The organism is Streptomyces sp. NPDC048424, assembly GCF_040651555.1.
Taxonomy (GTDB): Bacteria; Actinomycetota; Actinomycetes; order Streptomycetales; family Streptomycetaceae; genus Streptomyces.
In genome coordinates, this window is record NZ_JBEZKE010000004.1 from 287,273 (window position 1) to 342,903 (window position 55,631).

At 72.3% G+C, this 55,631-nt stretch carries 54 protein-coding genes and 1 tRNA gene (2 of these 55 running past the window's edge); 36 read left to right on the top strand and 19 right to left on the bottom strand.

From position 1 onward, the window contains the following. The 3 genes from AB0D29_RS08090 to tesB form a co-directional block, all read left to right on the top strand. A protein-coding gene (locus AB0D29_RS08090) for an FUSC family protein (RefSeq protein ID WP_362852709.1) crosses the window boundary here: on the top strand, positions 1-47 show its 3' end. It extends 1,006 nt beyond the left edge of the window; only the last 47 of its 1,053 coding nucleotides appear in the window; its start codon lies beyond the left edge, outside the window; the stop codon is at positions 45-47. A gap of 137 nt (positions 48-184) precedes the next feature. After that, a complete protein-coding gene (locus tag AB0D29_RS08095) occupies positions 185-1,342 on the top strand; it encodes an acyl-CoA dehydrogenase family protein (protein ID WP_030718239.1) in 1,158 nt (385 codons plus the stop codon). A gap of 34 nt (positions 1,343-1,376) precedes the next feature. Then, positions 1,377-2,255, top strand: coding sequence for an acyl-CoA thioesterase II (gene tesB / locus AB0D29_RS08100; RefSeq protein ID WP_327414114.1), 879 nt, complete (start codon positions 1,377-1,379; stop codon positions 2,253-2,255). A gap of 18 nt (positions 2,256-2,273) precedes the next feature. On the opposite strand, the gene AB0D29_RS08105 is transcribed toward tesB, so the two are convergent. Genes AB0D29_RS08105 through AB0D29_RS08115 form a run of 3 tightly spaced genes read right to left on the bottom strand, consistent with a single transcriptional unit; the run spans position 2,274 to position 4,645 of the window. After that, the gene (locus tag AB0D29_RS08105) at positions 2,274-3,167 is read right to left on the bottom strand and encodes a DUF4253 domain-containing protein (protein ID WP_362852710.1); all 894 of its coding nucleotides are present in this window, start codon (positions 3,165-3,167) and stop codon (positions 2,274-2,276) included. A gap of 36 nt (positions 3,168-3,203) precedes the next feature. After that, positions 3,204-4,010 carry a phosphatase gene (locus AB0D29_RS08110; RefSeq protein ID WP_362852711.1) on the bottom strand — a complete coding sequence of 269 codons (807 nt, stop codon included), beginning with the start codon at positions 4,008-4,010 and terminating at the stop codon, positions 3,204-3,206. Between the two features lie 56 nt (positions 4,011-4,066). Continuing rightward, entirely contained in the window at positions 4,067-4,645 is a 579-nt protein-coding gene (locus tag AB0D29_RS08115) for a TetR/AcrR family transcriptional regulator (RefSeq protein WP_362852712.1), read from the bottom strand. A 99-nt stretch (positions 4,646-4,744) separates the two neighbouring features. Here AB0D29_RS08115 and AB0D29_RS08120 point away from each other — a divergent pair, with 99 nt between their 5' ends. The 10 genes from AB0D29_RS08120 to AB0D29_RS08165 all read left to right on the top strand — a co-directional run bounded on the left by AB0D29_RS08120 (position 4,745) and on the right by AB0D29_RS08165 (position 18,041). Further along, complete coding sequence (locus tag AB0D29_RS08120) at positions 4,745-6,361, top strand: carboxyl transferase domain-containing protein (protein WP_362852713.1); 1,617 nt, start codon at positions 4,745-4,747, stop codon at positions 6,359-6,361. Between the two features lie 16 nt (positions 6,362-6,377). After that, positions 6,378-8,498, top strand: coding sequence for a biotin carboxylase N-terminal domain-containing protein (locus AB0D29_RS08125; RefSeq protein ID WP_362852714.1), 2,121 nt, complete (start codon positions 6,378-6,380; stop codon positions 8,496-8,498). An 11-nt stretch (positions 8,499-8,509) separates the two neighbouring features. Further along, positions 8,510-9,430, top strand: coding sequence for a hydroxymethylglutaryl-CoA lyase (locus tag AB0D29_RS08130; RefSeq protein WP_362852818.1), 921 nt, complete (start codon positions 8,510-8,512; stop codon positions 9,428-9,430). A 7-nt stretch (positions 9,431-9,437) separates the two neighbouring features. Beyond that, a complete protein-coding gene (locus tag AB0D29_RS08135; RefSeq protein WP_362852715.1) occupies positions 9,438-10,598 on the top strand; it encodes an acyl-CoA dehydrogenase family protein in 1,161 nt (386 codons plus the stop codon). A gap of 143 nt (positions 10,599-10,741) precedes the next feature. Further along, a complete protein-coding gene (locus AB0D29_RS08140) occupies positions 10,742-11,779 on the top strand; it encodes an ABC transporter substrate-binding protein (RefSeq protein ID WP_362852716.1) in 1,038 nt (345 codons plus the stop codon). Between the two features lie 72 nt (positions 11,780-11,851). Then, the gene (locus AB0D29_RS08145; protein ID WP_362852717.1) at positions 11,852-12,757 is read left to right on the top strand and encodes a siderophore-interacting protein; all 906 of its coding nucleotides are present in this window, start codon (positions 11,852-11,854) and stop codon (positions 12,755-12,757) included. 146 nt (positions 12,758-12,903) lie between these two features. Next, the gene (locus AB0D29_RS08150) at positions 12,904-14,394 is read left to right on the top strand and encodes an aspartate aminotransferase family protein (RefSeq protein ID WP_362852718.1); all 1,491 of its coding nucleotides are present in this window, start codon (positions 12,904-12,906) and stop codon (positions 14,392-14,394) included. Further along, positions 14,378-15,679 (top strand): SidA/IucD/PvdA family monooxygenase, encoded by a 1,302-nt coding sequence (locus AB0D29_RS08155; RefSeq protein WP_362852719.1) that lies wholly within the window; start codon positions 14,378-14,380, stop codon positions 15,677-15,679. The genes AB0D29_RS08150 and AB0D29_RS08155 overlap by 17 nt, the downstream gene beginning before the upstream one ends. Beyond that, the gene (locus AB0D29_RS08160) at positions 15,676-16,263 is read left to right on the top strand and encodes a GNAT family N-acetyltransferase (RefSeq protein WP_362852720.1); all 588 of its coding nucleotides are present in this window, start codon (positions 15,676-15,678) and stop codon (positions 16,261-16,263) included. The genes AB0D29_RS08155 and AB0D29_RS08160 overlap by 4 nt, the downstream gene beginning before the upstream one ends. Beyond that, a complete protein-coding gene (locus AB0D29_RS08165; RefSeq protein WP_362852721.1) occupies positions 16,260-18,041 on the top strand; it encodes an IucA/IucC family siderophore biosynthesis protein in 1,782 nt (593 codons plus the stop codon). The genes AB0D29_RS08160 and AB0D29_RS08165 overlap by 4 nt, the downstream gene beginning before the upstream one ends. A gap of 255 nt (positions 18,042-18,296) precedes the next feature. On the opposite strand, the gene AB0D29_RS08170 is transcribed toward AB0D29_RS08165, so the two are convergent. Further along, positions 18,297-19,895, bottom strand: a complete 1,599-nt coding sequence (locus tag AB0D29_RS08170) for a beta-N-acetylhexosaminidase (protein ID WP_362852722.1) — start codon at positions 19,893-19,895, stop codon at positions 18,297-18,299. A 51-nt stretch (positions 19,896-19,946) separates the two neighbouring features. On the opposite strand from AB0D29_RS08170, the gene AB0D29_RS08175 reads away from it, so the two are divergent. The 3 genes from AB0D29_RS08175 (at position 19,947) to glmS (ending at position 23,086) form a co-directional block, all read left to right on the top strand. Next, the gene (locus tag AB0D29_RS08175; RefSeq protein WP_362852723.1) at positions 19,947-20,831 is read left to right on the top strand and encodes a DUF4429 domain-containing protein; all 885 of its coding nucleotides are present in this window, start codon (positions 19,947-19,949) and stop codon (positions 20,829-20,831) included. 96 nt (positions 20,832-20,927) lie between these two features. Further along, on the top strand, positions 20,928-21,203 hold the full coding sequence (locus tag AB0D29_RS08180) for a hypothetical protein (RefSeq protein ID WP_030008735.1): 276 nt from the start codon (positions 20,928-20,930) through the stop codon (positions 21,201-21,203). A 65-nt stretch (positions 21,204-21,268) separates the two neighbouring features. Beyond that, positions 21,269-23,086 (top strand): glutamine--fructose-6-phosphate transaminase (isomerizing), encoded by a 1,818-nt coding sequence (gene glmS, locus AB0D29_RS08185; RefSeq protein WP_030388548.1) that lies wholly within the window; start codon positions 21,269-21,271, stop codon positions 23,084-23,086. A gap of 98 nt (positions 23,087-23,184) precedes the next feature. Here the strand turns inward: glmS and AB0D29_RS08190 are convergent, their stop codons facing one another. Beyond that, complete coding sequence (locus AB0D29_RS08190) at positions 23,185-23,751, bottom strand: acetate uptake transporter (protein ID WP_362808893.1); 567 nt, start codon at positions 23,749-23,751, stop codon at positions 23,185-23,187. Between the two features lie 98 nt (positions 23,752-23,849). Then, on the bottom strand, positions 23,850-24,383 hold the full coding sequence (locus tag AB0D29_RS08195; RefSeq protein ID WP_319722977.1) for a universal stress protein: 534 nt from the start codon (positions 24,381-24,383) through the stop codon (positions 23,850-23,852). A gap of 457 nt (positions 24,384-24,840) precedes the next feature. Here AB0D29_RS08195 and AB0D29_RS08200 point away from each other — a divergent pair, with 457 nt between their 5' ends. From AB0D29_RS08200 to AB0D29_RS08215, 4 genes are all read left to right on the top strand, one after another. Continuing rightward, complete coding sequence (locus AB0D29_RS08200) at positions 24,841-25,161, top strand: hypothetical protein (RefSeq protein WP_362852819.1); 321 nt, start codon at positions 24,841-24,843, stop codon at positions 25,159-25,161. Positions 25,162-25,537: 376 nt separating this feature from the next. Beyond that, positions 25,538-26,707 carry a helix-turn-helix domain-containing protein gene (locus AB0D29_RS08205; protein WP_030718170.1) on the top strand — a complete coding sequence of 390 codons (1,170 nt, stop codon included), beginning with the start codon at positions 25,538-25,540 and terminating at the stop codon, positions 26,705-26,707. 106 nt (positions 26,708-26,813) lie between these two features. Then, positions 26,814-27,416, top strand: coding sequence for an oligoribonuclease (gene orn / locus AB0D29_RS08210; protein WP_362852724.1), 603 nt, complete (start codon positions 26,814-26,816; stop codon positions 27,414-27,416). A 95-nt stretch (positions 27,417-27,511) separates the two neighbouring features. Then, positions 27,512-27,584, top strand: a tRNA-His gene (locus AB0D29_RS08215). Between the two features lie 64 nt (positions 27,585-27,648). Here the strand turns inward: AB0D29_RS08215 and AB0D29_RS08220 are convergent. Further along, a complete protein-coding gene (locus tag AB0D29_RS08220) occupies positions 27,649-28,674 on the bottom strand; it encodes a LacI family DNA-binding transcriptional regulator (RefSeq protein WP_362852725.1) in 1,026 nt (341 codons plus the stop codon). Positions 28,675-28,815: 141 nt separating this feature from the next. Here AB0D29_RS08220 and AB0D29_RS08225 point away from each other — a divergent pair, with 141 nt between their 5' ends. From AB0D29_RS08225 to AB0D29_RS08245, 5 genes are all read left to right on the top strand, one after another. Then, positions 28,816-30,114: an extracellular solute-binding protein gene (locus tag AB0D29_RS08225; protein ID WP_362852726.1), complete on the top strand. Its 1,299-nt coding sequence runs from the start codon at positions 28,816-28,818 to the stop codon at positions 30,112-30,114. 97 nt (positions 30,115-30,211) lie between these two features. Continuing rightward, positions 30,212-31,117, top strand: a complete 906-nt coding sequence (locus AB0D29_RS08230) for a sugar ABC transporter permease (RefSeq protein ID WP_362852820.1) — start codon at positions 30,212-30,214, stop codon at positions 31,115-31,117. After that, the gene (locus AB0D29_RS08235) at positions 31,114-31,938 is read left to right on the top strand and encodes a carbohydrate ABC transporter permease (RefSeq protein ID WP_362808446.1); all 825 of its coding nucleotides are present in this window, start codon (positions 31,114-31,116) and stop codon (positions 31,936-31,938) included. Before AB0D29_RS08230 ends, AB0D29_RS08235 begins: the two co-directional genes overlap by 4 nt. Beyond that, positions 31,935-33,281 (top strand): GH1 family beta-glucosidase, encoded by a 1,347-nt coding sequence (locus AB0D29_RS08240; protein WP_362852727.1) that lies wholly within the window; start codon positions 31,935-31,937, stop codon positions 33,279-33,281. The genes AB0D29_RS08235 and AB0D29_RS08240 overlap by 4 nt, the downstream gene beginning before the upstream one ends. A gap of 10 nt (positions 33,282-33,291) precedes the next feature. Continuing rightward, positions 33,292-34,197, top strand: coding sequence for a hypothetical protein (locus tag AB0D29_RS08245; RefSeq protein WP_362852728.1), 906 nt, complete (start codon positions 33,292-33,294; stop codon positions 34,195-34,197). 32 nt (positions 34,198-34,229) lie between these two features. Here AB0D29_RS08245 and AB0D29_RS08250 read toward each other — a convergent pair whose 3' ends face one another. Further along, a complete protein-coding gene (locus AB0D29_RS08250) occupies positions 34,230-35,045 on the bottom strand; it encodes an NAD(P)H-binding protein (RefSeq protein ID WP_362852729.1) in 816 nt (271 codons plus the stop codon). 81 nt (positions 35,046-35,126) lie between these two features. On the opposite strand from AB0D29_RS08250, the gene AB0D29_RS08255 reads away from it, so the two are divergent. Further along, positions 35,127-35,705: a TetR/AcrR family transcriptional regulator gene (locus tag AB0D29_RS08255; protein ID WP_362852730.1), complete on the top strand. Its 579-nt coding sequence runs from the start codon at positions 35,127-35,129 to the stop codon at positions 35,703-35,705. Between the two features lie 18 nt (positions 35,706-35,723). Here the strand turns inward: AB0D29_RS08255 and AB0D29_RS08260 are convergent, their stop codons facing one another. Then, the gene (locus AB0D29_RS08260) at positions 35,724-36,545 is read right to left on the bottom strand and encodes an NAD(P)H-binding protein (protein WP_362852731.1); all 822 of its coding nucleotides are present in this window, start codon (positions 36,543-36,545) and stop codon (positions 35,724-35,726) included. A gap of 109 nt (positions 36,546-36,654) precedes the next feature. On the opposite strand from AB0D29_RS08260, the gene AB0D29_RS08265 reads away from it, so the two are divergent. Further along, entirely contained in the window at positions 36,655-37,158 is a 504-nt protein-coding gene (locus AB0D29_RS08265; RefSeq protein ID WP_362852732.1) for a MarR family transcriptional regulator, read from the top strand. 217 nt (positions 37,159-37,375) lie between these two features. Further along, positions 37,376-38,548, top strand: coding sequence for an MFS transporter (locus AB0D29_RS08270; RefSeq protein WP_362852733.1), 1,173 nt, complete (start codon positions 37,376-37,378; stop codon positions 38,546-38,548). Positions 38,549-38,878: 330 nt separating this feature from the next. Here AB0D29_RS08270 and AB0D29_RS08275 read toward each other — a convergent pair whose 3' ends face one another. From AB0D29_RS08275 to AB0D29_RS08290, 4 genes are all read right to left on the bottom strand, one after another. Then, positions 38,879-39,178: a DUF3303 family protein gene (locus AB0D29_RS08275; RefSeq protein ID WP_362852734.1), complete on the bottom strand. Its 300-nt coding sequence runs from the start codon at positions 39,176-39,178 to the stop codon at positions 38,879-38,881. 100 nt (positions 39,179-39,278) lie between these two features. Then, on the bottom strand, positions 39,279-39,950 hold the full coding sequence (locus AB0D29_RS08280) for an NAD(P)-binding domain-containing protein (protein ID WP_362852735.1): 672 nt from the start codon (positions 39,948-39,950) through the stop codon (positions 39,279-39,281). A 136-nt stretch (positions 39,951-40,086) separates the two neighbouring features. Further along, entirely contained in the window at positions 40,087-41,481 is a 1,395-nt protein-coding gene (locus tag AB0D29_RS08285) for a HAMP domain-containing sensor histidine kinase (protein WP_362852736.1), read from the bottom strand. 7 nt (positions 41,482-41,488) lie between these two features. Beyond that, on the bottom strand, positions 41,489-42,178 hold the full coding sequence (locus AB0D29_RS08290) for a response regulator transcription factor (RefSeq protein WP_362808473.1): 690 nt from the start codon (positions 42,176-42,178) through the stop codon (positions 41,489-41,491). A 79-nt stretch (positions 42,179-42,257) separates the two neighbouring features. Here AB0D29_RS08290 and AB0D29_RS08295 point away from each other — a divergent pair, with 79 nt between their 5' ends. Further along, the gene (locus tag AB0D29_RS08295; RefSeq protein ID WP_362852737.1) at positions 42,258-42,806 is read left to right on the top strand and encodes a hypothetical protein; all 549 of its coding nucleotides are present in this window, start codon (positions 42,258-42,260) and stop codon (positions 42,804-42,806) included. 94 nt (positions 42,807-42,900) lie between these two features. Here AB0D29_RS08295 and AB0D29_RS08300 read toward each other — a convergent pair whose 3' ends face one another. The 3 genes from AB0D29_RS08300 to AB0D29_RS08310 all read right to left on the bottom strand — a co-directional run bounded on the left by AB0D29_RS08300 (position 42,901) and on the right by AB0D29_RS08310 (position 45,042). Further along, complete coding sequence (locus AB0D29_RS08300; protein ID WP_362852738.1) at positions 42,901-43,545, bottom strand: class I SAM-dependent methyltransferase; 645 nt, start codon at positions 43,543-43,545, stop codon at positions 42,901-42,903. 176 nt (positions 43,546-43,721) lie between these two features. Further along, complete coding sequence (locus AB0D29_RS08305; protein WP_351292771.1) at positions 43,722-44,600, bottom strand: fused MFS/spermidine synthase; 879 nt, start codon at positions 44,598-44,600, stop codon at positions 43,722-43,724. A gap of 34 nt (positions 44,601-44,634) precedes the next feature. Beyond that, positions 44,635-45,042 (bottom strand): hypothetical protein, encoded by a 408-nt coding sequence (locus AB0D29_RS08310; protein ID WP_362852739.1) that lies wholly within the window; start codon positions 45,040-45,042, stop codon positions 44,635-44,637. Positions 45,043-45,284: 242 nt separating this feature from the next. Here AB0D29_RS08310 and AB0D29_RS08315 point away from each other — a divergent pair, with 242 nt between their 5' ends. Continuing rightward, positions 45,285-46,604 carry a tetratricopeptide repeat protein gene (locus tag AB0D29_RS08315; protein WP_362852740.1) on the top strand — a complete coding sequence of 440 codons (1,320 nt, stop codon included), beginning with the start codon at positions 45,285-45,287 and terminating at the stop codon, positions 46,602-46,604. 879 nt (positions 46,605-47,483) lie between these two features. On the opposite strand, the gene AB0D29_RS08320 is transcribed toward AB0D29_RS08315, so the two are convergent. Then, positions 47,484-48,080, bottom strand: coding sequence for a histidine phosphatase family protein (locus tag AB0D29_RS08320; RefSeq protein WP_362852741.1), 597 nt, complete (start codon positions 48,078-48,080; stop codon positions 47,484-47,486). Between the two features lie 238 nt (positions 48,081-48,318). Between AB0D29_RS08320 and AB0D29_RS08325 the strand changes: the two genes are divergently transcribed. From AB0D29_RS08325 to AB0D29_RS08335, 3 genes are read left to right on the top strand one after another with little or no spacing between them, the layout of a single operon-like run. Continuing rightward, the gene (locus AB0D29_RS08325; RefSeq protein WP_362852742.1) at positions 48,319-49,458 is read left to right on the top strand and encodes a hypothetical protein; all 1,140 of its coding nucleotides are present in this window, start codon (positions 48,319-48,321) and stop codon (positions 49,456-49,458) included. Beyond that, positions 49,455-51,056 (top strand): hypothetical protein, encoded by a 1,602-nt coding sequence (locus AB0D29_RS08330; protein WP_362852743.1) that lies wholly within the window; start codon positions 49,455-49,457, stop codon positions 51,054-51,056. Before AB0D29_RS08325 ends, AB0D29_RS08330 begins: the two co-directional genes overlap by 4 nt. Next, positions 51,053-52,393: an AAA domain-containing protein gene (locus AB0D29_RS08335; RefSeq protein ID WP_362852744.1), complete on the top strand. Its 1,341-nt coding sequence runs from the start codon at positions 51,053-51,055 to the stop codon at positions 52,391-52,393. Before AB0D29_RS08330 ends, AB0D29_RS08335 begins: the two co-directional genes overlap by 4 nt. A 19-nt stretch (positions 52,394-52,412) precedes the next feature. On the opposite strand, the gene AB0D29_RS08340 is transcribed toward AB0D29_RS08335, so the two are convergent. After that, on the bottom strand, positions 52,413-52,892 hold the full coding sequence (locus AB0D29_RS08340; protein ID WP_362852745.1) for a MarR family transcriptional regulator: 480 nt from the start codon (positions 52,890-52,892) through the stop codon (positions 52,413-52,415). Positions 52,893-53,005: 113 nt separating this feature from the next. Here AB0D29_RS08340 and AB0D29_RS08345 point away from each other — a divergent pair, with 113 nt between their 5' ends. Beyond that, positions 53,006-53,575: an NAD(P)H-dependent oxidoreductase gene (locus AB0D29_RS08345; RefSeq protein ID WP_362852746.1), complete on the top strand. Its 570-nt coding sequence runs from the start codon at positions 53,006-53,008 to the stop codon at positions 53,573-53,575. A 54-nt stretch (positions 53,576-53,629) separates the two neighbouring features. Here the strand turns inward: AB0D29_RS08345 and AB0D29_RS08350 are convergent, their stop codons facing one another. After that, entirely contained in the window at positions 53,630-54,226 is a 597-nt protein-coding gene (locus tag AB0D29_RS08350) for a TetR family transcriptional regulator (RefSeq protein WP_362852747.1), read from the bottom strand. 118 nt (positions 54,227-54,344) lie between these two features. Here AB0D29_RS08350 and AB0D29_RS08355 point away from each other — a divergent pair, with 118 nt between their 5' ends. Both AB0D29_RS08355 and AB0D29_RS08360 read left to right on the top strand, forming a co-directional pair. Continuing rightward, entirely contained in the window at positions 54,345-55,148 is an 804-nt protein-coding gene (locus tag AB0D29_RS08355; RefSeq protein ID WP_362852748.1) for an SDR family oxidoreductase, read from the top strand. A gap of 235 nt (positions 55,149-55,383) precedes the next feature. Next, positions 55,384-55,631, top strand: partial view of a hypothetical protein gene (locus AB0D29_RS08360; RefSeq protein ID WP_362852749.1) — the 5' portion only. The gene runs 100 nt beyond the window's last position; the window shows 248 of its 348 coding nt (coding positions 1-248); it begins with the start codon at positions 55,384-55,386; its stop codon lies beyond the right edge, outside the window.

Here is a 55,631-nt window from a genome sequence, read left to right on the forward strand (position 1 = left end):
TCACCCACGAGGCGCTGGCCGAGCACCTCGACCCGGCCCCGGGCTGAGCCCGCCCGACCGGCGCCGCCGCCCCCGCATGAGGTCGGTCACCCACTCTGGACAGGGTGGACAACTCGCCGGTAACTTAATCTGAGCAAGCGCTTAGATTCAGGCGGCGGACTGCCGCGACCGAAGGGAGCCGGCCGTGCGCCGTACGGTGTTCAACGAGGACCACGAGGCGTTCCGCGAGACCATCCGCGCCTTCATCGAGGCCGAGGTCGTCCCCGTCTACGACGAGTGGTTCGCCGCCGGACAGGCGCCCCGCGACTTCTACTACAAGCTCGGCGAGCTGGGCGTGTTCGGCATCAACGTGCCCGAGGAGTTCGGCGGCGCGGGCCTGGACACCCACAAGTTCGAGGCCGTCCTGTACGAGGAGACCTCGCGCGCGGGCGTCAACTTCGGCGGCTCCGGCGTGCACGTGCTGCTCGCCCTGCCCTACATCAAGATGCTCGCCGACGATGAGCAGAAGAAGCGTTACCTCCCGAAGTTCGTCTCCGGTGAGGAGATGTGGGCGCTGGCGATGACCGAGCCGGGCACCGGCTCCGACGTCGCGGGCATGAAGACCACCGCCAAGCTCTCCGAGGACGGCACCCACTACGTCCTCAACGGCGCCAAGACCTTCATCACCGGTGGCGTGCACGCCGACCGCGTGATCGTCTGCGCCCGCACCTCCGCCCCGAGCGCGGAGGACCGCCGCTTCGGCATCTCCCTCTTCGCCGTGGACACCAAGTCCGAGGGCTACTCCATCGGCCGCAAGCTGGACAAGCTGGGCCTGCGCACCTCCGACACCGCCGAGCTGGCCTTCGTCGACGTGAAGGTCCCGGTCGAGGACCTGCTCGGCGAGGAGAACAAGGGCTTCTACTACCTCGGCGCGAACCTGCCGTCCGAGCGCTGGGGCATCGCCTTCGGTGCGTACGCGCAGGCCAAGGCCGCCATCCGGTTCGCCCAGCAGTACGTGACGGAGCGCACCGTCTTCGGCAAGCCGGTCGCGCACTTCCAGAACACCAAGTTCGAACTGGCCGCCTGCCAGGCCGAGGTGGACGCCGCCGAGGCCGTCGCCGACCGCGCCCTGGAGGCCCTGGACGCCGGTGAGCTGACCGCCGCCGAGGCCGCGTCCGCGAAGCTGTTCTGCACCGAGGTCGCGCACCGCGTCATCGACAAGTGCCTCCAGCTGCACGGCGGTTACGGCTACATGAACGAGTACCCGATCGCCCGCCTGTACGCCGACAACCGCGTGAACCGCATCTACGGCGGCACCAGCGAGGTCATGAAGTCCATCATCGCCAAGTCCATGGGCCTGTAAGGAATCCGGGCAACCGGGCACTTACCCTTCCCCCATGAACGAGGCACTGACGACGCTCCTCGATCTGCTCGACCTCGAGCAGATCGAGGAGAACATCTTCCGCGGTACCAGCCGTCCTTCGCTGGTACCGCGCGTGTTCGGCGGTCAGGTCGCGGCCCAGGCGCTGGTCGCGGCCGGGCGGACCGTCCCCGCGGACCGCACCGCGCACTCGCTGCACTCGTACTTCCTGCGCACCGGGGACACGGGCGCGCCCATCGTGTACTCGGTGGACCGGATCCGTGACGGCCGCTCCTTCACCACGCGCCGGGTCGTCGCCGTCCAGCACGGCCAGCCGATCTTCCACCTCTCCGCGTCGTTCCAGACGTACGAGGACGGCCTCGACCACCAGGTCGCGATGCCGTCCGCCCCGGACCCGGAGTCCCTGCCCACCGCGGCCGAGTCGCTGCCCGCGTACCGGGAGATCTTCCGCGACCCGGGCACGGTGGAGCGGCTGATCGAGACCCGCGAGGCGGTCGACCTCCGGTACGCCACGACCCCGCCCTGGGGCAGCGTCGGCGAACCGGTGGAGCCGCGCTCCCAGGTGTGGTTCCGCACCGCCGGCAAGCTGGACAGCGCTGATCCCCTGCTGCACACCTGCCTGGCCACCTACGTCTCCGACATGACCCTGCTGGACTCGGTGCTGCTCGCGCACGGCCGGGGCGGCTGGGCGGTGGGCGACGTGGTCGGCGCCTCGCTGGACCACGCGATGTGGTTCCACCGGCCGTTCCGCGCGGACGAGTGGCTGCTGTACGACCAGGAGTCGCCCTCGGCGGCGGCCGGCCGGGGCCTCGGCCAGGCCCGCATCTGGACCCAGGACGGCCGGCTGGCCGTGACCGTCATCCAGGAGGGTGTCGTCCGCGTCCCGCGGGCGTGACGGACACCGCGGCGGGGCTCAGTCCCACCAGAACCCCCAGAGGTTGCTGCCGGTGACCGCCTCGTCGGCGTAGGCCCGGATCGTGCCGGAGCCCTGCCATATGTTGTCGGGCGCGAAGGCGAAGTGTTCCGCGGCCACCGGCAGCGCCCCGGCGACCGTACGCGGCGGGGCCGCGACCGACACGTACAGCTCGTCGAAGCCGAGGGCGACGACGCGGGCGCCGAACCGGTCCTCCCAGGACCGCAGGACGGCACTGATGCGGGCGGTGTCGTTCTCGTGGTTGGTCGGCCCGCACCAGCCCATCGCCGTGGGTACGTCGGCCCCGCGGGCCGCCGGGACCAGCGCGAGCCGCGGGCTCGGCAGGGACCCGCTCCCGATCAGCTCGTCCGCCAGCTCACAGGCCGCGGCCTCCGGGTCCGCGACGTCCGGCCCACCCGCCGGCCCACCCGCCGGCCCGGACTCCGCGAGCCCCGGCCAGTCCCGGCCGAAGGGGGCGATGAGCTCCTCGCCCTCCTCCCCCTCCCCGGGGTCGGGGACCACACCGTGCCAGAACTCGCGCAGCACCGGCTCGACGTGGTGGTCGTCCGGGTCGGACATCCGCTGCGGCCGCAGCTCCCGGTCCCGCCACCACTCCTCCAGGCCGCGCCGGCCCTGGAACAGCACCGCCTGCAACCCGGCGGCGGCCAGCGCGGGGCTCCGGTGCGCGCCGAGCGCCCCGACCCCCACGGGCCCGTCGGAGACCCACAACAGCGGCTCGCCCCGCACGCTCAGCACCCCACCGGCCGGCAACTCCAGCCCCAGGGCCCGCCCTTGAGGATCGCCGACCAGCACGGACAACGAACGGTGCACCTTCGGCGACTTCGGCGTCTTCGGCGTCTTCGGCGTCTTCGGCGTCTTCGGCGTCTTCGACATACGACCGACGGTAGCCACCCCCACTGACAACGGGCCCTACGCGCCGTGCAGGTCCGCCGCGTTCAGGAGGTACGCGACCATCGGGTCGTAGAAGCGGGGGTCGCGGACGTGGTCGTCCAGGGGGATCGTCACCTGAACGGTGCCTTCCGCCTCGCCGATGAACAGGGCCGGGTCGTTGCAGTCGGCGTAGCCGACCGCGTCCAGGCCGCGCTGGGCCGCGCAGCCCGCCCAGCCGTGGTCGGCGACGACCAGGTCCGGCTGCGGGCGGTTCTCGGCCGTCAGGCCGTCCAGGATCGCGGCCATCGGCTCCGGGGAGTGGGTGTGCCACAGGGTCGCGCCCCGCTCCAGGACCGCGACGTCCGCGAACTGCCACACCGAGCCCTCGTCGGCCACCAGGCCCGCGGGGATGACGACGATCTCGCAGCCCGCGGCGCGCAGGGCCGCCGCCGTGGCCCGGTGGACGTCCAGCAGTCCGCCCGGGTGGCCGGTGGCGAACAGCACGCTCTGCCGGTCCAGCGCCGCCTTGCGCAGCCGCGCCGCCAGCCGGTCCAGACCGGCCACGGTCAGCTCCGGGTCGATGGTGTCCTGGCCGTACCGGAAGGCCGGGTCGTCCACGACCCCGCACCGCTCCGCCATCACCGCGAGGACGTCCTGCTCGTCCGTCCACCGGTCGCCCAGCTCCAGCCCGAGCCAGTAGTGCCGGTCGCCGTTGGCGAGCTTGCGGTAGTGGGAGAGGTTGTTCTCGCGCGGGGTCGCCACCTGCCCCGCGATCCGCGTACGGACCAGATGGTCGATGAGTTCGGCACGGCTCGGCGTCTCTATCGGCTTCGGCATACGGGCCATTCTGCCGCCGCCCGGGCGGAGGCGGCGCGTCCATTCCGGTCGGCGGACGCCCGGGGTCATGCCGACAGCGCCCCGAACGCCCCGTGCGCGAGGCGGCGCAGCAGCGATTCCGTCGCCTCCCGACCCAGGGCCGCCAGGTGGGGGGTGGAGTTCAGCAGGCCGAAGACCGCGTGCACGGAGACGCGCACCTCGGCCTCGACGACCTCCGGGTGCAGTTCCCGTACGACCTCCACCCACAGCTCCACGTACTGGCGCTGCAGCTGCCGCACGAGCTTGCGGTCGGCCTCCCGCAGCCTGTCGAGCTCCCGGTCGTGCAGGGTGATCAGCGCCCGGTCGTCGAGCGCGAAGTCGATGTGTCCGTCGATGAGGGAGGACAGGACCCGCTCCGGGGCGCCCGCGGCCTCCGCCACCCGGTGCCGGCCGCCGGTCAGCAGCCGTTCGCTGATGCCGACGAGCAGCTCGGCGAGCATGGCGTCCTTGCCCGCGAAGTGCCGGTAGAGGCCGGGGCCGCTGATGCCCACCGCGGCGCCTATCTCGTCGACGCCGACACCGTGGAATCCGCGCGCGGCGAAGAGGCGCGCGGCCTCACTGAGGATCTGCTCGCGACGGGTGGGGGCGGCCGCTCTGGTGCTCATGGGAAACCATTCTAGACAGGGCCGTTAGCGCTCGTTAACCTAGGCCGTACATGCGTTAACGCTTATTAACAGCGTGCACCGAGCAAGGGAGCTCGACCGATGCAGCAGGCACCAGTGCTGACGAGCGCCGCGGACCCGGCGTCCGAGGCCTGGCGGACCAACGAGGCCGCCCACCGCGAGCTGACCGAGGGCCTGCGCGCCCGGCTCGACGCGGCCCGGCTCGGCGGCGGCGAGAAGGCCCGCGCCCGCCACACCGCCCGCGGGAAGCTCCTCCCCCGCGACCGCGTGGACACCCTCCTCGACCCCGGATCGCCCTTCCTGGAGCTGGCCCCGCTGGCCGCCGAGGGCATGTACGGGGGCGCCGCCCCCGCCGCCGGGGTCATCGCGGGCATCGGCCGGGTCAGCGGCCGCGAGTGCGTGATCGTCGCGAACGACGCCACCGTCAAGGGCGGCACGTACTACCCGATGACCGTCAAGAAGCACCTCCGCGCCCAGGAGGTGGCCCTGGAGAACCGTCTCCCCTGCCTCTACCTGGTCGACTCGGGCGGCGCCTTCCTCCCCCTGCAGGACGAGGTCTTCCCCGACCGGGAGCACTTCGGCCGCATCTTCTACAACCAGGCGCGCATGTCGGGAGCCGGCATCCCGCAGATCGCCGCCGTCCTCGGCTCCTGCACGGCGGGCGGGGCGTACGTGCCCGCCATGAGCGACGAGGCCGTCATCGTCCGCAACCAGGGCACGATCTTCCTCGGCGGCCCGCCGCTGGTGAAGGCCGCCACCGGCGAGGTGGTCACGGCCGAGGAGCTCGGCGGCGGCGAGGTCCACTCGCGCGTCTCCGGCGTGACCGACCACCTCGCGGAGGACGACGCGCACGCGCTGCGGATCGTACGGAACATCGTGGCGACCCTGCCCGAGCGCGGGGCCCTGCCCTGGTCGGTCGAGGCTCCCGAGGAGCCCAAGGTGGACCCGTACGGCCTGTACGGTGCGGTCCCCGTCGACTCGCGCACCCCGTACGACGCCCGCGAGATCATCGCGCGGATCGTGGACGGCTCCCGCTTCCAGGAGTTCAAGTCCGAGTTCGGACAGACCCTGGTCACCGGCTTCGCCCGGATCCACGGACACCCGGTCGGGATCATCGCCAACAACGGCATCCTGTTCGCCGAATCCGCCCAGAAGGGCGCGCACTTCATCGAACTGTGCGACCAGCGCGGCATCCCGCTCCTCTTCCTCCAGAACATCTCGGGCTTCATGGTCGGCAAGGACTACGAGGCGGGCGGCATCGCCAAGCACGGCGCCAAGATGGTGACGGCGGTGGCCTGTACCCGGGTGCCGAAGCTGACGGTGGTGGTCGGCGGCTCGTACGGCGCCGGCAACTACTCGATGTGCGGCCGGGCGTACTCGCCCCGCTTCCTGTGGATGTGGCCCAACGCCAAGATCTCCGTGATGGGCGGGGAGCAGGCGGCCTCGGTGCTCGCCACGGTCAAGCGCGACCAGATCGAGGGCGCGGGCCAGGAGTGGCCGGCCGAGGACGAGGAGGCCTTCAAGGCCCCCGTCCGCGCGCAGTACGAGGAGCAGGGCAACGCCTACTACGCCACCGCGCGGCTGTGGGACGACGGGGTCATCGACCCGATGGAGACCCGGCAGGTGCTGGGACTGGCCCTGACCGCGTGCGCGAACGCCCCGCTGGGCGACTCGGGCTTCGGCATCTTCCGTATGTGACGTGAGGACCTCACTGATGTTCAGCACTGTTCTGGTCGCGAACCGCGGCGAGATCGCGGTCCGGGTCATCCGCACGCTGCGGGAGCTCGGCATCCGCTCCGTGGCCGTCTTCAGCGACGCCGACGCGGACGCCCGGCACGTACGGGAGGCCGACACGGCCGTCCGGATCGGCCCGGCGGCGGCCGCCGAGAGTTACCTGTCGGTGGAGCGGCTCCTCGACGCCGCCCGGCGCACGGGCGCCGAGGCCGTCCACCCGGGCTACGGCTTCCTCGCCGAGAACGCGGCCTTCGCCCAGGCCTGCGCGGACGCCGGGCTGGCCTTCATCGGGCCGCCTGCCTCCGCCATCTCCCTGATGGGCGACAAGATCCGCGCGAAGGAGACGGTGAAGGCGGCGGGTGTGCCCGTGGTCCCCGGCTCCTCCGGCAGCGGCCTGACCGACGCCGAACTGGTCACCGCCTCCAAGGAGATCGGCATGCCGGTGTTGCTGAAGCCCTCGGCGGGCGGCGGCGGCAAGGGCATGCGGCTGGTCCGCGACGAGGCGGTGCTGGCCGAGGAGATCGCGGCGGCCCGCCGCGAGGCGAAGTCCTCCTTCGGCGACGACACCCTGCTGGTGGAGCGGTGGATCGACCGGCCGCGGCACATCGAGATCCAGGTGCTGGCCGACGCCCACGGGAACGTGGTGCACCTCGGCGAGCGCGAGTGCTCGCTGCAGCGCCGGCACCAGAAGGTGATCGAGGAGGCGCCGTCGGTCCTGCTCGACGAGAAGACGCGGGCGGCGATGGGCGCGGCGGCGGTCGACGCGGCCCGCTCCTGCGGGTACGTCGGCGCGGGCACGGTGGAGTTCATCGTCCCGGGCGGGGACCCCTCCTCCTACTACTTCATGGAGATGAACACCCGCCTCCAGGTCGAGCACCCGGTGACGGAGCTGATCACCGGGCTGGACCTGGTGGAGCAGCAGCTCCGGGTGGCGGCCGGCGCCCCGCTGGGCTTCGACCAGGCCGGGGTGACGCTGACCGGGCACGCGATCGAGGCCCGCGTCTGCGCGGAGGACCCGGCGCGCGGGTTCCTGCCGTCCGGCGGTACCGTCCTGGCGCTCTCGGAGCCGGACGTCGGGGCCGTGCGCACGGACTCCGGGCTGACGGCGGGCGTGCCGGTGGGGTCGACGTACGACCCGATGCTGTCGAAGGTCATCGCGTACGGGCCCGACCGAGCGGCGGCCCTGCGGGTGCTGCGGGCGGCTCTGGCGGACACCGTGATCCTGGGTGTCCAGACCAACGCCGGGTTCCTGCGCCGCCTGCTGGCGCACCCGGACGTGGTCTCGGGCGACCTGGACACCGGGCTGGTGGAGCGCGACCTCCCGTCCCTCCTGCCGGAGGGGGTCCCGGATGAGGTGTACGCAGCGGCCGCGCTGCTGAACATCCCCCACCCCGCCCCTTCCCGAAACCCGGGCTCCGCCCCAGACCCCGGTCCTCAAACGCCGGACGGGCCGGGTAGGTGGGTCGATCCGTTCGACGCCGCCAGCGGCTGGCGCCTGGGCGGTACGCCCGCCTGGACGGTCCACCACTTGCGCCTGCCCGGCCAGGATCCGGTGCAGGTTCGTACTCGCCCCCTGGGGGCGGACTCCGAGCTGCTCGTCTCGGACTCGGCCGGGCCGAATCCAGCCCCGCCGGCGATTGAGGCGCGGGGGTCCGGGGGCAGCGCCCCCGGCGCACCGGCCCGCGGCCGGATCCTCACCCGCACCACCGACACCGTCACCATCGAACTCGACGGCGTCACGCACCGCTTCAGCCACGCCGCCTCCCCGGAGGGGACCTGGCTCGGCCGCGACGGAGACAGCTGGCACGTGCAGGCGTACGACCCCGTCGCGGCGAACCTCAGCGGGGCCGGACGCGGCGGCGCCGAGACCCTCGCCGCCCCCATGCCCGGCACCGTCACCGTCGTCAAGGTGGCCGTCGGCGACAAGGTGACGGCCGGGCAGAGCCTGCTCGTCGTCGAGGCCATGAAGATGGAGCACGTCATCTCCGCCCCGCACGCCGGCACCGTCACCGAACTGGACGTGACCCCCGGCAGCACGGTCGCGATGGACCAGGTCCTGGCCGTCGTCACCCCCGACGAGGACGAGGAGGGGGCCGCGTGAACGGGCTGCCCATGGCCGTCCCGGCCCCCGGCCTCCCGGCCCGGGTCCGGATCCACGAGGTCGGCGCGCGCGACGGGCTCCAGAACGAGAAGAGCGCCGTACCCACCGAGGTGAAGGCGGAGTTCATCCACCGCCTGGCCGCGGCCGGGCTCGGCACCGTCGAGGCCACCAGCTTCGTGCACCCCAAGTGGGTTCCGCAGCTGGCCGATGCCGAGGCGCTGTTCCCGCAGCTCGCGGACCTCGACGGGGTCGCCCTGCCCGTCCTCGTGCCCAACGAGCGCGGCCTGGACCGCGCGCTCGCCCTCGGGGCCACCCGCATCGCCGTCTTCGGCTCGGCCACCGAGACCTTCGCCTCCCGCAACCTGAACCGGACCGTCGCCGAGTCCCTCGCCATGTTCGAGCCCGTCGTGGCCCGCGCGAAGCAGGAGAAGGCGCACGTCCGCGGCTACCTCTCGATGTGCTTCGGCGACCCCTGGGAGGGCCCCGTCCCGGTCCACCAGGTCGTACGGGTCGCGAAGTCCCTGCTCGACCTCGGCTGCGACGAGCTGAGCCTCGGCGACACCATCGGCGTCGCCACCCCCGGCCACGTCCAGGAGCTGCTCAGCAGCCTGAACGAGGCGGGCGTCGGCACCGACCGCATCGGCGTGCACTTCCACGACACCTACGGCCAGGCCCTCTCCAACACCCTCGCCGCGCTCCAGCACGGCGTGACCACCGTCGACGCCTCCGCCGGCGGCCTCGGCGGATGCCCGTACGCGAAGAGCGCCACCGGCAATCTCGCGACCGAGGACCTGGTGTGGATGCTCGACGGCCTCGGCATCGAGACCGGGGTCGACCTGGCCGCCCTCACCGCCACGAGCGTGTGGATGGCCGAACAGCTGGGGCGTCCCAGCCCCTCACGTACCGTCCGCGCCCTCTCCCACAAGGAGTAGTCACACCATGTCCCTCGACCACCGGCTCACCCCTGAGCACGAGGAACTCCGCCGCACCGTCGAGGCGTTCGCGCACGACGTCGTCGCCCCGAAGATCGGCGACCTGTACGAGCGGCACGAGTTCCCGTACGAGATCGTCGCCGAGATGGGCCGCATGGGCCTGTTCGGCCTGCCCTTCCCGGAGGAGTACGGCGGCATGGGCGGGGACTACCTCGCCCTCGGCATCGCCCTGGAGGAGCTGGCCCGCGTCGACTCCTCGGTCGCCATCACCCTGGAGGCGGGCGTCTCCCTCGGCGCCATGCCGCTCTACCTCTTCGGCTCCGAGGAGCAGAAGCGGGAGTGGCTGCCGAAGATGTGCTCCGGCGAGATCCTGGGCGCCTTCGGTCTGACGGAGCCCGGCGCGGGCTCCGACGCCGGCGGCACCCGCACCACGGCCGTCAAGGACGGCGACGAGTGGGTCATCAACGGGTCGAAGTGCTTCATCACCAACTCCGGTACGGACATCACCGGTCTGGTCACGGTCACCGCCGTGACGGGCCGCAAGGCGGACGGCCGCCCGGAGATCTCCTCGATCATCGTCCCGTCCGGCACTCCGGGCTTCACGGTGGCCGCGCCCTACTCCAAGGTGGGCTGGAACTCCTCGGACACCCGTGAGCTGTCCTTCGACAACGTACGGGTGCCCCTGGCCAACCTGGTGGGCGCGGAGGGCCGCGGCTACGCCCAGTTCCTGCGGATCCTCGACGAGGGCCGGATCGCCATCTCGGCACTCGCGACCGGGCTGGCGCAGGGCTGTGTGGACGAGTCGGTGAAGTACGCCAAGGAGCGGCACGCCTTCGGCAAGGCGATCGGCGACAACCAGGCCATCCAGTTCAAGCTGGCCGACATGGAGATGCGCGCCCACATGGCCCGCATCGGCTGGCGCGACGCGGCCTCCCGGCTGGTGGCCGGCGAGCCCTTCAAGAAGGAGGCGGCGATCGCGAAGCTGTACTCCTCGACGGTCGCCGTCGACAACGCCCGTGAGGCGACCCAGATCCACGGCGGCTACGGGTTCATGAACGAGTACCCGGTGGCCCGCATGTGGCGGGATTCCAAGATCCTGGAGATCGGCGAGGGCACCAGCGAGGTCCAGCGCATGCTGATCGCCCGTGAACTGGGCTTCTCCGCCTAGTCGAAGGGTCCGTCCGGGCGCGGGCGGAGCGAGGGGGCCCTAAAAAACTTAGGGCCCCCTTATCGTTTTCGGCCAAGGTTAGGCTAACCTTCCTCACGAACGGCTCAGTGGCCGCCCGGATACGCACGAAAACGGACATCGACATGCCCAAGTCCCGAACCTCCTCCTTCACCCGCCGCGGATTCATCGCGGCAGGCGGCGCCCTCGGCCTCGTCGCGGCGCTCGCCGCATGCGGTGGCACCGACTCGGCGAAGGGCGACGGCGGCAAGGACAACGGCGCTGCGGCCTCCGGCCCCTGGACCTTCAAGGACGACCTCGGCAAGGAGGTCAGCACCAAGTCGAAGCCGAAGAACATCGTCGCCTTCACCGGCACCGCCGCCGCGCTGTACGACTACGGCGTCCCGGTCAAGGGCGTGTTCGGCCCGACCAAGACCGCCGACGGCAAGGCCGACGTCCAGGCCGGCTCGATGGACATCTCCAAGGTCGAGATCCTCGGCAACGTCTACGACGAGTTCAACGTCGAGAAGTACGCGGCCCTCCAGCCCGAGCTGCTCGTCACCAACACCTGGGACGGCACCTACTGGTACGTCCCGGAGGCCTCCAAGGACAAGATCCTGAAGCTGGCCCCGGCCGCCGCGATCTCCGTGGGCGGCGACGCCACCCTGGACAAGGCGCTGGAGCGCACCGCGGACCTCGCCAAGTCCCTGGGCGCCGACATGAACGCCCAGACCACCGTCGACGCGAAGGCCCGCTTCGAGGCCGCCGCCGCGAAGCTGCGCGAGGCCACCAAGGCCAACCCGGGCGTCAAGGTGCTCGTCGGCTCCGGCTCCGCCGACCTGTTCTACGCCTCCACCCCGGACACCTCGGCCGACCTGAAGTACTTCAAGCAGCTCGGCGTCGAGTTCGTCACCCCGGAGAAGCTGGACGAGGGCGGCTTCTTCGAGAGCCTGAGCTGGGAGAACGCCGGCAAGTACAAGGCCGACGTCATCCTGCTCGACAACCGCACCGGCACCCTGCAGCCGGAGGAGCTGAAGGCGAAGGCCACCTGGGCCGAGCTCCCGGCGGTCAAGGCCGGCCAGATCACCCCGCGCGTCACCGAGCCGATCTACTCGTACGCCAAGTGCGCCCAGATCCTCGAGGACCTCGCGAAGTCCATCCAGAACGCCAAGAAGGTCAGCTGACCCGGTCGACCCGCGGCGCCCGGTGACCCCGGGCGCCCGTAGGCCGTTCCGACTTCCAGGGGGATCCTCCGCATGACCGTCACCGCGTCCGGCGACACCGCTCCGGCCGTCGCCCACTTCCGGTTCTTCGAGCTCGAAGTGGTCCGCACGCGCCGCCTCGGCCACTCGTTCCTGCGGGTCACGTTCGGCGGGGAGTCCCTCGCGGACTTCCGCTCGGGCGGCTTCGACCAGAGCCTGTCGCTCTTCCTGCCCGCGTCCGACCAGGAGCACACGGTGCTCCCGTCCACGGACGAGGCCACCTGGTTCGCCGCCTGGCGGGGGATGCCGGACGAGGAGCGGCCGGTGATGCGCTCCTACACGGTGCGCGAGCAGCGCCGTACGCCCGAGGGGGCGGTCGAGGTCGACATCGACTTCGTGCTGCACGGCGACGCGTCGCCGGCCTCCCGCTGGGCCGGGCGCGCGGTCACCGGCCGCCGGATCCTGGCCATCGGCCCGGCCGTAGCGGAGAACAAGTCCGTGCGCTTCCGGCCGTCGGCCGCCACCGACGCGATCTGGATGTACGCGGACGAGACCGCCCTGCCGGCCGCGGCCGCGATCCTGGACCGGCTGGCCGCCGGGACCCGGGTCCGGGCCTGGTTCGAGGTCCCGCACGAGGACGACCGGATCGCGCTGGACACCCTCGCCGACGCGGACATCACCTGGATCGTGCGCGAGGGCCACGGCCGGGAGCGGACCGAGCAGGTGCTGAGCGTGCTGCGCTCGGCCGAACCGCCCGCCGCCCAGGCCCCGTACGTCTGGCTCGCGGGCGAGGCCGGCACCATTCGCGCGGTGCGCCGCCACTTCGTGCAGGAACGATCCGTCGACCGCCGCGCGGTACGTTTCACCGGCTACTGGCGGCTCGGCGCGAGCGAGGAGCAGCTCCTCGCCGAGGCGTACGCCGGCAAGGCGCCGAGCGAGGACCCGGCGTCCGAGCTGTAGCCGACTGCCGTACCCCGCAGGACCGTTGAGATGGGCCCTGGCTTTGAGCCAGGGCCCATCTTCATTTGGCTTATTAGCTTAGGTTAGGCTAACCTAAACATCACACACCCCACCCTCCCCTTCTCCCCCTGCCCGGAGGAAAGTTGATGCGCTCGCATCTGCTGAATGAGACGACCGCGGACCTCTACCGGCGTTCCGTCACCGAGGGCGTCGACCGCGTCGCCGCCAAACTCGCGACCACGGAACGGCCTCACACCGGTATATCCGTCGACGAACTCGCCCCGGTCATCAACGGGATCGACCTGGACGCGCCGCTCGCGGACGCGGCGGCCGTCCTGGACGAGCTGGAAGACGTCTACCTGCGCGACGCGGTGTACTTCCACCACCCGCGCTACCTCGGGCACCTCAACTGCCCCGTCGTGATCCCCGCGGTGCTGGGCGAGGCGGTCCTCTCGGCCGTCAACTCCTCCCTCGACACCTGGGACCAGTCCATCGGCGGCACGCTGATCGAGCGCCGCCTCATCGACTGGACCGCCCAGCGCATCGGCCTCGGCCCCGCCGCGGACGGCATCTTCACCTCCGGTGGCAGCCAGTCCAACTTCCACGCGCTGCTCCTCGCCCGTGACGAGGCCTGCCGCATCGTCATGAAGCGGGCCCTGGACGAGGGCACCGAGCTCACCAAGGCCGAACTCCTCCCCAAGCTGCGGATCTTCACCTCCGAGGCCAGCCACTTCAGCGTGCAGAAGTCGGCCGCCATGCTCGGCCTCGGCTACGAGGCCGTCATCTCCGTGCCCGTCGACCGCAACCGCCGGATGGACACCGCGGTGCTCGCCCTGGAGCTGGAGGAGTGCGCCGCCGAAGGCCTCTTCCCGATGGCCGTCGTCGCCACCGCCGGCACCACCGACTTCGGGTCCATCGACCCGCTCCCCGAGATCGCCCGCCTGACCGCCGAGCACTCCGCGTGGATGCACGTGGACGCCGCGTACGGCTGCGGACTGCTGGTCTCCCCCACCCGCCGGCACCTCCTCGACGGCATCGAGCACGCCGACTCGGTCACGGTCGACTACCACAAGTCGTTCTTCCAGCCGGTCAGCTCCAGCGCGATGCTGGTCCGCGACCGCGACACCCTCAAGCACGCCACGTACCACGCGGACTACCTCAACCCGCGCCGCATGGCCGAGGAGCGCATCCCCAACCAGGTCGACAAGTCCATCCAGACCACGCGCCGGTTCGACGCGCTCAAGCTCTGGATGACCCTGCGCGTCATGGGCGCCGACGGCATCGGCTCGCTCTTCGACGAGGTCATCGACCTGGCCGCGACCGGCTGGGACCTCATCGACGCCGACCCGCGCTTCGAGGTCGTCGTCAAGCCGCAGATCTCCACCCTCGTCTTCCGCTTCCTGCCCGGCCGGGAGGTCCCCGCCGAGCTCCTCGACGAGGCCCAGCTCCACGCCCGCAAGGCGCTCTTCGCCTCCGGCGAGGCCGTCGTCGCCGGGACGAAGGTGGACGGGAAGCAGTACCTGAAGTTCACCCTCCTCAACCCGCAGACCACGACGGCCGACATCGCTGCCGTCCTCGACCTCCTCGCCGCACACGCCGAGCAGTTCCTGGGAGAATCCCTTGCCGTCCACCACTGAGACCCACGACTTCATCGGTATCGGCCTCGGCCCCTTCAACCTGGGACTCGCCTGCCTCACGGCGCCGATCGACGAGCTGAACGGCCTGTTCATCGAGTCGAAGCCGCACTTCGAGTGGCACGCGGGGATGTTCCTGGACGGCGCGCACCTGCAGACGCCGTTCATGTCGGACCTGGTCACCCTCGCCGACCCGACCTCGCCCTTCTCCTTCCTGAACTACCTGAAGGACCAGGACCGGCTGTACTCGTTCTACATCCGGGAGAACTTCTACCCGCTGCGCGCCGAGTACAACGACTACTGCCGCTGGGCCGCCGACCGGCTCGACAACGTCCGGTGGTCCACCTCCGTCACCGAGGTCACCTACGACGAGCAGGCCGGCCTCTACGAGGTCCGCACGGACAAGGGCGAGACCCACCGGGCCCGCCGCCTGGTCCTGGGAACCGGCACCCCGCCGCACGTCCCCCGGTCCTGCGAGGGCCTCGGCGGCGACTTCCTGCACAACTCCGCCTACATGCAGAACAAGGCGGAGCTGCAGAAGAAGAAGTCCATCACGCTGATCGGCTCCGGCCAGAGCGCGGCCGAGATCTACTACGACCTGCTCGCCGAGATCGACACGTACGGCTACCAGCTCAACTGGGTGACCCGCTCCCCGCGGTTCTTCCCGCTGGAGTACACGAAGCTGACGCTGGAGATGACCTCCCCCGAGTACGTGGACTACTTCCACGCCCTCCCCGAGGACACCCGCTACCGGCTGGAGACCCAGCAGAAGAACCTCTTCAAGGGCATCGACGGCGACCTGATCAACGCCATCTTCGACCTGCTCTACCAGAAGAGGATCACCATGCCGGGGCAGGTGCCGACCACCCTGCTGACCAACACCTCCCTGAACAGCACGGCGTACGACACCACCACGGGCACCTACACCCTGGGCCTGCGCCAGGAGGAGCAGGAGCGCGACTTCACCCTCGCCTCCGAGGGCCTGGTCCTGGCCACCGGCTACAAGTACCAGGTGCCCGAGTTCCTCGCCCCGGTGCGCGAGCGGCTGAACTTCGACGGCCACGGCCGCCTCGACGCCGGCCGCAACTACAGCGTCGACACCACGGGCCGCGGGGTGTACCTGCAGAACGGCACCACCCACAACCACTCCCTGACCTCGCCCGACCTGGGCATGGCCGCGTACCGCAACGCCTACATCGTGGGCGAGCTCCTCGGCCGCGAGTACTACAAGGTCGAGAAGTCCATCGCGTTCCAGCAGTTCGCAGCCCCGGAAGGCATGCACGCATGAGCACCACCGACACCCTCTTCAGCCGGACGGACGCGGCCCTCGGGACCTTCTCCATCCGTCCGCTGGACCCCTTCGCCGACGCCGAGCTGCTGCACGGGTGGGTCACGCACCCCAAGGCCTCGTTCTGGATGATGCAGGACGCCTCGCTGCCGGACGTCGAGCGCGAGTACATGCGGATCACCGCGCACGAGCACCACCACGCCTTCATCGGCCTCCACGAGGGCCGCCCGGCCTTCCTGATGGAGAGCTACGACCCGAGCGAGCTGGAACTGGTCGGCCTGTACGACGCCCAGCCCGGCGACGTCGGCATGCACTTCCTCGTCGCGCCGAGCGACCAGCCCCTCAGCGGCTTCACCCGCGCCGTGATCACCACGGTGATGGCCGCCCTCTTCGCCGACGAGGAGACGCAGCGCGTCGTCGTCGAGCCCGACGTCCGCAACACGGCGGTGCACGCCCTCAACGCGGTGGTCGGTTTCGTCCCCGAGCGCGAGGTCCGCAAGCCGGAGAAGGAAGCCCTCCTCAGCTTCTGCACCCGCGCCCAGTTCGAGGCCGCCACCGGCATCACCCAGGAAGTGTCGATATGAGCCTGGCCGACGCCGTCTCCCACCTCTCCCCCGAGCTGTGGGCCCGCGCGAACCGCGCGCTGGTCCGCAAGGCCCTCGCGGAGTTCTCCCACGAACGCCTCCTGACGCCGAAGCCGCTGGGCGACTCCTGGTACTCGGTCCTGAGCGACGACTCCACGGTGGAGTACCGGTTCAAGGCCGTCCTGCACGCCCTCGAACACTGGTCGGTGGACGAGTCCTCGGTCACCCGCCTGCAGGACGGCGCCGAGCTCCCGCTGGACGCGCTCGACTTCCACATCGAGCTGCGCGAGGCGCTGGGCCTGAGCCCGGAGGTCCTGCCCGTCTACCTGGAGGAGATCTCCTCCACCCTGGCCGGCACGGGCTTCAAGTACACGAAGCCGCAGGTCTCCTCCGACGTCCTCGCGAAGTCCTCCTTCCAGGACATCGAGACGGGCATGACCGAGGGCCACCCCTGCTTCGTGGCGAACAACGGCCGCCTCGGCTTCGGCGTGCACGAGTACCTCTCGTACGCCCCGGAGACGGCGAGCCCGGTCCACCTGGTGTGGGTGGCTGCCCGCAAGGACGTCTCCACCTTCACGGCGGGCGCGGGCCTGGACCACGACTCCTTCGTCCGCGCCGAGCTGGGCGAGGAGACGGTCGCGCGGTTCGCCGCGCAGCTGGAGGCCCTGGACCTGGACCCGGCCGACTACCACCTGCTGCCGGTCCACCCCTGGCAGTGGTGGAACAAGACCACGGTCACCTTCGCCGCCGAGATCGCCAACCGCCGCCTCGTGCTGCTGGGCGAGGGCTCGGACGCGTACCTGGCGCAGCAGTCGATCCGTACGTTCTTCAACCGGAGCGCGCCGGAGAAGCACTACGTCAAGACGGCCATCTCGGTGCTCAACATGGGCTTCATGCGCGGTCTCTCGGCCGCCTACATGGAGGCCACGCCGGCCATCAACGACTGGCTGCACCAGCTGATCGAGAGCGACGAGGTCCTGCAGTCGGTGGACTTCTCGATCATCCGCGAGCGCGCGGCGATCGGCTACCACCACCGCCAGTACGAGCGCGCCACCGACCGCTACTCGCCGTACCGCAAGATGCTGGCCGCGCTGTGGCGCGAGTCCCCGGTGAACTCCCTCAAGGGCGACGAGCGCCTCGCCACCATGGCCTCGCTCCTGCACGTCGACGCCGAGGGCAAGTCCTTCGTCGGCGCCCTGATCGAGGAGTCGGGCCTGACGCCGGCGGAGTGGCTGCGCCACTACCTGCGGGCCTACCTGGTCCCGCTGCTGCACTGCTTCTACCAGTACGACCTCGCGTACATGCCGCACGGCGAGAACACGATCCTCGTCATCGAGGGCGGCGTGGTGAAGCGGGCGATCTTCAAGGACATCGCCGAGGAGATCGTGATCATGGACCCGGACGCGGTGCTGCCGCCCGCGGTCGAGCGGATCCGCGCGGACGTCCCGGAGGACATGAAGCTGCTGTCCGTCTTCACGGACGTGTTCGACTGCTTCTTCCGCTTCCTGGGTCCGATCCTGGCGACGGAGGGCATCTGCGAGGAGGACACCTTCTGGCAGGCGGTGGCCGACTGCGCTCACGCGTACCAGGAGTCGATGCCGCAGCTCGCGGAACGCTTCGCGCGGTACGACCTGTTCGCCGAGGAGTTCCAGCTGTCCTGCCTGAACCGCCTCCAGCTGCGGAACAACAAGCAGATGGTCGACCTCTCCGACCCGTCCGCCGCGCTGCAGCTGATCGGCACCCTCAAGAACCCCGTCGCGCCCTTCGCCCGGCGGTGACCGGGGGCCGGGCAGGCGGTCGATACGGTCCCTCGACCGCCTGACCCTCCCCCTCGGCACGCGAGGCGTGTCCGCGGAGCCAGACCGGCCCTCTCCGCGGACACGCCTCGCGTGTCACCGCGGGCGTCGCCTGTACCCCCGTACCAGGCGATGCCCGCGGCCCCGGCCGGCGGGTGCGCGTCTCGCCACCCGTCCTGCCCAAGTGTGAGTCGGAGGGCGTCAGTTGTGGAGGCGATTTCTAGAAATGTTTTCTAGTTACCTCGCCCATGGAACGTCCGGGGACCGGTAGAAGCCGATGCCCTGTGCGTCGAGGCGGGGCTGCTGGGCTGCCAGCCGGCGGCTGTACGAGGCCCAGTCCAGCGAGGCCGCCGGGGACCAGCCGAGCTCCGCCAGGCCCAGGACCCGCGGGAACGCCATCAGCTCCCAGTCCGCGCGCGTCGCGACGTTCTCCGTCCACAGCGGGGCCTCCACCCCCAGGACGGCGGACTCCGGGACCCCGGCCAGGTAGGCCCCCGGGTTCCAGGAGTACGACCGCCGCACCGGTACGTACCCGGCCCACGCCAGCCCCGGCTTCGTCGCCGCCTCGTACTTCATGTCCAGATACAGCCGGTCCGCCGGCGACAGCACCAGCGGGTGGCCCGCCTTCGCCGCCGCCGCCACGGCCGCCCGGTCCGCGGCCGAGGTCTTGTCGTGGCCCCAGTACTGGAGCACCGCCCCCTGCGCCGGCCGCGCCGTCGCCAGCTGGTGCCAGGCCATCACCGTCTTCCCGTACCGGCCCACCACTTCCTGCGCCCGGTCCATGAAGGCCGCGTAGTCCGCCGCCGGCGTCACGTGCGCCTCGTCGCCGCCGATGTGCAGGTAGCGGCCGGGGGTCAGCTCCGCCAGCTCGCCGAGCACCTCGTCGATGAACTCGTACGTCCGCTCCTTGGCCACGCACAGCGAGCTGAAGCCCACCTTGGTCCCGGTGTACCGGGCCGGGGCCTTCCCGTCGCAGTTCAGCTCCGCGTAGGAGGCGAGCGCCGCGTTCACGTGCCCCGGCATGTCGATCTCCGGGACCACGTCCACGTACCGCGCCCCCGCGTAGGCCACCAGCTCCCGGTACTCGTCCTTCGTCCAGTGCCCGCCGGGCCCGCCGCCGACCTCGCTGCCGCCCCCGTACTCCGCCAGCCGCGGCCAGGAGTCGACCGCGAGCCGCCAGCCCTGGTCGTCGGTCAGGTGCAGGTGCAGCGTGTTGACCTTGTACTGGGCGAGCTGGTCCACGTACCGCTTGACCTGCTCCACCGAGAAGAAGTGCCGCGCGATGTCGACCATCGCCCCCCGGTACGCGAAGCGCGGCCGGTCGGTGACCGTCCCGCCCGGCACCGTCCCGGGCCCGGCCGCCGGCACCAGCTGGCGCAGGGTCTGCCCCGCGCGGAAGAGGCCGGCCGGGGTCCGCGCGGTGAGGGTGATCCCTTCGGGGCCGGACTCCAGCCGGTACCCCTCGTCGCCCAGCCCTTCGGCCTCCTCGTCGATCCTGAGCCGGATCCCGTCCCCCTGCGCCCCGTCGACCACCGGCAGCGGGAGCCCGCTCGGGCCGCGCAGCTGCTCCGCGAGGAGCTCACCCACCCGGCGGACCTCCTCGCCCGCGCCCCGGCCGGTACGGATGACCGTGCCCGCCCCGAAGGAGTACCCGGGCCCCTCCGCGCGCGCGGAGACCGGCGCGGGCAGCAGCCGCTCGAAGGGGGCGAGGGCCGCGGGCGGATCGTCGCCGGGTCTGGCGTCGTCCCCGTGGGCGGCGGTACAGGAGACGGAACCGCCCACGAGGCCGAGGGCCAGCAGGGCGCCGAGCGTGCGTCGCAGTCGCAGGACTCTCATGGCCCAGGTATAGGCCAACTGGCCCGTCCGTGACGGTGGGAGAATCGCCGGATGGCGGAAATCATCCAGAAGGACGGCACTTGGAGCTTCGACGGGGACGCGGTGCGCATCGTGCCGGGCCGCGACAAGGGGGTGGCGCTGTTGCGCCAGACCCTCGGCGAGGTGGTCGTACCGCTGCGCGCGCTGGCGGGGATCTCGTACGAGCCGAGCCGCAAGGCGGGCCGGCTGCGGCTGCGACTGCGTGACGGCGCGGACCCCCTGCTCCAGGTGACGGGCGGACGCCTGCCGGAGGCCTCCGACCCGTACCGGCTGACCGTGGAGTCGGACCGCAGCGGGGTCGCGGAGTACTTCGTGGACGAGGTGCGCAACGCCCTGCTGCTGGACCAGGTGGACACCGGCCCCGTGGACACCTACCTGCTGCCGGGGCCGGCCGTGCCGATCGCGGTGGGCGCGGGCGACGGTGCGGCGGCCTTCGACGGCGACCGGGTGGCCCTGGACTGGAACTGGACGACGGAAGAGGCCAAGCGCTCCGCCGGGCCGCGGGAATTCCGGATCGCCGACCTGCGCACGGTGGAGTGGTCCCCGTCGAAGGGGCTGGAGAACGGCTGGCTGCGCTTCACCCTGGCGGGCGCCCCGCCGGCCCCGGCCCCCAAGTACGACCCGCACACCGTGGAGCTCTTCGGCTTCAAGAAGGACCCGCTGATGGCCTTGGTCGCGGCGGCGGTGGCCGTACGGATGCCCCATCCGGCGGCGCCGCAGGAGGGCCCGACCGACGCGGTTGCCGCGCCCGCGGAGCTCTCCTCGGCGGGCGCCCCCGCCGAGGACCACGACGCCCTGCTGCGGCGCCTGCGCGAGCTGGGCGATCTGCACCAGGCCGGGGTCCTGACGGCCGAGGAGTTCACTGCGGCGAAACAGGCAGTTTTGCGGCGTTTCTAACCGGAGTAACCCGTTCACTGGTCCAGACCAGGGAGATCCTGCCCGGATTCGGGCAGGATCTTTGCGTTCGGCGCCGTTAGCCGCCAATATCTACGAGTGCTCGATCGCCGCCCGTCGCATGACGACCTCGTCGACCACCTGGTGCGCAGCACCGCGCTGCAGCGCGGCGAAGCCGCCCGGGTGGTACTCGACGTGCTCGCCTACTTCGACGAGACGACCGAGGAGTTCGTCCGCCGCCGCCACCGGGAACTGCAGTCCGGCGGAGCGGTGAACGCGGAGATCTTCGAGCGGATCGCGGCCGAGCTGCCGCACCGCGCCGTGGCGCCTCCGGAGCTCTCGCTCCGGCAGCTGCGCCGCATCGTCTACGGCTGAGCCGGCGGCCGCGGACGCGGCTGCGGGCGGGTACAGGAACCGAACTTCAGGAGGGGCAAAACCGTATGTGCGGAATCGTCGGTTACATCGGCAAGCGTGACGTGGCACCGCTGCTGCTGGAGGGCCTGCAGCGACTGGAGTACCGCGGATACGACTCCGCGGGCATCGTCGTGAACAGCCCGAAGGCGTCCACCCTGAAGGTGGTCAAGGCCAAGGGCCGCGTCCGCGAGCTGGAGTCCCGCGTCCCCAAGCGCTTCGCCGGCACCACCGGCATCGCCCACACCCGCTGGGCCACGCACGGCGCCCCGAGCGACATCAACTCGCACCCGCACCTGGACGCCGAGAACAAGGTCGCCGTCGTCCACAACGGCATCGTCGACAACGCCTCCGAGCTGCGCGCCAAGCTCGAGGCCGAGGGCGTCGTCTTCGTGTCGGAGACCGACACCGAGGTGATCGTCCACCTGATCGCCCGCTCCGAGGCCGAGTCCCTGGAGGACAAGGTCCGCGAGGCCGTCAAGGCGATCGAGGGCACCTACGGCATCGCCGTCATGCACGCCGACTTCGCCGACCGCATCGTCGTCGCCCGCAACGGCTCCCCGGTCGTCCTGGGCATCGGCGAGAAGGAGATGTTCGTCGCCTCGGACGTCGCCGCCCTGGTCGCGCACACCCGCCAGGTCGTCACCCTCGACGACGGCGAGATGGCCACCCTGAAGGCCGACGACTTCCGGACCTACACCACCAGCGGTGCCACCACCACCGCCACGCCCGAGACCGTGGAGTGGGAGGCCGCCTCCTACGACATGGGCGGCCACGACACGTACATGCACAAGGAGATCTCCGAGCAGCCCGACGCGGTCGACCGCGTGCTGCGCGGCCGGATCGACGACCGCTTCAACACCGTGCACCTGGGCGGCCTGAACCTGGACCCGCGCGAGGCGCGCGGCATCCGCCGGGTCAAGATCCTCGGCTGCGGCACCTCGTACCACGCGGGCCTCATCGGCGCCGGCCTCATCGAGGGCATGGCCCGCATCCCCGCCGACGCCGAGCCGGCCTCCGAGTTCCGCTACCGCAACCCTGTCGTGGACCCCGACACCCTCTACATCGCGGTGTCGCAGTCCGGTGAGACGTACGACGTGCTCGCGGCCGTGCAGGAGCTCAAGCGCAAGGGCGCCCGCGTCCTCGGCGTGGTCAACGTGGTCGGCTCCGCGATCGCCCGCGAGGCCGACGGCGGCGTGTACGTGCACGCCGGCCCCGAGGTCTGCGTCGTCTCCACCAAGTGCTTCACCAACACGGTCGTGGCCTTCGCGCTGCTCGCCGTGCACCTGGGCCGCATCCGGGACCTCTCGGTCACCGACGGCAAGCGGATCATCGAGGGCCTGCGCAAGCTGCCCGCGCAGATCCAGGAGATCCTCGACGGCGAAGAGGACATCAAGAAGCTCGCGGCCGAGTTCGCCGAGGCCAAGTCGATGATGTTCATCGGCCGGGTGCGCGGCTACCCGGTGGCCCTGGAGGCCTCCCTCAAGCTGAAGGAGATCTCCTACATCCACGCCGAGGCCTACCCGGCCTCCGAGCTCAAGCACGGTCCCCTCGCCCTGATCGAGCCCTCGCTGCCGACGGTCGCGATCGTTCCGGACGACGACCTGCTGGAGAAGAACCGCGCGGCGCTGGAGGAGATCAAGGCCCGCAGCGGCCGGATCCTGGCGGTGGCCCACCGCGAGCAGGAGAAGGCGGACCACACCATCGTGGTCCCGAAGAACGAGGACGAGCTGGACCCGATCCTGATGGGCATCCCGCTCCAGCTGCTGGCGTACCACACGGCCCTGGCCATGGGCCGGGACATCGACAAGCCGCGCAACCTGGCGAAGTCGGTCACCGTCGAGTAGCCGACGGCCCCCCGTCACACGAATCGACCCCCGTGCGCGGTGCGCACGGGGGTCGATCCCTTTGCATCTCCTTGGAGCCCTGCGGATCCCTTTGGCGCTCAGCTCGCGGCGACCGCGCCGCGCCGGGACTTGCCGACGGCCATCGGCCAGTGCGCCAGGGCCGCGGTGGCCCCGTACCAGGCCAGCAGACCGGACACGGCGGCGACCCAGCCGCCCGCCTTGGCGAGCCCGCCGCCGTCCATGAAGGAACCTATCGCCAGCAGGACGAGCGACAGGGTCAGCAGGCCGTAGACGCCCTGGCTGAACAGACCGCTCGCGGCGGCGACCGTGAGGGTCAGCGCGAGCATCGCGAACAGGACAAGAAACGTTCCGGCGGCTTCGTCGGAGACCGAAGCCCCCGCGCCCTTGGCCCACGTGAACCAGAAGATGCCGAGGCCCGCGAACGCGGTGCCGTTGAACCCGTTGCCGCCGCGGTACTCCAGGAGCCCGAGGAGGAACAGGGCCGCGCCGCCGACGTACATCGCGAGCGACACGGAGTTGGCAGCGGACACGCCGTCGATGACACCGGTGTGGCCGATACCGAACGCGAGAAGGGTGAGACCCAGGGCGATGTTCCCGAGGGTCGAAGTCGAGGCCGTGCTTCCCGCAGAGACACCATTGTCCACGGCGGGCTCCCTTCGATCTGCAGTTGTTTGCTGCGTCCCAGCAGCATTTATCTACCCTTTACACGAGGGCACAACCGCACAATCGGCTTAACAGAGGGTCACGGAATGACAACAACGGGTCGCTGTGCGCGCTTGGCGAGGCGACCCGCCACCGACCCGAAGATCCGGCCCACGATCCCGTGCGTGGAACCCACCACGATGGCGTCGGCCGAATACTCCCGGCCGACCTCCTCCAGCTCATGGCAGATGTCACCACCCCGCTCGACCAGGATCCACGGCACTTCGGCCAGATAGTCCGCGCAGGCGAGCTCCAGCCCGAGCACCTCGGTGCGGTGGTCCGGCACGTCCACGAAGACGGGCGGCTCGCACCCCGCCCACACGGTGGTGGGCAGCCGGTTGGCGACATGGACGATGATCAGACCCGATCCGGAGCGCCGCGCCATGCCGATCGCGTACGCGAGGGCACGCTCACTGGACGTGGATCCGTCGAATCCCACAACGACTCCGTGCCGGAAGGCCGGATCGCAGGGCAGGCGTGTCTGTTCCACCGCGCGCAGATCGGCGGCCGACGCGGGGTCGGCGAGGCGTTTGCGCTTGCGGTCCGCGGGTTCGGAGAATTCGTGACCGGCCATGGGTGTCTCGGCGAAGAGGTCCTTGGAGGAAGGAACAGGGGCGAAATCGGCGACGCAGGGTGACGGAGCTCTGTCCGGGAAGCATCTTCCCAAGCCCATACCCACCAGGGTACGGCGACACTCCTGTCCTGCACAGGGCTTGCCGCCCTTGGAGAGCGTCCCAGGGAGCATGCCGGAGCGAGCGCTCCTTGGCAATGACCACTGTCCCCTACAGCCAGTGACGAGTCGGGGCGCCGCCACCCGTGCGCGCAGTGACCGAGCCGCGCCGCGCGGCGTTGGACACGAGTCCGACCGTCCAGGAAGAGCCCGCAGGGAGCACGCCGTGCCCGGTCATCCGGTTCACCCCGTCCAGCCAGCTCAGCCGACGCAGTCCGTCCGGTCCCTCCAGCCCGCCGACCCGGGCCCGCACTTCACCCCGTCGCCGCGCGCGGGACGCCGCTCGTCCCTTCACCCGTCCGTGCAGTCCGCCGGGCGCGCCCATGACGACCCCGCGGGTGACGTGGTGCGCTGGGCCGCCTTCAGCTGCCTGCTCGTCCCCGTGGTCCTCGTCGTCTACGGAACCTCCTTCGGCGGGGCGGCCGTCGCGACCCTCGGCCTGCTGGCCGTGACGGCCGCGTGCAGGGTCCTGCTGCGCCACTCGGAGAAGGCGGAGCGGGCCGCGGCACGGGTCCTGGCGGACGAGCGGCCCGCGCCGTCCCGGCGCCGCCGGCACTCGCGCGGCGGGGCCGGGAACCGCCGCGGCTGCCACGGCTCCGGCGCCGGGTCCCCGCACGACTGACTCATTCGCACACCCACACACGCATGTTTTCAGCCAACTTCCCGGCAAGGTGCCCTCCTTGCCGGAATGTCCCCCCAACCCCCTCACCACCAGCGACGACGGAGCCCGGGGGGCGTAGAGGCCCTACGGGTACTGGCCACAGCCAGGGGGCGGGCTTCCCATTCGGGTAGCGGAGCGGAACGCTTACTGATCGAATGCTTTTCGCCAAGTTGAGAAGTCGACATAGCGCTGCGTGCTGAACTTGTCACGCCGACACCACGGGACGCAGTAGATTCGATCATGTATTTACGGCGGGGGATCCACGTGCAAGGCCGAGGGGAAACGTGCAGGTGCGACCAGACCAAGGAGTCGCGACACCCAAGGGGGGCTTAGCGCCATGAGCCAGGATTCCACCGCCGTCGTCACAGACGCCGGCCGGAAGCTCGCGGGGCGTCGCCGCAGGGAGATCGTCGCGGTGCTGCTCTTCAGCGGCGGACCGATCTTCGAGAGCTCCATTCCACTTTCCGTGTTCGGCATTGACCGGCAGGACGCGGGAGTTCCACGCTATCGACTGCTCGTGTGCGCCGGTGAGGACGGTCCGCTCAGGACCACCGGCGGACTCGAACTGACCGCGCCATACGGGTTGGAGGCGATCGCCCGGGCAGGCACGGTCGTCGTTCCCGCCTGGCGCTCCATCACTTCACCGCCGCCTCCCGAGGCGCTGGACGCACTGCGTCTGGCGCACGAGGAGGGGGCCCGGATCGTCGGACTGTGCACGGGAGCCTTCGTGCTCGCCGCCGCCGGTCTGCTGGACGGCCGGCCCGCGACGACGCACTGGATGTACGCGCCGACGCTGGCCAAGCGTTACCCGTCCGTCCATGTCGATCCGCGCGAACTGTTCGTCGACGACGGCGACGTGCTCACGTCCGCGGGCACCGCGGCCGGAATCGACCTGTGCCTGCACATCGTGCGCACGGACCACGGCAGCGAGGCGGCCGGGGCCCTGGCCCGCAGGCTCGTCGTGCCGCCGCGCCGCACGGGCGGACAGGAGCGCTATCTCGACCGGTCGCTGCCGGAGGAGATCGGCGCCGACCCGCTGGCCGAGGTCGTCGCCTGGGCGCTGGAGCACCTCCACGAGCAGTTCGACGTGGAGACCCTGGCGGCCCGCGCCTACATGAGCAGGCGCACCTTCGACCGCCGGTTCCGCTCGCTCACCGGCAGTGCGCCGCTGCAGTGGCTGATCACCCAGCGGGTGCTCCAGGCACAGCGGCTGCTGGAGACCTCCGACTACTCGGTCGACGAGGTCGCCGGACGCTGCGGGTTCCGCTCGCCGGTCGCCCTGCGGGGTCACTTCCGGCGGCAGCTGGGGTCCTCCCCGGCCGCCTACCGCTCCGCCTACCGGGCACGCCGGCCGCAGGCCGACGTCGCGCAGGTGGCCGAGATCTCGGGGCCGGTTCCGCACCAGCGCACTCCGCAGCCCCACCGGGCGGCGGCGGCCCTGGCCGCGGCGGGCCCGACGGTGACGGAGCTCTACGCCCCGGGCCGGGTCCTGCGGGAACACGCGTAACCCCACCACGGGTACGACGAACGGAAGGTCCCCCATCGGTCACCGCCGACGGGGGACCTTCCGCATATGCGGTCCGCTCCGCAGGGGACCGCATAAGGTGGGACACATGAACGATCGCATGGTGTGGATCGACTGCGAGATGACCGGGCTCTCGTTGACGGACGACGCACTTATCGAGGTGGCCGCACTGGTCACCGACTCGGAGCTCAACGTGCTCGGCGAAGGCGTGGACATCGTGATCCGCCCGCCGGACGCGGCCCTGGAGACCATGCCCGACGTGGTGCGCGAGATGCACACCGCCTCGGGGCTGCTCGACGAGCTGGCCGGCGGGACCACCCTCGCGGATGCCGAGGCCCAGGTCCTGGCGTACGTGCGCGAGCACGTGAAGGAGCCCCGCAAGGCACCGCTCTGCGGGAACTCGGTCGGCACCGACCGCGGCTTCCTGCTGCGCGACATGGCCGCGCTGGAGAGCTACATGCACTACCGGATCGTGGACGTGTCCTCGGTCAAGGAGCTGGCACGCCGCTGGTACCCGCGGGCGTACTTCAACAGCCCGCCGAAGAACGGCAACCACCGGGCGCTGGCGGACATCAAGGACTCCATCACCGAGCTGCGCTACTACCGGGAGGCGGTCTTCGTGCCGCAGCCCGGGCCCGACTCGGACACGGCCCGGACCATCGCCGCCAAGCACGCCGCGCCGGGCGCCTAGTACCTCCCGGAGGAGGGCGCGGGAAAGGGTGGAGCGAGCACCCTCCCGGACCCTGTACCCTTTTCTTCGGCCGGTCGGTTTTCCGACCGGACATGGTGGGTGTAGCTCAGTTGGTAGAGCACCTGGTTGTGGTCCAGGTGGCCGCGGGTTCAAGTCCCGTCACTCACCCTGCGGGAAGGCCCCGATCGCGAAGGCGATCGGGGCCTTCTGCGTTCCATCGGGGCCTGCGTTCCTACGAGGACTCGCGGACCACCAGCCGGTTCTGCAGGACGACGGACGCCTCGGCCGTCTCCCCGGCGATCCTCGCCAGCAGCACCTGCGCCATGGTGCGGCCCATCTCCTCGATCGGCTGCCGGACGCTGGTCAGCGGCGGGTCCATGTGCCGGGCCACCACCGAGTCGTCGAAACCGACCAGCGCCACGTCCTGCGGTGTCCGGCGGCCGGCCGCGCGCAGCTCCCGCAGGGCGCCCGCCGCCATGACGTCCGAGGCGGCGAAGACCGCGTCGAGCCCGGGGCGGTGTTCCAGCAGCTCGCGCATGGCCCGGCGGCCGCCGTCCTCGGTGAAGTCGCCGACCGCGATCAGCAGCTCGTCGACGGGGCGTCCGGCGGCGGCCAGGGCCTGCCGGTAGCCGTCGAGGCGGCACTGGGCCCCGTACACGTCCAGCGGTCCGGTGATCGTGGCGATCGTGCGGCGACCACGCGCGAGGAGGTGGCGCACCGCCTCGGCCGCGCCGGCCAGGTTGTCGGAGTCCACGCTCGGGAGGGTCTCGGCCGCGGAGCGGCGGCCGCTGATCACCGTCGGGATGCCGAGCTCGGCCAGCAGCTCCGGCAGCGGGTCCCCGGCGTGGACGGAGACGAGCAGGACGCCGTCCACGCGGTGCCCGGACAGGTACTGGGCGAGGCGGCGGCGCTCGCGGTCGCTGCCCGCCAGGGTCAGGACGAGCTGGACGTCGGTCTCGGCGAGGGCTGCGCCGACCCCGCGGACCACTTCGGAGAAGTAGGGCTCGGCGAAGAAGCGGGCCTCGGGCTCGGGGATCACGAGGGCGATGGCGTCGTTGCGGTTGGCCGCCAGTGCCCGCGCGGCGCGGTTCGGTACGTACCCCAGCTCCGCCACCGCGGCCTCGACCGCGGCCCGGGTATGCTCGCTGACCTTGGGGGATCCGTTGATCACCCGGGAGACCGTGCCGCGCCCTACCCTGGCGCGCGCCGCGACCTCCTCCAGCGTGGGCCGTCCCCCGCTGCGCCCGTGCCCGTTCATGGCTTCCTCCCGGTGGTGAATCTACCTCTTGACGACTATGGGAGCGCTCCCACACTGTGTCACAGAACACCCGGCACGTTCCGTCCTTCAGGGAGGATGCACATGCGAGCCCAAGCCCGAGTGCGAAGAAACCTCGTCACGGTGGTCACCACGGTGGGAGCGGCCGCCCTGCTGCTCGCGGGTTGCGCGCAGGACCCGGCCGAGAAGCCCGACGCCGGCGCCCCGGCCGGTGACAAGGCGAAGACCACCCTCACCGTCGGGGTCTTCGGGGCCTTCGGCCTCAAGGAGGCCGGGCTCTACGACGAGTACATGGCGCAGAATCCCGGGATCCGGATCGAGCAGACCTCCATCGAGCGCAACGAGAACTACTACCCCCAGCTCCTCACCCACCTGGGCACGGGCAGCGGGCTCGCGGACATCCAGGCCGTAGAGGTCAACAACATCGCCGAGATCACCGCCACCCAGGCCGACAAGCTCGTCGACCTCGGCAAGGCGCCGGGCGTCGACAAGGCCGCGTACCTGCCGTGGAAGTGGGCGCAGGGCACGGCGAGCGCGGCGAAGGGCGGGGCCACGGTCGGCCTCGGCACCGACATAGGCCCGCAGGGCATCTGCTACCGCAAGGACCTCTTCGAGGCGGCCGGGCTGCCCACGGACCGGGCCGCGGTCGGGGCGCTGTGGGCCGGCGACTGGAACAAGTACCTGGAGACGGGCCGGGCGTACAAGGCGAAGGCCGGCGACGGGAAGGCCTTCGTCGACTCCGCGTCGGGCGTGATGGCGGCGGTGACCGGGAGCAGCGCCCAGCGGTTCTACGACGACCAGGGCAAGGTCGTCTACAAGACCAACCCGGCGGTGCGCGGGGCCTTCGACCTGGCGGCCTCCTTCGCCACCGACGGGCTGAGCGCCAAGCTCCAGCAGTTCACCCCGGGCTGGGACCAGGGCTTCGCCAACGGCTCCTTCGCGACGGTCTCCTGCCCGGCCTGGATGCTCGGCTACATCCAGGACAAGGCGGGACCGGCGGGCAAGGACAAGTGGGACGTGGCGCAGGCGCCGAAGCCCAGCAACTGGGGCGGCTCCTTCCTCGTGGTGCCGAAGGCGGGCAAGCACGCCCAGGAGGCGGCGAAGCTGGCGGCCTGGCTGACGTCCCCGGAGCAGCAGGCGAAGCTCTTCGAGAAGCGGGGCAGCTTCCCGAGCGCGAGCGCCTCGTACAAGCTGCCGTCGGTGTCGGGCGCGCAGCACGCGTACTTCGGCGGCGCCCCCATCGGCGAGATCTTCGCGAAGGCGGCGGAGGGCGTGCCGGTGACGGTGGTCGGCCCGAAGGACCTGGTGATCTCCCAGAACCTGGCGGACATCGGCATGCTCCAGGTCGACCAGAAGGGCCGTTCTCCGCAGGAGGGCTGGGAGGCCGCCGTGAAGGCGATCGACAACGCCCTGGACCAGTGAGGTCCCGGTGACGGACGAGACCGCTGTCCTGTCCCCCTCCGCCGTCGGCCCGCAGCGGCCGGCGGCGGAGGGGGGCGGCCGGGGCCGGCCGGGCCAGGTGTGGCGCTCGCGCCGCTACCGCTGGGACCTGCGCTTCAGCCCCTACGTCTTCGTGGCGCCCTTCTTCCTCTTCTTCGCCGCCTTCGGGCTGTTCCCGCTGCTGTACACGGGCTGGGCGGCGCTGCACCAGGTGGAGCTGACCGATCCGAACAGCATGACGTGGGTGGGGCTGAAGAACTTCACCCGGCTGTGGGACGACGAGTTCTTCTGGAACGCGCTGCGCAACACCTTCACCATCGGGCTGCTGTCCACGGTTCCGCAGCTGGCGATCGCGCTCGGCCTGGCCCATCTGCTCAACTACAAGCTGCGCGGCTCCGCCTTCTTCCGGGTCGCGCTGCTCACCCCGTACGCGACCTCGGTGGCGGCCGCGACCCTCGTGTTCGTGCTGCTCTTCGGCCGGGACTACGGGATGGTCAACTGGGCGCTCTCGGCGGTCGGTTTCGGAGCGGTCGACTGGCAGAACGGCACCTTCGCCTCACAGTTGGCGGTGTCCACCATCGTGATCTGGCGGTGGACCGGCTACAACGCGCTGATCTACCTGGCCGCCATGCAGGCCGTGCCGGGCGAGCTGTACGAGTCCGCCGCGCTGGACGGGGCCTCGCGCTGGCAGCAGTTCCGGCACGTCACGGTGCCCTCGCTGCGCCCGACGATCTTCTTCACCTGTGTCGTGTCGACGATCGGGGCGACGCAGCTGTTCGGGGAGCCGCTGCTGTTCAACGGCGGCGGGGCCGCGACGGGCGGCTCCGACCACCAGTTCCAGACGCTCGGCCTGTACCTGTACGAGCAGGGCTGGGTGAACCTGCACCTCGGCCGGGCCTCGGCGATCGCATGGGCGATGTTCCTGATCCTGCTGCTGATCGCCGGGGCGGCGCGACTGCTGCGCGGACGGAAGGACTCCCGATGAGATCACTGCGCGCGGGCCGACTCACGTACCTGGTGCTCGGCCTGTTCACGGCGGGCTCGCTCTTCCCGCTCGTGTGGACGGCGATCGCGGCCTCCCGGAACAGCACGCGCCTCGCGCAGACCCCGCCGCCGTTCTGGTTCGGCGGGAACCTGGGGCGCAACCTCCAGGTCGCCTGGACCGACGCCAACATGGGCACCGCCCTGCTGAACACGGTGATCGTGGCGGGCACGGTCACCGCGGGCACCGTGCTCTTCTCCACCCTGGCGGGCTTCGCCTTCGCCAAACTGCGCTTCCGCGGCCGCCGGACGCTGATGACGCTGGTGGTCGGGACGATGCTGATCCCGCCGCAGCTGAGCGTGGTGCCGCTCTACATGCTGATCGCGAAGCTGTCGTGGACCGACCAGCTCCAGGCGGTGATCCTGCCGACCCTGGTGGGCGCCTTCGGGGTGTTCTTCATGCGCCAGTACCTGGTGCACGCGCTGCCGATCGAACTGGTCGAGGCGGCGCGCACCGACGGGGCGAGTTCCCTGCGGGTCATGTGGCACGTGGTGTTCCCGGCGGCCCGGCCGGCGATGGCGGTGCTGGGGATGCTGACCTTCGTCATGGCCTGGAACGACTTCTTCTGGCCGATCGTCGCGCTGACCCAGAACGGCAGCCCGACGGTGCAGGTGGCCCTCACCGGGCTCGGCCGGGGCTACATACCGGACCAGTCGGTCATCATGGCGGGCGCGCTGCTGGGCACGCTCCCGCTGCTGCTGGTGTTCATCGTCTTCGGCCGCCAGATCGTCGGCGGCATCATGCAGGGAGCGGTCAAGGGATGACGGACATGCGATTCCCCGAGGGGTTCCTCTGGGGCACGGCCACGGCCGCCTTCCAGATCGAGGGCGGGTCCGCCTCGCGCGGCCCCTCGATCTGGGACACCTTCTGCGCGACGCCGGGGAAGGTGTACGGCGGGCACACGGGCGACGTGGCGGTCGACCACCTGCGGCTGTGGCGCGAGGACGTCCGGCTGATGGCCGAACTCGGGCTCGGGGCGTACCGGTTCTCGGTGTCCTGGCCGCGGGTGCTGGCCGGCGGGATCGGCTTCTACGACGCGCTCGTCGACGAGCTGCTCTCCCACGGGATCACCCCCTGCGTGACCCTCTACCACTGGGACCTGCCGCAGGAGCTGGAGGCCGCGGGGGGCTGGCCCGAACGGGAGACGGCCTACGCCTTCGCCTCGTACGCGGCGCAGGTCGCGGAGGTACTGGCCGACCGGGTGGAGCTCTGGACCACGCTCAACGAGCCCTGGTGCAGCGCCTTCCTCGGCTACGCCTCCGGGGTGCACGCCCCGGGCCGCACCTCCCCCGCCGACTCGCTGCGCGCCGCCCACCACCTGAACCTGGCCCACGGCCTGGCCGCCGCCGCGCTGCCCGCCCGGTCCCGGGTCGGCATCGCCCTCAACCCCAGCGCGGTGCGTCCACTGACCCCCTCGGCGGCCGACGCGGACGCCGCGCGCCGCATCGACGCCCTCGCCAACCGGATCTTCACCGGGCCGCTGCTGCACGGCGCCTATCCGCAGGACCTGCTGGCGGACACCGCCGCGGTGACCGACTGGTCCTTCGTCCGCGCCGGCGACGAGGCGCTGATCCACCAGCCGCTGGACTTCCTCGGCGTGAACTACTACACCCCGGCGGTGGTGTCGGCGGCCCCCGACGGGGACGGCCCGCGCGCCGACGGCCACGGCGGTACGGCCCACTCCCCCTGGCCCGCGGCGGACACGGTGGCCTTCCACCAACCGCCGGGCGAGCGCACCGACATGGGCTGGTCGGTCGACCCGAGCGGCCTGTACGACCTGTTGATGCGCTTCACCCGCGAGGCGCCCGGCCTGCCGCTGCTGGTCACCGAGAACGGTGCCGCGTACGCCGAGGACGTGCACGACCCGCTCCGCATCGCCTACCTGGAGGCCCATCTCGCCACCATCCACCGCGCCTTGGCGGACGGCGCCCCCGTCGAGGGCTACTTCCTCTGGTCGCTGCTGGACAACTTCGAATGGTCCTACGGCTACAGCAAGCGCTTCGGCATCGTGCACGTGGACTACGAGACCCAGGCCCGCACCCCGCGCTCCAGCGCCCACTGGTACGCCCGCCTGGCCCGCAAGGGTGTGATGCCCGCGGGCTTGTAGATTCGCCCCCATGCGCCTCACCACGCCGCCGCGTCCCCTGGGCGTGGAGTCCCTCTTCCCCGAACTGGCCGCCCACCGCCGCACGGCGACCCGGTTGCACCCGCGCGCCGGGGCGGCCGGGGTGCGCGACAGCCACATCGGCGGGCCGATGCTGTGGCCGGCCGACGAGCCGTGGCCGGTGTGCGAGGCCCCGCACGGGCGCGGCGCACCGGCGGCCCTTCCCCGGCCGCTGCTGGCCGTGGCCCAGCTCTACGGCCGGGACGTGCCGGACCTGCCCGCCGGCCCTGACGGCGGCGATCTGCTCCAGGTGTTCTGGTGCCCCTTCGACGCGCACGGGCCCACGGGCGCCGGCATGTACGTGCACCTGCGCTGGCGCCGTGCCGCAGAGGTGCGTCAGGTACTGACCGAGCCGCCGGCCCCCGGCCCTGTCGGCTTCGACGGCTACGTGCCGGACCCCTGCGTGCTGCACCCGGAGCAGGTCACCGAGTACCCGTACATCGAGCTGCTCACCGGAGCCCTCGGCGCCCGCGTCGAGGAGTGGGAGGACGCCCAGGAGGAGGCCGCGTACGAGGCCGACGAGAGCGAAGCGGACGGCGACGGCGACGGCGACCCCGTGCCGAGCTATCAGGGCGACCTCTCCATCGCTCCGGGCTGGAAGGCCGGCGGCCACGCCGCGTGGAACCTCACCGGGCCCGGGTCGATGGACTGCCGCGCCTGCGGCTCGGCGATGGACCTGCTCCTGACGATCGCGACGCAGGAGTGGCACTCGGACGGTACGAGCTGGATCCCGCTGGAGGAGCGGCCGGACGACCGCACCCGCACTCCGACCGGAGTCGTCGTCGGCAACCACGGCAAGCTCAACATCTTCACTTGCCCCCGGGAACCCGCCCACCCGCACGAGTTCAGCGTGCAGTAGTCCGGCCGGGCCTGTCGGGGCGGGCGCGACCGTCAGCGGAAGGCCGGGGCGGAGCGGACCGCCCAGTCGGCGAAGGGGCGGGGCGCGCGGCCGAGGATCCGCTCGACGGCCGGGCTCGGTATCAGCTCGGCGGGCAGCGGTTCGCCGAGGATCCCCAGGGTGCCCTCCACGACCGGCTCGGGCATGAAGGTCAGCATCTGGGCGCGGGCCTCCTCCCGGGTCTGCTCGACGAACCGAACGGGCTCGCCCAAGGCCGCGGATATCGCCTCGGCCCTTTCCCTCGGGGTCACCAGGGCGGGCCCGTTGAGCTCGTGGGTCCGGCCCCTGTGGCCGGGCTCGCGCAGGACCGCGGCGGCGACCTCGGCGACATCCGCCGGGTCGACGGTCGGGAGCCCGACGTCGCCGAACGGCGCGGCGGCCGTGCGCCGCGTACGGATCGTCTCGGCCCAGGCGAAGGCGTTGGAGTTCAGGCCGCCCGAGCGCAGGATCGTCCACTCCAGGCCGCTCCGGCGGACGGCTTCCTCGAACCGCGCGGGGTGGCGGTAGACCTCCGGGCGTGTCCCGACCCCCTGGGACGAGAGCAGTACGACCCGGCGCACCCCGGCCGCCCCGGCCCGTTCGAGGATGCCCTGCGGATCCTCGCCGGCGACGAGCAGGAACAGCGCCTCGGCCCCCTCCAGCGCGGGGCGCAGGCTCTCCGGATCGGCGAGGTCGCCCTGGTGGTGGCGGACCCCGTCGGGCATCTGCGCCGACCGCCGGGAGACGGCGGTCACCTGCTCACCGCCCTCGGCGAGGATCCGGACGAGTTCCCGTCCGACGTTCCCCGTCGCACCCGTCACTACGATCATGGCGATCCCCCATGTGAGTTAGTTGGCTGACTTAGTTACGACCATAGCCCCTCCCCCGACCACTCGTCTACAGTTAGTCAGGTGACTGACTCAAAGAAGGCTTCGCGGGCGTCCGGCAAGCGCGAGCGGCTGGCGTCCGCCGCGGCCCAGGTGCTCCACGCGCAGGGCATCGCCCAGACCACGCTCGCGGACATCGCCGAGGCGGCGGAGGTCCCGGTGGGCAACGTCTACTACTACTTCAAGACCAAGGACCAGCTCGTCGAGGCCGCGATCGACGCACACGCCCAGACCCTGCGGGGGCTGATCGCCGCCCTCGACGAACTCCCCACCCCCCAGGACCGACTGAAGGCCCTGTTGAACGGCTGGGTCGAACAGCGCGAGCTCACCGCCCGGTACGGCTGCCCCACCGGCACCCTCGCCTCGGAACTCGACAAGCGCGCCGACGGACTGGACCAGTCGATCGCCGCCGTCATGCAGGCCCTGCTCGACTGGGCCGAGCGGCAGTTCCGGGAGATGGGCCGCACCGACGCCCGCGAGCTCGCGGTCGCCCTGATCGCCGCCTACCAGGGCATCTCCCTGCTCACCAACACCTTCCGCGACCCGGACCTCATGACCACCGAGGCCCGCCGCCTGGAGCGCTGGATCGACTCCCTCACCTGAGGCCGTGCGCTGCGGCGCTCAGGCCGCGAAGGCGTCGGCGTGGTCCTTCGCCCAGGTCTCGAAGGTGCGTGCCGGGTGGCCGGTGAGCCGCTCGACGCTGTCGGTGATCTCGACCGGAAGGCCGTCCGAGGAGGCCCAGAAGTCGAGCAGGGCATCGGCGTAGGGGCCGGGTATGTAGCCCTCGACCTCGGACTTCCACTGCTCGGCGGAGACGGCCTCAAAGGGTATGGACCGTCCGAGCACATCGCCGAGCATCGCGAGCTGGGTCGTGAAGGTCAGCGACTGCGGGCCGGTGAGGGTGTAGGCGCGGCCGGCGAGGGCGGGGTCGGTGAGGACGGCGAAGGCCGCCTCGGCCAGGTCGGCCTCGTGGACGGGGTCGCAGTAGGCGCCGGGGTAGGGCAGGTGGACCGGACGGCCGGACTTCAACGACCAGGCCCAGCCCTGGGCATTGCTCGCGAAGGAACCCGGGCGCAGCAGGGTGGTGCGCAGCGGGGAGGCCGACAGGGCCTGTTCGACGGCGAGGTGGGACGCGGACAGCGGGCTGTCGGCGGCGTCGGGGGCGAGCACCGAGGAGGAGGACAGGAGCACGACGTGCTCCACCCCCGCGGCGACGGCCTCCTTGACGAAGGCCTCGATCCCGGAGGCCTCCGCGTAGAGGAAGACGGAGCGGACGCCGGCGAGGGCGCCGGGGAAGGTCGCCGGGTCGCCGAGGTCGCAGTGGACCGCATCGGGGGTGCCCCGCTCCCGGGAGCCGAGACGGTACGGGACGCGGCGGGCATCGAGGAGGGCACGGAGACCGCGGGCGACGGCGCCGCGGCCGCCGGTGACGAGAATCGACATGGCTGACTGGTTCCTCATCTGGAGTTGGGGATAGAATCCACATGTGACGCAGATTCTGTGCGACACATTCTCTGCGTCACACAGTTAAATTTGAAGCACGGAGGAGCCGATGTCAACCGATCCCACTCGTACGGGTGGTGCGCAGTGGAGCCGCGCCGAGCTGCTCGCGCGCATCGTCACCGAAAGCCAGCGGCACTACGCCGACTACTCCCTCTTCAACCAGGCCATGGCGGACCACGTCGGCCTCCACCCCACCGACATGCAGTGCGTCGCCCTCCTCGACATGGAGCCCGAGCCCGTCAGCACCGGTGACATCGCCCGCCTCACCGGCCTGACCTCCGGTTCCGCCACCCGCCTCGTCGACCGCATGGTCAAGGCGGGCGTCGTCGAGCGGCACGCCGACCCGAACGACCGCCGCCGCTCCCTCGTCTCCCTCTCGCCCGAGGCCCGCGAGCGCATCGGCGCCGCATGGGACACCCCCGGCCGCGCCTTCGGCGCCGTACTGGAGAGCTACTCCGACACCGAGCTCACCGTCATCGCCGACTACCTGCACCGCGCCGCCGAGGTCGGCCGGGCCCAGGCCAAGCGGCTCAACTCGGGGGAAACCGGCTGACGGTCTTCCGAGGGGCCCGTTCCGCCGCTACGGTCCCGCTCAACGGGCAACGGCGCGCGCCGGAGAAACGGGAGGGTCGGCGTGCGGTCGGAGGTTGTCCGTGTCCCAGCCCGTCCCCGCCGCCACGTCCGCACCTGAGCCCACGCCCGAGTCCACGCCCGAGTCCGAGTCCGCGGCTACATCCAAGCCCGCGGCCGCGGCCGGCGGCTTCCGCCGGGTGTTCGCACTCGGCGGTACCGCCCTCCCCCTCCACGCGTTCCTCGCCCGGCTCCCCGCCGCGCTCTGCCCCATCGGAACGCTCCTGCTCATCAACGCCCGCGACGGCATCGGCGAAGCCGGCGCCGTCGCCGCGGCGCTCTGGCTCGGCCAGGCCCTCGGCGGCCCCGTCATCGGCCGGCTCGCCGACCGGCGCGGCCACCGCCCCGTGCTGCTCGTCGCCTGCGCCGCGAACGCCGCCGTCCTCCTCGCCCTCGTCGCGGCCGTCCTCGGCGGGCTGCCGCCGGCCGCCCGCATGGCGCTCGCCGTGGCCGCCGGACTCACCGTGCCGCAGATCGGCCCGCTGTCCAGGGCCCGTTGGGCGCGGCTGGCCGGCGCGGACAAGAGGCTGCTCGGGTCCGCCCTGTCCTTCGACACCACCCTGGACGAGGTCGGGTTCATGGTCGGCCCCGCGCTGGCCGGCGTCCTGGCCGTCACCGTGCACCCCGCCGCGGCGCTCGTCCTCGCGGCCGCGCTGATCCTGGTCTCCGGCACGCTGTTCGCGGTGCATCCGACGGCTCCGGGCCCGGCCGTCGCGACCCCGGGCGCGCGGGCCGGCGTACGGCTGTGGTCGCCCGGGCTGGTCCTGCTGTTCGCGCTGGCGGTGCTCCAGGGGGCCGCCTGGAGCGGGGCGAACACCGGGGTCAACGCGCTCGCCGCATCAGTCGGCGAGGCAGGTGCGGCCGGGCTGGTGTGGGCCGCCATGGCCGTGACCAGCTCCCTCGCCGGCTTCGTCACGGTCGCCCGGCCCGGATCGGCGGACCTGACCGTGCGGCTGCGGTGGACTATCGCCGTCCAGGCGGTGCTCACCCTGCCGCTGCTGGCCGTCTCCGGACTGTGGGGAGCGGCCTTCGCCGTCGCGGGCATCGGACTGGCCGTCGCGCCCCACCTGATCGCACTGTTCGGGCTGGTGGAACGGGCCGGTCCGGCGGAGCGGATGGGCGAGGCCATGACCGTGGTCGGCAGTGGCCTGATCCTCGGCCAGGCGCTGGCCGCGGCGGCCGCGGGGCCGCTGGCGAGCGCGTACGGCCATCGGGCGGCCTTCGCCGTCTCGTGCGCCGCGGTGGCCGCCTCCGCGGTACTGGCCCTGGCGCCGGTTGCCTCCGGCGGTTCGGCAGAGGTGGGCCGGTCGTGACGGGGCCGGGCCGGTTGGCTGCGCCGCTCTCGCAGGGCCCGGGTGCGGATGGCTGCCGGTAACGGGGCCGGGCGCCGGTCAGCTGCGCCGCTCTTGCACAGCCCAGGTGCGGATGGCTGCCCCGCTCTTGCACGGCCCGGACGTCGGTTGGCTGCGCCGCTCGGGCCTGATGCGAGGGGGCCGGTCGTGACGGGGCCGGGCGCGCGCGGGGGTGTCTCCTCGGGCGCCGAACGTATCGGGGGGTCGGAGCGCCTGGGCACCTTGCGTTCGGCACCCTGCGGGGATCACCCCGACACACACCCGACCCCGCCCCAACCGGCCCGGAACCCGTCAGGGCGAGGACTGCATCGCCGCCAGACCCTTCGCCAGGTCCTCGGCGTTCATGACGGGGGCCACCTCCAGCTCGGCGTTGAACTGCAGGAACATGTCCTCCATCAGCGCCGGCATCCGCGAGCTGTCGTCCAGGTCGAACACCATCCAGCAGGAGCGGACGCCCTCGTGCAGACCGAAGTAGGCCGCCTCCGGCTTCACCGTGTCCATCAGCTTCTTGACCGCCTGGGGCAGCGAGCCGGTCTTGACGCCCTCGTTGGTGGCAGCCGTGTCAAAGTGCGCCCTGAGCATGACTCTCATGCGTGGCTCCTTCCGTCACGCCCACCCTCGGCGCGGCCCGGGGGCGCGGCAACATATGCGCCCCCGTCCGTGCGGGGCCTGCCTGACGGTTCCCCGGCCGTCAGTCGGAAGACGCCCCCTGGATGTGGAAGTTGAAGTCCGTGTGCCCGAGGGAGCCCATCAGCCGGAGCCAGACGGGCAGGAGCATCTCGGCGCCCCGCGCCGTCTCGATCCCGCCCAGGTCGAGGATGCTCCGCTCCGGCCAGCCGAAGGAGTGGAGCAGCTCCCGTACGGCCTTCTTCGCGTCCGCGTCCTCGCCCGAGAGGAAGACGTGGTGCTCGCCGGCGACCCGGCCCGGATCGACCATGACCAGGCAGTTCATCGTGTTCAGCGTCTTGACCACCCGCAGCCCCGGGAAGGTGCGCTGGATCAGCTCGCCCAGGCTGTCGGTGTCCACCGGGTCCAGCCTCGGCGGGAAGCCCCGTGAGAAGTCCAGCGGGTTCGCGACGTCGATCAGGATCTTGCCGTCCAGGTGCGCGGCGTCCGCCGCCGTCAGCGCGGCGATGCTGACCTGCCCGCCGGTGGCGTTGACCAGGGTGTCGCCGTCCCGCGCGGCCTCCGCGAAGCCGGCGAGCCGCACCCCGGGCTGCCCCGCCTGCCAGTCGGCGTACTCGGCGCGTCCGGCGGTCGCCCCGGGGTCCCGGGTGCCGAGGACCACCTCGTGGCCCAGGGAGGCGAGCCGGGCGGCCAGGGTGCGGCCGACGATCCCGGTTCCGAGGACTGCGTAGCGCATGCCTGATTCCTTCCGCTCGGCCGGGGAATCCCGGCTGGTCCAGGATCCCCACGTCGTAGAAGAACCGGTACCGGTTCGGGTCGTCCGGCAGGGTGTCCGTGCCGCGGACCGTACCGAGGCGGGCACGGGCCGCCCGCTAGGCGCGCCCCCGGTTACGTCGGTTGCCGCGCCGGCCACGGCCCGCCCGCCCGCCGCCGGGACCGCCGAGGCTCCGGCCGTCCAGGCCGATCCACACCCGCACCTCGGTCCCGCCGAGCACCGAGCGCCCCAGCCGTACGTCGCCGCCCGTCGACTCCGCGACGCGGCGCACGATGTCCAGGCCCAGGCCGGTCGATCCGTCGCGGCCGCCGTCGTTGCCCCGGCGCAGGGCCGCCTCCGGGTCGGCGATGCCGGGTCCCGCGTCCGAGACGAGCACGATGACCGCGTCACCGGCGTCGTGGACGTCCACGGAGAAGGGCGTGCCCTCGGGGGTGTGCCGGAAGACGTTGCCGAGCATGGCGTCGAGGGCTGCGGCGAGCTCGGGCCGGGCCACGGGGATCCGTACCGTACGGTCCACCCCCGCGAGCCGCACCTCACGGCCCTCGTCCTCCGCGAGCGCCGACCAGAAGTCCATCCGGTCGCGGATCACCTCGGAGGCGTCGCAGCCGGCGCCCGCCCCGACCAGGCCGGTGGCCGGGCGCTGCTCCCGCGCCGTACGGATGATCGTGTCGACCTCGCGCTCCAGCTGCTCCACCGCGGCCCGGGTCTGTTCTGCGGCCGGGCCGTCCCCGAGCGAGGCCGTGTTGAGGCGCAGCACCGTCAGCGGCGTCCGCAGCCGGTGCGAGAGGTCGGCGGCCAGCTCCCGCTCGTTGGCGAGGAGTTCCACCACCTGGTCCGCCATCGCGTTGAACGCGACTGCGGCCGAGCGGAGTTCTTTCGGTCCCACCTCCGGGACCCGCGCCCCGAGCCGGCCCTCGCCCAGCTGGTGCGCGGCGTCCGCGAGCCGCTCGGCCGGCCGTACCAGCCGGGCGCCGAGCCGGTCGGCGACCCCCACCGAGCCCACGATCAGCGCGAGCCCGACGCCCGCGAGCACCACCCAGGCCGTCGCGACGCCGTTGCTGACCTCGCTCTCCGGTACGAAGATCTCCACCACCGCGATGTCCCCGGAGCCGAGCGCGGTCGGCTGGAGCAGCGCGGAACCCCCGCCGGCCACCGAGGCCGTCGTGGCCCGCCCGATCCGCCGGGTCTCGGCGACGGCGTGCTCGCCCGCCCGGCCCCGGCCGATCTCCACCGGCGCGCTGTCGCCGATGGCGGGCACGTGGACGGCCATCCGCCGGGCGGCGCCCATCTGCGTGGACTCCACGGCCTTCTGCAGCTGGACCGGGTCGGTGGTGATGGACAGGGTCGGCCCGATGGTGGCGGCCTGCCGTTCGGCGTTGGAGAAGGCGCGGTCGCTGGCCATCTCCTGGACGACGAGCCCGAGCGGCACGGCGAAGGCCACGACCACCATGGCCGTGACCGCGAGGCACACCTTGACGAGCGCCCATCTCATCGCGGCATCACTGCGGCGGCTCCAGCTTGACGCCCACACCCCGCAGCGTGTGCAGGTACCGCGGGCGGGCGGCGGTCTCGCCGAGTTTGCGGCGCAGCCAGGACAGGTGGACGTCGATGGTCTGGTCGTCCCCGTACGACTGCTGCCAGACCTCGGCGAGCAGTTCGCGCCGGGCCACGACCACCCCGGGCCGCCCGGCGAGGAAGGCCAGCAGGTCGAACTCCCGCCGGGTGAGGTCCAGTACGGTCCCGTCGAGCTCGGCCTGGCGGCGCAGCGGGTCGATGGCGAGCCCTCCGACGCGCAGGACGCGCGAGGGCGGTTCGGCCCCGGCGGCGGCCCGGGAGCGGCGCAGGACGGCGGCCATGCGGGCGGAGAGGTGCTCCACGGAGAACGGTTTGATCAGGTAGTCGTCGGCGCCGTCGTTGAGCAGCCGGACGATCTCCGCCTCGTCGTCGCGCGCGGTGGCGATGATCACGGGCACGTCGGTGATGCCGCGCAGCATCTTGAGCGCTTCCGACCCGTCCAGGTCGGGCAGTCCGAGGTCGAGGATGACCACGTCGAAGCGGTGGTGCGCGACCTCGCGCAGGGCCTCCAGGGCCGTGCCGACGCTCCGCACGGTGTGCGAGGCCTCGGTCAGGTGCCGGATGAGGGCGGAACGTACGAACTGGTCGTCCTCGACCACGAGCACACTTGCCATGGCCCGCACCGTAGTCCATTCGAGGGACCCAGCGGGGTGTCGGGCTGCTCTTGTGACGGGTGGTGCAGTATGTGCCCTGATGCGACGAGGACTTCTTCATGCCATGGCTTGGACGCTGGCGACCGGGGCGGCGGTGACGCTGTCGTGGTGGGGCGTGCACAGCGTCATGTCGGGGACGGCCTACGATCCGCCGCTCGCGGTGCCCCTCGCCACCCAGCCGCTGTCCTCCTCGACGCAGCGCGCGCAGCCGTCGCAGGCCCCGGCGGAGACCGCGTCCGCGTCGCCGTCGCCCTCCGCCTCACCGACCCCGGCCGCGCCGTCGTCCGCCGGAGCCTCCCCCGGCAAGCCGTCCCAGAAGCCCGCGGCCACCCCGTCCCCCTACGGGCAGGGGGAAGGGCAGGAGCAGGGCAAGGTGAAGGCCTATCCGGTCTCCGGCGGCCGGGTCGTCTTCTCCCTGGGCGCGTCCTCCGCCGAGCTGGTCTCGGCGACGCCGGCGGCCGGCTGGCGGATGCAGGTGTGGAAGCAGGACTTCTGGATCCGGGTCACCTTCACCCGGGACGGCCGCGAGGTGTCGGTGTTCTGCACCTGGCACGACCACCCGCCGCTGGTGGAGATCGTCGACCCCTGAGCCGGACCGTCCCGGACGGGACGCCTCGGGCACGGACGGCCCGGACGCCTCGGGCCGCAACGCCTCAGGCCGCGACGCCTCGGGCCTCGAGGCCTCAGGCCGGGACCGTGCCCACCAGCACGAACTCGTTGTACGGGAAGACCTTGCCCATCGGGCGGGGGAAGGGGAAGGAGTAGGTCCGTCGGACCGCTACCCCGGCCTTGGCGGCGTGGCTGCGCAGCTCCTCGAAGCCGACCCAGCGGATGTGGGTGGCGTCGGACCGGAAACCGACCTCCTGCGGGGTGATCATGACGACCGCCCCGCCCGGCTTGACCAGCGGAAGGTACTGCTCCAGCAGCGTCGCCGCCGTGCCCTCCTCCACGTGCTCCAGCACGTGCGCGACCAGCAGGCTGTCGAAGGACCCGGGGCCGCAGTCCGGCGCGGCGGCCAGCCCGTCGGGGGTGTAGGCGTTCAGTCCGCGCTCGCGGCAGGTCTGCACCGAGTGCGGGTTGTGGTCGACGCCGACGCTGTCCGGGCCGCAGTTGAGCAGGTTCCGCCCCAGCCCGCAGCCGATGTCGAGGACCCGGCCCAGCTGCAGTCGCTGCAGGTTCCACCGGTACGGCGCCTGCGTGGGCAGCAGCCGCTTGATTCCGGACTGCTCGAGGCGCGCCAGCCGCTGGGTGTAGTCGGAGCCGGCGGTGCTCGGGGTACTCGGGGTGCCGGGGGTGGGGGCACCAGGGGTTGCGGGGAAATCAGACATTGCCTTGCCGTCTCCTGAACGCGTCGTAGGAGGGCAAGCCCTCCCAGGGGTTCACAGGCTACGCAGGGCGGCCGTCCCCCGGGAGTACTCCGGGGATCTTTGTATGGAACTGCGCCATCCGCATGCGCCACCGGTCCGCCACCGTGTGCGAACCCCGCGCCGGGAGACCCGCGCGGCTACCGGAAGACCGAGGGCGGCGGCTGCGGCGAGGCCACCGCGGAGGCGTCGGCGACAGGGGCCGCGCCGCCCGCGAAGTCCGCCAGCGCCCGGCCGTGCTCGACCCGGCCCGGGTGCGGGTCGCTCGCGACCCGGCGGGTGAATTCCGCGACGGGCAGCTCGCGGTCGGCCGCCACCAGGACCGCATTGCCGAAACGTTTCCCTCGCCACACCACCGGGTCCGCGGCCAGTGCCAGCTCCGTGAACCGGGACGCGGCCGTCGCGATCTGGCTCCGCAGGTGCGTCAGCGGCGGACCGTCCGCGAGATTGGCCACGTACCACCCGGTGGGCGCGAGGGCGCGCCGTACGTCGTCCAGGAACTCGGTGCTCGTCAGGTGCGCCGGGGTGCGCGCCCCGCTGAACACGTCCGCGATCACCAGGTCCGCCCAGCCGTCCGGGACCTTCGCCAGGCCGGCCCGCGCGTCCACCGCCCGGACCCGGACCCGCGCCTGCGGGTCCAGCGGCAGGTGTTCCCGTACGAAGGCCACCAGCGCGGCGTCGATCTCCACGATCTGCTGGGTCGAGCGGGGGCGGGAGGCGGCCGTGTAGCGGGCGAGGGTGAAGGCGCCGCCGCCCAGGTGCACCACGTTCAGGGGCTGCCGGGCGGGCGCGACGAGGTCGATGAGGTGGCCGATCCGCCGCTGGTAGGCGAAGTCCAGGTACGTGGGATCGTCCAGGGCCACGTGCGACTGCGGGGCCCCGTCGATCAGCAGCGTCCAGGCCCCGGCGCGCTCGCGGTCCGGCTCCAGCTCCGCCCGGCCGCCGTCCACCTGCCCGGTGACCGCCTCGGCGGTGCCGCGACCGCGCTGCCTGCCCTTGTTCCTGTCCTTGCCTGCCACCACCCCATTGTGCCGGGCGGCAGGCGGGGAGGGGTCAGCGGCAGTTGTCCGCGGCCTCGATCAGCCGGGCCGCCTCGCCGAGCGCCGCGCGCAGCACCTCCGGATCGGTGACCGGCCCGACGGCCTCCGGCGGGAGCAGCCAGCCGGTGACGCCCGCGGCGGGCGAGGCGGCGTCGCCGAAGCGCATCCCGCGCCCGTTGGTCTGCGTACAGGCGCTGCCCGGCAGGTCCCACGCGTCGGCGGTGCCGGGCGGTACGAGGAAGCCGAGGGTGTCGCCGGATCCGTCGTGCAGGACGGGTCCGACCCCGCCGGCCTGGCTCGCGGCGCGGCGGATGATGTCCACCGCCTCGAGGCCCTGCCGCGTGGGCACGGTCACCAGATCCAGATCCAGGTCCGGGGCCGTGCCGGGCTCGGGCGCGGTGTTCGTTCCAGTGCTCTCCATGCCGCCCTCCACCAAGGGAACCCCTCCTCGATCCGTATCCGCATGGGTTCAACGCACGGGAACGTCAACGGGTGCGGCGGCAAGACGCTGCAAAGGATGGCAGTTCATGGCGGATCGCGGGTGAGATATCCGTTTTGTAGCCAAACATCGCTTGAACACCCCCTCGCTGGCGGTACGTTCATGCGCGCCGGACCCCCAGTCAGAGCACCGGTGCTGCGTTCCTTGCCAGAGAGGTCACGTCCATGGCGGCGTCCCCCCACTCACCCAACTCCACGTTCCGGCGGCTGCGCGGGCAGCACTCCCCGGCCGAGTTCGCGGCCCTGGTGCGCCGGGCGGCGAAGGAGATCGGAGAAACGGTTTCCTGCGACGCGCGCTACATCGGCCGGGTCGAGTCCGGCGAGATCCGCTGCCCCAACTACGCGTACGAGCGGGTCTTCCTGCACATGTTCCCCGGCCGCGCCCTGGCCGACCTTGGCTTCTCCCCCCGCGAGAGCGTCCGTGGCCGTTCGGGCCGGCGCGACCCCTCCCCCGTCCCCATCCACCGTTCCCCTTCCAGTGCCAAGGAGAGCGACGTGCTGCGTCGCGCGTTCATGGCGGGCGGCTCCGCGACCGTGGCGGCCGCGACGCTCAGCCTCACCCTGCTCGGCGACACCCGCCGGCTCCCCTCCCGCGCCGGCGAGTCCGAGGCGGCCGCCGTCGAGGACGCCGTACGCCAGATCCGCCTGCTGGACGACCGGCACGGGGCCGACTCCCTGTACCGCAGGGCCGCCGAGCCCCTGCGCACCGCCTACGCCCTGCTCGACGCGGGGGCCACCCGGCAGTCCACCGAGGACCGGCTGCACGCGGGCGCCGGCGAACTGGCCGTCTCGGTCGGCTGGCTGGCCCACGACTCCGGCCGCTTCGACGACGCCCGCTCGCACTACGCGGAGGCCCTCGCGACGGCCCGGGTCGCCCGGGACTCGGGCCTGGAGGCGCACGCCTTCAGCAACATGGCCTTCCTGGCCCGGGACTGCGGCCGCTCCCGCGAGGCCGTACGGGCGGCCCAGGCGGGCCGCCGGGCCGCGCGCTCCCTCGGTTCCCCGCGGCTGCTGTCGCTGCTCGCCCTGCGGGAGGCCGGTGGCTGGGCGGGGCTGGCCGACCGCAAGGCCTGCGAGGAGGCGCTGACGCGGGCCCACACGGAGTTCTCCCGGGGCGAGGCCGACGCCGACCCCGAGTGGATGTCCTTCTTCGGCGAAGCGGAGCTGGAGTTCCTGGAGGCACGGTGCTGGGCGGCCCTCGGGGAGCACGCCCGCGCGGCCCGGCACGCCCGCCGCGCCGCCGACCTCCAGGACCCGCACTTCGCCCGGAACGTCGCCCTCTACACCGCCGAGCTGGCCGGTGACCTGGCCCGCGCGGGCGCCCCCGACGAGGCCGCCTGGGCGGGCGGGCGGGTGCTGGACCTGCTGGCCGAGGTTCAGTCCACGCGGGTGCGGTCGATGCTCTCGGAGACGGCCGTCACCCTTGTCCCCCACCAGCGCTCCCCGCGCGTGGGCGCCTTCCTGACCCGGCACGCGTCGGCCTGACCCGGCCGCGCTGGCTCCGCCCGAACCCGCGCCGCAATCGCCGGCGCGGCCGAGCAGTGCGGCAAGGCCGAAGCCCGGGTCTCCGCCCCGCACCCCGCTCCTCAATCGCCGGAGGGGCTGGATGGTGCGGCGGGGCTGGATGGGTGCGGCTCAAAGCCCGGGGCTCCGCCCCAGACCCCGCTCCTCAAACGCCGGAGGGGCTGAAATAGGGCGGCGAAGCCGGATGGTGGGGCGAAGCCGGATGGTGCCGCTCAAGGATCGGGGCTCCGCCCCGCACCCCGCTCCTCAAACGCCGGAGGGGCTGAAATATGGCGCGGCGAGGCTGGATGGGGCGCGGGTTGGATGGGTGCGGCTCGAAGATCGGGGCTCCGCCCCGGACCCCGCGCCTCAAACGCCGGCGAGGCTGGATTTGGTGCGCCGAGGCCGGAGTAGTGCGGCGGGGCTGGATTTGGTGCGGCGAAGCCGGAGTAGTGCGCCAAGGATGGAGTGGTGCGGCGGGGGCTGGAGTTGGTGCGGCGTAGCCGCATGGTGGCAGGGGCTGGGATCGGACCGGGCCGGTTGGGGCGGGGTCGGGTGTGTGTCGGGGTGATCCCCGCAGGGCGCCGAACGCCTCGGGGCTCCGCTCTCCGACCCCCCGCCACGTTCGGCGTCCGAGGAGACACCCCGGCGCGCGCCCGGCCCCGGCACAACCCGCCCCCTCCGTACCCCGCCCGAGCGGCGCAGCCAACCGGCGCCGGGCCCCGGCACAACCCGCCCCACCCCTGCCGAACCGCCGGAGGCAACCCGCGCAGCCAACCGGCTCGGGGCCCGCCCGCTCAGCCCCGGTCCGGCTCGGCCCAGCCCGGCCGGATCGGCCGGATCGGGCCGGCCCGAAGGGGGCTACGCGTCGAGGTGACCCGTGTCGTTCCAGCGTTCCAGGGCGGGGGCGCCGTAGGCCCAGCCGAGGACCGAGAGGGAGGTGGGTTCGAGGCGGATGCGGGCGCCGAAAGAGGCTTCGAAGCCGAGCCAGCGGGCGGCGAGCGTGCGCAGGATGTGGCCGTGGGCGAAGACCAGGACGTCGCGCTCCGCAGAGCGCGCCCACGCGACCACCTCGTCCGCGCGCGCCGCGACATCGGCGACGGACTCGCCGCCCGGGACCCCGTCGCGCCAGATCAGCCAGCCGGGCCGGATCGCCTGGATCTCGGCCGGGGTCATGCCCTCGTAGTCCCCGTAGTCCCACTCCAGCAGGGCGTCCCACGGCTCCGCCCGGACGCCGAAGCCCGCCAGCTCGCAGCTCTCGCTCGCGCGGACCAGCGGACTGGTGCGGACCTCGACCCCGGGCAGGTTCTTCCACGGCTCGCGGGCCAGCCGCTCCCCGAGCAGCTTCGCCCCCTGCTTGCCCTCCTCCAGCAGGGGCACGTCCGTGCGTCCCGTGTGCTTGCCGAGCTGGGACCACGCCGTCTGGCCGTGGCGGGCCAGCAGGATGCGGGGGGCCATGGGGTTCTCCCGTTTCATGCGAGTCAGTGCGTGTTCATGCGTCTTCATGCGCGTTCATGCAAAATTCGTGCGCACGTGCGCACGTGTGCGCGTGTGTGCGCGTTCGTGCGCTTTTCGGGCATTCGATCGTCCGCCCATCATCCAACAACACGTGGACGTGGAGGACTCCGCCTGCCCCCGACCGCCGGTTTCCGCGCTAAGTCCACGATTGTCAGTGGCGGATGGGACACTTCCGCCCGTGAGCTCCTACCCGCCCAGCAGCCCCGCGCAGCCGACCACGCTGCGGCAGCGGCTCGCCGGCCTGCGCGGCCCGGCCGTGCCGCCCCGTCCGCTCGACGCCCGGGCGCTCGCGGCCCTCGCCGCCAATCCCGGCTGCGGCAGACGGGCCCTGCTCGACGGCGCCGGCGTGGACAAGAACGCCCTCGCCACGGCCCTCGGCTCGCCCGCCGCCTTCGGGCAGTCGCAGTTCGCCATAGTCCGCGGGAACTCCTTCGAGGCCAAGGTCAAGGGCGACGGCGGAGCCGAGCTGCTGCGCCTGGTCCACGCGCACCTCGACCCGGCCGCCGAGCCCCCCGGCGCGGGCGCCCACGTCCCCGACCTGACCGCCGCCGGGCCCGAGGGCCGCTCCGCCCGGACCGCCCTCGCCCTGCGCGAGGCCACGGCGGCGAAGGCGTGGACCCTGCTCGACCACCCGATGCTGGCCCTGGAGGTGGCCGGCTCCCCGGCCTACCTGGAGCCGGACGCCGTGGTCGTGCATCCCGACGGCCGCTGGACCGTCGTGGAGATCAAGTCGTTCCCGATGATCGACGGGGCCGCCGACGCCGCGAAGGTGGGCGCCGCCGCCCGCCAGGCCGCCGTGTACGTGCTGGCGCTGGAGAAGACCGCCGAGAAGCTGGCGGGCGCCGAGGTCGGCCACACCGTGCTGCTGGTCTGCCCGAAGGACTTCTCCAACCTGCCCACCGCCTCGCCCGTCGACATCCGCCGCGAGCGCTCGGTGACCCGGCGCCAGCTGGACCGGCTGACCCGGGTCGAGGAGCTGGCCGCGACGCTCCCCGAGGGGATCAGCTTCGACCCGGCGACCCGGACCGCCGAGGAGCTCGTCGAGGCGGTGTCCGCCGTCGACGCCGCCTACGCCCCCGAGTGCCTGGCCGCCTGCGAGCTGGCCTTCCACTGCCGGGACCGGGCCCGCACCACGGGCGCGGTGACCGCGCTCGGCCGTTCCGTACGGGGCGAGCTGGGCGCGCTGACCACCGTCGAGGAGGCCCTCGCGGCGGCCTCCGGCGCCGGCTGCGCCGAGGATCCGACCGCCGCCGCCCTGCACCGCGCGGCCCGGCTGCGCGCCGAGGCGCTGGAGTCGGCGGCGGGGGTCGGCGCATGAGCCTGCTGAACACGCTGGCCCGGCTGCAGGCCGTACGGGCGGGCCGCGCCCAGCCGCTCGCGACCGTACGGCACCGCCACCTGAGCGAGACCCCGATGGTCTTCGTGCCGCTGACCACGGCCGGTGAGGCCGGTGCTCCGCTGGGCGCGATGGTCGGCACTGACCGGCACGAGCCTCATGTGTTCGTGATACCCCAGCCGCGCGACCGGGACCTGCGCTGGGCGTTCCTCGCGGACCTGGCGGTCCCCGTGCTGGCCCACATCGACGCGTACGCGGACGCCGTGGAGCCGGCCGAGCGCAACGAGACCGACCCGGAGTCGGGCAAGCGGGTCAAGGTGGAGACCGAGCTGTGCGTGGACGCGCCGCAGCTGATCGTGCCGAGCCGGGCGGGCATCGAGTACGTACGGCTGCTGGGGCGGTCGATGCGGTTCCGGCGCACCGCCGAGGAGGAGCCGGAGAACCCGTATCCGGCGCCCTCGCAGGTGCCGATGCTGGGCCGCTGGTTCACCCACCTCGCCGAGCGCTCGCGGGTGCCGGGCTCCTCGATGCTGCTGTCGGCGACGGATCTGCTGTCCCGGCACTGGGCGACCGGCCAGAGCAATCTGGAGGACCAGCACCTGGGCGCGCTGCTGGGCTGGATCGACCCGCCCGAGGGCCTCTCGGGGGCCGAGGCGGCGCTCCGGGCGGAGCTGGGCCGCGACGCGGAGGGCCGGCTGCTGTGCCCGCCGGCCGGTCCGGCCACCGACCCGGCCTTCGACAACAAGCTGCTGGCCCCGGCCATCGCCCGGTACGACGCGGCGCGCACGGCCCTGGCGGCCGGTCCCGGGGACGACGGCTCCAGGGCGCGCAGGACCGAAGAGCTCCGCAAGGCCGAGGAGGCCGTGCGCCGGCTGGTCGTGGACCAGATGGCGAACACCTGGTGGGCGACGTGGGAGGCGATCGACCTGCTGCGCTCCCTGCCGCCGGGCGAGCGCGCGGAGGAGCGCTGGACGCGCGACCGCTGGTCGTACACCGGCCACCGGGACCGCGTACGGGCGGGCGAGCCGCCGCAGCCGCGCCGCGACGACGCGGTGACGGCCGCCCAGAAGCTGGCGACGCGGGAGACCGAGCAGGTGCGGCTCGACGCGCAGGAGGCGCTGGACGACCCCCTCGTCATGGCGGGCCGGCGCCTCTCGGGCGAGGCCTTCGCGGGCGAGGTCACCGAGGTGGTGATGGAGTGGACGGAGTCGAAGCGGCCGAGCCCGCGCCCGCTGGTGACGGTGGCCACGGAGGACCGGCCGCAGCTCGCGGACGGGGGCGGCGGGAAGGTCTTCCGCTCGCTGGACGGTCGCCCGCAGAGCGCGCAGTTCGTACGCTTCGAGGAGGACGGGCGGCTGGTGCTGCGGCTCCTCGACAAGATGGGCCGCGGCCGGGACCCGGAGCCGGGGTCCGTCCCGGAGAAGGGTGACCGGGTCTGCTGGACGCTCTTCGAGCACGACGCGCGCGGCGGCCCGAAGCTCCCGGAGCCGGAGCAGACCCCGTGGACCCACGGCGGCCCGCCGGGGCACCTGAGCGCCGTCCCCCTGCCCGACGCCGTGACCGACGAGGACCTGCTGTGACCGCGACCGCATCCTTCGACCCGGGGGCCGCCGCCGCCGAGGCGACCGCCGCGATCCTGCGCGACACCCTGCACGGGGCCGAGCGGGGCGTGGTCGTCGACTCCCCGCCGGGGGCCGGCAAGTCCACGCTCGTGGTCCGGGCGGCCCGGGAGCTGGCCGCGGCCGGGCGCCGGCTGATGGTGGTCGCGCAGACCAACGCTCAGGTCGACGACCTGGTGCTGCGCCTCGCCGACAAGGACCCGGAGCTGAAGGTGGGCCGGCTGCACAGCAGCGAGGGCGACGCCTACGATCCGGCGCTGCGCGAGCTGCCCTCGGTCACCCTGTCGGCCAAGCCGAAGGACCTGGCGGAGCTGCCGATCACCATCTCCACGGCGGCGAAGTGGGCGTTCGTCAAGGACGTCGAGCCCTGGCAGCACGCCATCGTCGACGAGGCCTACCAGATGCGCTCGGACGCGCTGCTGGCCGTGGCCGGGCTGTTCGAACGGGCGCTGTTCGTGGGCGACCCGGGGCAGCTGGACCCCTTCAGCGTGGTCGGCGCGGAGCAGTGGGCGGGCCTGTCCTACGACCCCTCCGCGTCGGCGGTGAGCACCCTGCTCGCGCACAATCCGCAGCTGCCGCAGCACCGGCTGCCGGTGTCCTGGCGGCTCCCGGCGACGGCGGCGCCGCTGGTCTCCCGCGCGTTCTACCCGTACACGCAGTTCCGCAGCGGTACGGGCCCGGGCGAGCGGCGGCTGTCGTACGGGGTCCCCTCGGACGGGTCGGGCCCGGACCGGGTGCTGGACGAGGCCGCCGAGGCGGGCTGGGGCCTGCTGGAGCTGCCGGCGCGGCACACCCCGCGCACCGACCCGGAGGCGGTCGGGGCGGTGGCGCGGGTGGTGCGCCGCGCCCTGGACCGCGGGGCGGTGACCTCCGACGAGCAGTCCGGGGGCCCGTCCCCGCTGACGGCGGACCGGATCGCGGTCGGCACCGCCCACCGCGACCAGGCGGCCGCGGTCCGCGCGGCGCTGGCCGCGCTCGGGGTCACGGGGGTCACGGTGGACACCGCGAACCGCCTCCAGGGGCGCGAGTACGACCTCACGGTGGTCCTCCACCCCCTGTCGGGCCGCCCGGACGCGACGGCCTTCCACCTGGAGACGGGCCGCCTGTGCGTCCTGGCCTCCCGGCACCGGCACGCGTGCGTGGTGGTGGCCCGCGCGGGCATAGCGGAACTCCTGGACGACCACCCCTCTACGGAACCGGTCCAACTGGGCGTGACGGTGAAGTTCCCGGACGGCTGGGAAGCCAACCACTCGGTCCTGGCCCACCTGGCGGAACACCGCGTCCCCTGGCGCCCCTAGCGGCAGCCGGGCCTGCGACTCAGGTCTTGCGCTTGGCGCCCAGGCGGTCGCGGAGGAGTTCGCCGACTTCGGCGAGGGTGTGGAGCTGGGCCGGGGTCAGGATGTCGATCAGGTGGCGGCGGACGGACTCCACGTGGAGGGGGGCCGCCGCCGTGATGGTGGCCACGCCCGTTCCGGTGAGGACGACCTCCGCGCCCCGGCCGTCCGTGGCCACCTCCTCGCGGCGGACGATGCCGCGCTTCTCCATGCGGGTGAGCTGGTGGGACAGCCGGCTGCGCGACCACTGCATCAGTTCGGCCAGTGCCGTGATCCGCATGCGGTGGCCGTCCGTGGAGCCGAGGACCGACAGGACGTCGTAGTCGGCCTCGGAGAGCCCGCTGTCCTGGCTGAGGTCCCGCGCGATCTCCGCGTCGACCAGCGGGAACATCCGCCGCCACGCGTACCAGGCGTCCTGTTCGGGCTCCGTGAGCCAGCGGGGCGGCTCGGATGCGGGGGTCATGTCTTCCACTTTAGCCAGGTCGGTGACACATCACCTATCTCGTTGACACGTCACGCACCTTGCGGGTTTTATAGGTGACACATCAACAATCGCATCGACAGGGAGCTCCTTCCATGACCCGCCTGCACGTCATCTCCGCCGCCACCCGCCCCACGTCCTCCGGCCGCCCCCTCGCCCGCTGGGTCACCGAGCAGGCCCGCGACCGCGGCGGCTTCGAGGTCACCCCCGTCGACCTCGCCGAGATCGCGCTACCCTTCCTCGACGAACCCGAATACGCCTCGACGGGGAACTACGCCCACCAGCACACCCGCGACTGGAGCGCCCTGGTCGACTCGGCCGACGCCTTCCTCTTCGTCCTGCCGATGTACAACGGCGGCTTCTCCGCCCCCTTCAAGAACGCCATCGACTTCCTCTACAACGAGTGGAAGGGCAAGCCGGTCGGCCTCGTCAGCTACAGCGCCGGCCCCACCGGCGGCGTCCCCGCCGCCGAGATGCTGCTGCCGGTGCTCACCCGCCTCGGCATGCTGCCCGCCGAGCGGTCCGTCGCGATCCCGGGCATCCCGAAGCTGATCGGAGCCGAGGGCTTCGAGGCTCCCGAGACGCTCGCGGGCCAACTCGCCGGGGTCCTGGACGACGTGGCCGAGCTGGCGGCGCAGCGCGCCGCGCAGGCCGTCACGGTCTGACCTCCGCTTCGAGGGCGTCCGCGGGGAACTGCGCGGGCGCCCTTTGCCGTTGGCTCAGCCCCGTACGGCGGCCAGTGCCTCGTCGTAGAGGGACGCCAGGTCGGTGCGGCCGCCGCTGCGGACCCAGGCTTCGGTGGCGGCGTCCACGCAGGCGAAGACGGTCGCGACGACCGCCGCGGCACGGACCTCGGAGACCGGGCCCTCCTCCGCGGCCATGCGGGCCGTGACGGCGGGCAGGACCAGTTCCTGCCAGCGCAGCCGCTTTTGGGTGTAGCGGGCGCGCAGCGACGGGGTGCCGAAGATCAGCGAGGTGATCTCCAGCAGCTGTTCGGGGCTGCCGTGGGCGTCCATGAGCGCTTCGAAGCCGGCCCGCAGGGCCTCCCACGGGGTGGCGGCGGCGGGCTGGGCCTCCACCGCCGCGCGGAGCAGTTCGCCGTGTTCCTCCTGCTCGCCGCAGACGATGTCCTCCTTGGTACCGAAGTACCGGAACAGCGACCGCTGGGAGATGCCCGCTTCCTTGGCGATCTGCGCGATCGTCGTGACCTCGTAGCCCTGTTCGGCGAAGAGCCGCATGGCCGTGTCGAAGATGCTCGCGACCACGGCCTGCCGGGAGCGGTCCCACAGGCTCGGCTGCGTTGCGGTGGTCCCCATTCGGCCAGCATATAGGCGAACCGCCTATCTGTCCCTTACTGTCCAGTTGGCAGTGACTGCCAGGCAGGCATACAGTGATGCTCGAAGGTGTCCGTCATCCCATGAGCGAGGAGCCACTGTGAACGCGGTCGACTACCGAGGCAGGACCACCCTGATCACCGGCGCCAGCTCGGGCCTGGGCGCCGAGTTCGCCCGTCAGATCGCCGCGCGGGGGTCCGACCTCGTGCTCGTCGCCCGCCGCGAGGACCGCTTGAAGGAACTCGCCGGGCAGCTCTCCGCGGCCCACGGCGTCGCGGTGGAGACGATCACCATGGACCTGGCCGTCGACGGGTCGGGGGAGCTGCTGGCCGCCGAGGTCGACCGGCGCGGCATCAAGGTGACCGGCGTCGTCAACAACGCCGGCTTCGGCACCTACGGCCGTTTCCACGAGGAGGACCCGCAGCGCCTCCGTCAGGAAGTGGGCCTCGACGTGATGGCCGTCGTCGACATCAGCCGCGCCTTCATCGGACGGCTGCGCGCCCAGGGCGAGGGCGTACTGGTGAACGTCGCCAGCATGGCCGCCTACCAGCCCGTCCCGAACATGGCCGTGTACGCCGCCACCAAGGCCTTCGTCCTCAGCTTCACCGAGGCCCTCTGGCAGGAGAACCGGGGTACCGGGCTGCGCGTCCTGGCCCTGTCGCCCGGCGCGACGAAGACGGAGTTCTTCGACGTGGTCGGCACGCACGACGCCACCGGTGGCACCCGGATGCAGACCTCCGAGGAGGTCGTGCGCACCGCGCTGAAGGCACTGGACCGCAAGAACCCGCCGCCGAGCGTGATCTCCGGGGGCATGAACCGGGTCATGGCCTTCGCCGGACGGTTCGCGAGCCGCCGCACGGTCGTGCGGATGGTGGACCGGATGTCCGCCCCCCGCGGCGCGTAGCGCGACACCCGGAGCACCACCCCGGCGCACGGCGCCGGGCGGGGCGCCTCCCACGGGTGCGGATCCCGGCGCCGGTCGATCGTCCGCTCGACTCCCGCGCCCCGCGGGCCTCCGGCCCTGCCCCCCGCCCCATCGCTCGTACAGGTGTTCCGGCCCGTCGCGCAGGGGTCTTGCGTGGCGTTGGACAATGGACGGTGGCCCGGAATCACTTCGCACGCGCAGCAGGAGGACACGCATGGCAGAGCCCGAGCGGACCGAGCGGCGGCTGCGGCCGGCGCCTCTGCTCTTCGAGCCCTCGGAGGCCGTGGCGGACCCGGAGCACTTCTTCGACCTGGAGTCGATCGAGGACCCGCGTGAACTGCTGACCCGTGCGACCGAGCTGACGCTGGCCTTCCGGGCCGCGCAGGAGCGGGCGGTGGAGTTCCAGGCCCTGGCGGCGGCCCAGCTGGCGGACCCCAGGCGGTTCGACCGCCTGACGCCGGC

Bases quoted from the DNA above. Each gene is read 5' to 3' on its own strand.
- tesB (WP_327414114.1), top strand. From the start codon at position 1,377: ATGAACGAGGCACTGACGACGCTCCTCGATCTGCTCGACCTCGAGCAG.
- AB0D29_RS08105 (WP_362852710.1), bottom strand. From the start codon at position 3,167: ATGTCGAAGACGCCGAAGACGCCGAAGACGCCGAAGACGCCGAAGACG.
- AB0D29_RS08110 (WP_362852711.1), bottom strand. From the start codon at position 4,010: ATGGCCCGTATGCCGAAGCCGATAGAGACGCCGAGCCGTGCCGAACTC.
- AB0D29_RS08115 (WP_362852712.1), bottom strand. From the start codon at position 4,645: ATGAGCACCAGAGCGGCCGCCCCCACCCGTCGCGAGCAGATCCTCAGT.
- AB0D29_RS08120 (WP_362852713.1), top strand. From the start codon at position 4,745: ATGCAGCAGGCACCAGTGCTGACGAGCGCCGCGGACCCGGCGTCCGAG.
- AB0D29_RS08125 (WP_362852714.1), top strand. From the start codon at position 6,378: ATGTTCAGCACTGTTCTGGTCGCGAACCGCGGCGAGATCGCGGTCCGG.
- AB0D29_RS08130 (WP_362852818.1), top strand. From the start codon at position 8,510: ATGGCCGTCCCGGCCCCCGGCCTCCCGGCCCGGGTCCGGATCCACGAG.
- AB0D29_RS08135 (WP_362852715.1), top strand. From the start codon at position 9,438: ATGTCCCTCGACCACCGGCTCACCCCTGAGCACGAGGAACTCCGCCGC.
- AB0D29_RS08140 (WP_362852716.1), top strand. From the start codon at position 10,742: ATGCCCAAGTCCCGAACCTCCTCCTTCACCCGCCGCGGATTCATCGCG.
- AB0D29_RS08145 (WP_362852717.1), top strand. From the start codon at position 11,852: ATGACCGTCACCGCGTCCGGCGACACCGCTCCGGCCGTCGCCCACTTC.
- AB0D29_RS08150 (WP_362852718.1), top strand. From the start codon at position 12,904: ATGCGCTCGCATCTGCTGAATGAGACGACCGCGGACCTCTACCGGCGT.
- AB0D29_RS08160 (WP_362852720.1), top strand. From the start codon at position 15,676: ATGAGCACCACCGACACCCTCTTCAGCCGGACGGACGCGGCCCTCGGG.
- AB0D29_RS08165 (WP_362852721.1), top strand. From the start codon at position 16,260: ATGAGCCTGGCCGACGCCGTCTCCCACCTCTCCCCCGAGCTGTGGGCC.
- AB0D29_RS08170 (WP_362852722.1), bottom strand. From the start codon at position 19,895: ATGAGAGTCCTGCGACTGCGACGCACGCTCGGCGCCCTGCTGGCCCTC.
- AB0D29_RS08175 (WP_362852723.1), top strand. From the start codon at position 19,947: ATGGCGGAAATCATCCAGAAGGACGGCACTTGGAGCTTCGACGGGGAC.
- glmS (WP_030388548.1), top strand. From the start codon at position 21,269: ATGTGCGGAATCGTCGGTTACATCGGCAAGCGTGACGTGGCACCGCTG.
- AB0D29_RS08195 (WP_319722977.1), bottom strand. From the start codon at position 24,383: ATGGCCGGTCACGAATTCTCCGAACCCGCGGACCGCAAGCGCAAACGC.
- AB0D29_RS08205 (WP_030718170.1), top strand. From the start codon at position 25,538: ATGAGCCAGGATTCCACCGCCGTCGTCACAGACGCCGGCCGGAAGCTC.
- orn (WP_362852724.1), top strand. From the start codon at position 26,814: ATGAACGATCGCATGGTGTGGATCGACTGCGAGATGACCGGGCTCTCG.
- AB0D29_RS08220 (WP_362852725.1), bottom strand. From the start codon at position 28,674: ATGAACGGGCACGGGCGCAGCGGGGGACGGCCCACGCTGGAGGAGGTC.
- AB0D29_RS08235 (WP_362808446.1), top strand. From the start codon at position 31,114: ATGAGATCACTGCGCGCGGGCCGACTCACGTACCTGGTGCTCGGCCTG.
- AB0D29_RS08240 (WP_362852727.1), top strand. From the start codon at position 31,935: ATGACGGACATGCGATTCCCCGAGGGGTTCCTCTGGGGCACGGCCACG.
- AB0D29_RS08245 (WP_362852728.1), top strand. From the start codon at position 33,292: ATGCGCCTCACCACGCCGCCGCGTCCCCTGGGCGTGGAGTCCCTCTTC.
- AB0D29_RS08250 (WP_362852729.1), bottom strand. From the start codon at position 35,045: ATGATCGTAGTGACGGGTGCGACGGGGAACGTCGGACGGGAACTCGTC.
- AB0D29_RS08260 (WP_362852731.1), bottom strand. From the start codon at position 36,545: ATGTCGATTCTCGTCACCGGCGGCCGCGGCGCCGTCGCCCGCGGTCTC.
- AB0D29_RS08265 (WP_362852732.1), top strand. From the start codon at position 36,655: ATGTCAACCGATCCCACTCGTACGGGTGGTGCGCAGTGGAGCCGCGCC.
- AB0D29_RS08275 (WP_362852734.1), bottom strand. From the start codon at position 39,178: ATGAGAGTCATGCTCAGGGCGCACTTTGACACGGCTGCCACCAACGAG.
- AB0D29_RS08280 (WP_362852735.1), bottom strand. From the start codon at position 39,950: ATGCGCTACGCAGTCCTCGGAACCGGGATCGTCGGCCGCACCCTGGCC.
- AB0D29_RS08285 (WP_362852736.1), bottom strand. From the start codon at position 41,481: ATGAGATGGGCGCTCGTCAAGGTGTGCCTCGCGGTCACGGCCATGGTG.
- AB0D29_RS08290 (WP_362808473.1), bottom strand. From the start codon at position 42,178: ATGGCAAGTGTGCTCGTGGTCGAGGACGACCAGTTCGTACGTTCCGCC.
- AB0D29_RS08295 (WP_362852737.1), top strand. From the start codon at position 42,258: ATGCGACGAGGACTTCTTCATGCCATGGCTTGGACGCTGGCGACCGGG.
- AB0D29_RS08300 (WP_362852738.1), bottom strand. From the start codon at position 43,545: ATGTCTGATTTCCCCGCAACCCCTGGTGCCCCCACCCCCGGCACCCCG.
- AB0D29_RS08310 (WP_362852739.1), bottom strand. From the start codon at position 45,042: ATGGAGAGCACTGGAACGAACACCGCGCCCGAGCCCGGCACGGCCCCG.
- AB0D29_RS08315 (WP_362852740.1), top strand. From the start codon at position 45,285: ATGGCGGCGTCCCCCCACTCACCCAACTCCACGTTCCGGCGGCTGCGC.
- AB0D29_RS08320 (WP_362852741.1), bottom strand. From the start codon at position 48,080: ATGGCCCCCCGCATCCTGCTGGCCCGCCACGGCCAGACGGCGTGGTCC.
- AB0D29_RS08330 (WP_362852743.1), top strand. From the start codon at position 49,455: ATGAGCCTGCTGAACACGCTGGCCCGGCTGCAGGCCGTACGGGCGGGC.
- AB0D29_RS08340 (WP_362852745.1), bottom strand. From the start codon at position 52,892: ATGACCCCCGCATCCGAGCCGCCCCGCTGGCTCACGGAGCCCGAACAG.
- AB0D29_RS08345 (WP_362852746.1), top strand. From the start codon at position 53,006: ATGACCCGCCTGCACGTCATCTCCGCCGCCACCCGCCCCACGTCCTCC.
- AB0D29_RS08350 (WP_362852747.1), bottom strand. From the start codon at position 54,226: ATGGGGACCACCGCAACGCAGCCGAGCCTGTGGGACCGCTCCCGGCAG.